This window comes from Arenibacter troitsensis, from assembly GCF_900177645.1.
In the GTDB taxonomy this organism is placed as follows: domain Bacteria; phylum Bacteroidota; class Bacteroidia; order Flavobacteriales; family Flavobacteriaceae; genus Arenibacter; species Arenibacter troitsensis.
Genome location: NZ_FXAO01000002.1, coordinates 288356 through 346026 on the forward strand (window position 1 = coordinate 288356; position 57671 = coordinate 346026).

Annotated in this window: 59 protein-coding genes (1 of these 59 cut by a window edge); 34 read left to right on the forward strand and 25 right to left on the reverse strand. The window is 38.8% G+C overall.

All coding sequences use genetic code 11. The features are described 5' to 3' along the window. From B9Y87_RS22350 to B9Y87_RS05900, 6 genes are all read left to right on the forward strand, one after another. Window positions 1–403: the end of a CDP-glycerol glycerophosphotransferase family protein gene (locus B9Y87_RS22350; protein WP_085497108.1), read on the forward strand. The gene continues 1421 nt to the left of window position 1, outside the view; 403 of the gene's 1824 nt are visible here — the last part of the coding sequence; its start codon lies off the left edge, out of view; the stop codon is at window positions 401–403. A gap of 6 nt (window positions 404–409) precedes the next feature. After that, window positions 410–979 carry an L-threonylcarbamoyladenylate synthase gene (locus tag B9Y87_RS05875; protein ID WP_085497109.1) on the forward strand — a complete coding sequence of 190 codons (570 nt, stop codon included), beginning with the start codon at window positions 410–412 and terminating at the stop codon, window positions 977–979. Between the two features lie 2 nt (window positions 980–981). Next, window positions 982–2406 (forward strand): CCA tRNA nucleotidyltransferase, encoded by a 1425-nt coding sequence (locus tag B9Y87_RS05880; protein ID WP_085497111.1) that lies wholly within the window; start codon window positions 982–984, stop codon window positions 2404–2406. 264 nt (window positions 2407–2670) lie between these two features. Further along, complete coding sequence (locus B9Y87_RS05890) at window positions 2671–3705, forward strand: COX15/CtaA family protein (RefSeq protein WP_085497115.1); 1035 nt, start codon at window positions 2671–2673, stop codon at window positions 3703–3705. A 26-nt stretch (window positions 3706–3731) separates the two neighbouring features. Then, window positions 3732–4229, forward strand: a complete 498-nt coding sequence (locus B9Y87_RS05895; protein WP_085497118.1) for an IS1096 element passenger TnpR family protein — start codon at window positions 3732–3734, stop codon at window positions 4227–4229. 125 nt (window positions 4230–4354) lie between these two features. Next, window positions 4355–5413 (forward strand): nucleoid-associated protein, encoded by a 1059-nt coding sequence (locus tag B9Y87_RS05900; protein ID WP_085497120.1) that lies wholly within the window; start codon window positions 4355–4357, stop codon window positions 5411–5413. A 139-nt stretch (window positions 5414–5552) separates the two neighbouring features. On the opposite strand, the gene B9Y87_RS05905 is transcribed toward B9Y87_RS05900, so the two are convergent. Beyond that, window positions 5553–6632 (reverse strand): hypothetical protein, encoded by a 1080-nt coding sequence (locus B9Y87_RS05905; protein ID WP_085497122.1) that lies wholly within the window; start codon window positions 6630–6632, stop codon window positions 5553–5555. A gap of 77 nt (window positions 6633–6709) precedes the next feature. On the opposite strand from B9Y87_RS05905, the gene B9Y87_RS05910 reads away from it, so the two are divergent. From B9Y87_RS05910 to uvrB, 3 genes are all read left to right on the forward strand, one after another. Beyond that, window positions 6710–7609 carry an ABC transporter ATP-binding protein gene (locus B9Y87_RS05910; protein WP_085497124.1) on the forward strand — a complete coding sequence of 300 codons (900 nt, stop codon included), beginning with the start codon at window positions 6710–6712 and terminating at the stop codon, window positions 7607–7609. Window positions 7610–7621: 12 nt separating this feature from the next. Continuing rightward, window positions 7622–8455: an ABC transporter permease gene (locus B9Y87_RS05915; protein WP_085497126.1), complete on the forward strand. Its 834-nt coding sequence runs from the start codon at window positions 7622–7624 to the stop codon at window positions 8453–8455. Between the two features lie 210 nt (window positions 8456–8665). Beyond that, window positions 8666–10654: an excinuclease ABC subunit UvrB gene (gene uvrB / locus B9Y87_RS05920; protein ID WP_085497129.1), complete on the forward strand. Its 1989-nt coding sequence runs from the start codon at window positions 8666–8668 to the stop codon at window positions 10652–10654. A gap of 139 nt (window positions 10655–10793) precedes the next feature. Here uvrB and B9Y87_RS05925 read toward each other — a convergent pair whose 3' ends face one another. Further along, window positions 10794–11219 carry an Hsp20/alpha crystallin family protein gene (locus tag B9Y87_RS05925; RefSeq protein WP_085497132.1) on the reverse strand — a complete coding sequence of 142 codons (426 nt, stop codon included), beginning with the start codon at window positions 11217–11219 and terminating at the stop codon, window positions 10794–10796. Between the two features lie 124 nt (window positions 11220–11343). Further along, window positions 11344–11745 carry a hypothetical protein gene (locus tag B9Y87_RS05930; RefSeq protein WP_085497134.1) on the reverse strand — a complete coding sequence of 134 codons (402 nt, stop codon included), beginning with the start codon at window positions 11743–11745 and terminating at the stop codon, window positions 11344–11346. A 124-nt stretch (window positions 11746–11869) separates the two neighbouring features. On the opposite strand from B9Y87_RS05930, the gene B9Y87_RS05935 reads away from it, so the two are divergent. Then, entirely contained in the window at window positions 11870–12238 is a 369-nt protein-coding gene (locus B9Y87_RS05935; protein ID WP_072861994.1) for a DUF1456 family protein, read from the forward strand. Window positions 12239–12415: 177 nt separating this feature from the next. On the opposite strand, the gene sucC is transcribed toward B9Y87_RS05935, so the two are convergent. After that, window positions 12416–13609, reverse strand: coding sequence for an ADP-forming succinate--CoA ligase subunit beta (gene sucC, locus B9Y87_RS05940; protein WP_085497136.1), 1194 nt, complete (start codon window positions 13607–13609; stop codon window positions 12416–12418). Window positions 13610–13852: 243 nt separating this feature from the next. Continuing rightward, window positions 13853–14491, reverse strand: a complete 639-nt coding sequence (locus B9Y87_RS05945; RefSeq protein ID WP_085497138.1) for an LON peptidase substrate-binding domain-containing protein — start codon at window positions 14489–14491, stop codon at window positions 13853–13855. A gap of 158 nt (window positions 14492–14649) precedes the next feature. On the opposite strand from B9Y87_RS05945, the gene lysA reads away from it, so the two are divergent. Beyond that, window positions 14650–15891 (forward strand): diaminopimelate decarboxylase, encoded by a 1242-nt coding sequence (gene lysA, locus B9Y87_RS05950; RefSeq protein ID WP_085497140.1) that lies wholly within the window; start codon window positions 14650–14652, stop codon window positions 15889–15891. A 60-nt stretch (window positions 15892–15951) separates the two neighbouring features. Next, window positions 15952–16485: a thioredoxin family protein gene (locus tag B9Y87_RS05955; RefSeq protein ID WP_245808659.1), complete on the forward strand. Its 534-nt coding sequence runs from the start codon at window positions 15952–15954 to the stop codon at window positions 16483–16485. 68 nt (window positions 16486–16553) lie between these two features. Here B9Y87_RS05955 and guaB read toward each other — a convergent pair whose 3' ends face one another. The 6 genes from guaB to B9Y87_RS05985 all read right to left on the reverse strand — a co-directional run bounded on the left by guaB (window position 16554) and on the right by B9Y87_RS05985 (window position 22070). Beyond that, window positions 16554–18026, reverse strand: a complete 1473-nt coding sequence (gene guaB, locus B9Y87_RS05960) for an IMP dehydrogenase (RefSeq protein WP_085497144.1) — start codon at window positions 18024–18026, stop codon at window positions 16554–16556. A 65-nt stretch (window positions 18027–18091) separates the two neighbouring features. Next, the gene (locus B9Y87_RS05965) at window positions 18092–18592 is read right to left on the reverse strand and encodes a hypothetical protein (RefSeq protein WP_085497145.1); all 501 of its coding nucleotides are present in this window, start codon (window positions 18590–18592) and stop codon (window positions 18092–18094) included. Then, a complete protein-coding gene (locus B9Y87_RS05970; protein ID WP_085497148.1) occupies window positions 18592–19128 on the reverse strand; it encodes an FMN-binding protein in 537 nt (178 codons plus the stop codon). The genes B9Y87_RS05965 and B9Y87_RS05970 overlap by 1 nt, the downstream gene beginning before the upstream one ends. Before the next feature lie 83 nt (window positions 19129–19211). After that, window positions 19212–20390: a hypothetical protein gene (locus B9Y87_RS05975; protein ID WP_085497150.1), complete on the reverse strand. Its 1179-nt coding sequence runs from the start codon at window positions 20388–20390 to the stop codon at window positions 19212–19214. A gap of 156 nt (window positions 20391–20546) precedes the next feature. After that, the gene (locus tag B9Y87_RS05980) at window positions 20547–21413 is read right to left on the reverse strand and encodes a hydroxymethylglutaryl-CoA lyase (RefSeq protein ID WP_085497152.1); all 867 of its coding nucleotides are present in this window, start codon (window positions 21411–21413) and stop codon (window positions 20547–20549) included. Window positions 21414–21443: 30 nt separating this feature from the next. Then, window positions 21444–22070: a LysE family translocator gene (locus tag B9Y87_RS05985; RefSeq protein ID WP_085497154.1), complete on the reverse strand. Its 627-nt coding sequence runs from the start codon at window positions 22068–22070 to the stop codon at window positions 21444–21446. A 256-nt stretch (window positions 22071–22326) separates the two neighbouring features. On the opposite strand from B9Y87_RS05985, the gene B9Y87_RS05990 reads away from it, so the two are divergent. Then, window positions 22327–22749, forward strand: a complete 423-nt coding sequence (locus tag B9Y87_RS05990; protein ID WP_176225599.1) for a Dabb family protein — start codon at window positions 22327–22329, stop codon at window positions 22747–22749. 264 nt (window positions 22750–23013) lie between these two features. On the opposite strand, the gene B9Y87_RS05995 is transcribed toward B9Y87_RS05990, so the two are convergent. Continuing rightward, window positions 23014–24057, reverse strand: coding sequence for a quinone-dependent dihydroorotate dehydrogenase (locus B9Y87_RS05995; RefSeq protein WP_085497155.1), 1044 nt, complete (start codon window positions 24055–24057; stop codon window positions 23014–23016). Window positions 24058–24138: 81 nt separating this feature from the next. After that, window positions 24139–24555: a hypothetical protein gene (locus B9Y87_RS06000; RefSeq protein WP_085497157.1), complete on the reverse strand. Its 417-nt coding sequence runs from the start codon at window positions 24553–24555 to the stop codon at window positions 24139–24141. A gap of 241 nt (window positions 24556–24796) precedes the next feature. Here B9Y87_RS06000 and pepT point away from each other — a divergent pair, with 241 nt between their 5' ends. Next, complete coding sequence (gene pepT / locus B9Y87_RS06005) at window positions 24797–26020, forward strand: peptidase T (RefSeq protein WP_085497158.1); 1224 nt, start codon at window positions 24797–24799, stop codon at window positions 26018–26020. A gap of 57 nt (window positions 26021–26077) precedes the next feature. Continuing rightward, window positions 26078–26674: a YdeI/OmpD-associated family protein gene (locus B9Y87_RS06010; protein ID WP_085497160.1), complete on the forward strand. Its 597-nt coding sequence runs from the start codon at window positions 26078–26080 to the stop codon at window positions 26672–26674. A gap of 60 nt (window positions 26675–26734) precedes the next feature. On the opposite strand, the gene B9Y87_RS06015 is transcribed toward B9Y87_RS06010, so the two are convergent. Beyond that, window positions 26735–28312 (reverse strand): FG-GAP repeat domain-containing protein, encoded by a 1578-nt coding sequence (locus tag B9Y87_RS06015; protein WP_085497162.1) that lies wholly within the window; start codon window positions 28310–28312, stop codon window positions 26735–26737. Between the two features lie 166 nt (window positions 28313–28478). Continuing rightward, window positions 28479–30296: an SLC13 family permease gene (locus B9Y87_RS06020; RefSeq protein ID WP_085497163.1), complete on the reverse strand. Its 1818-nt coding sequence runs from the start codon at window positions 30294–30296 to the stop codon at window positions 28479–28481. A gap of 793 nt (window positions 30297–31089) precedes the next feature. Here B9Y87_RS06020 and B9Y87_RS06025 point away from each other — a divergent pair. Further along, window positions 31090–33012 (forward strand): DUF294 nucleotidyltransferase-like domain-containing protein, encoded by a 1923-nt coding sequence (locus tag B9Y87_RS06025; RefSeq protein ID WP_085497165.1) that lies wholly within the window; start codon window positions 31090–31092, stop codon window positions 33010–33012. After that, the gene (locus tag B9Y87_RS06030) at window positions 33009–33674 is read left to right on the forward strand and encodes a 3'-5' exonuclease (RefSeq protein ID WP_085497166.1); all 666 of its coding nucleotides are present in this window, start codon (window positions 33009–33011) and stop codon (window positions 33672–33674) included. Before B9Y87_RS06025 ends, B9Y87_RS06030 begins: the two co-directional genes overlap by 4 nt. Here the strand turns inward: B9Y87_RS06030 and B9Y87_RS06035 are convergent, their stop codons facing one another. Then, window positions 33675–34631, reverse strand: a complete 957-nt coding sequence (locus tag B9Y87_RS06035; RefSeq protein ID WP_085497168.1) for a phosphoribosylaminoimidazolesuccinocarboxamide synthase — start codon at window positions 34629–34631, stop codon at window positions 33675–33677. It abuts the gene before it with no gap. A 10-nt stretch (window positions 34632–34641) separates the two neighbouring features. Next, the gene (locus B9Y87_RS06040) at window positions 34642–35595 is read right to left on the reverse strand and encodes a PhoH family protein (RefSeq protein WP_085497170.1); all 954 of its coding nucleotides are present in this window, start codon (window positions 35593–35595) and stop codon (window positions 34642–34644) included. A 130-nt stretch (window positions 35596–35725) separates the two neighbouring features. On the opposite strand from B9Y87_RS06040, the gene B9Y87_RS06045 reads away from it, so the two are divergent. The 5 genes from B9Y87_RS06045 to dnaN all read left to right on the forward strand — a co-directional run bounded on the left by B9Y87_RS06045 (window position 35726) and on the right by dnaN (window position 40532). Then, entirely contained in the window at window positions 35726–36556 is an 831-nt protein-coding gene (locus tag B9Y87_RS06045) for an SAM hydrolase/SAM-dependent halogenase family protein (protein ID WP_085497171.1), read from the forward strand. Window positions 36557–36569: 13 nt separating this feature from the next. Continuing rightward, window positions 36570–36866: a putative quinol monooxygenase gene (locus B9Y87_RS06050; protein ID WP_085497173.1), complete on the forward strand. Its 297-nt coding sequence runs from the start codon at window positions 36570–36572 to the stop codon at window positions 36864–36866. 5 nt (window positions 36867–36871) lie between these two features. Further along, window positions 36872–37603 (forward strand): gliding motility-associated ABC transporter permease subunit GldF, encoded by a 732-nt coding sequence (gldF, locus tag B9Y87_RS06055; RefSeq protein WP_085497175.1) that lies wholly within the window; start codon window positions 36872–36874, stop codon window positions 37601–37603. Then, window positions 37603–39267: a gliding motility-associated ABC transporter substrate-binding protein GldG gene (gldG, locus tag B9Y87_RS06060; protein ID WP_085497177.1), complete on the forward strand. Its 1665-nt coding sequence runs from the start codon at window positions 37603–37605 to the stop codon at window positions 39265–39267. The genes gldF and gldG overlap by 1 nt, the downstream gene beginning before the upstream one ends. 146 nt (window positions 39268–39413) lie before the next feature. Then, the gene (gene dnaN / locus B9Y87_RS06065) at window positions 39414–40532 is read left to right on the forward strand and encodes a DNA polymerase III subunit beta (RefSeq protein WP_031443398.1); all 1119 of its coding nucleotides are present in this window, start codon (window positions 39414–39416) and stop codon (window positions 40530–40532) included. Between the two features lie 112 nt (window positions 40533–40644). Here the strand turns inward: dnaN and B9Y87_RS06070 are convergent, their stop codons facing one another. Together B9Y87_RS06070 and B9Y87_RS06075 are read right to left on the reverse strand one after the other, a co-directional pair. Then, entirely contained in the window at window positions 40645–40983 is a 339-nt protein-coding gene (locus B9Y87_RS06070; RefSeq protein WP_085497178.1) for a DUF4870 domain-containing protein, read from the reverse strand. A gap of 162 nt (window positions 40984–41145) precedes the next feature. Further along, the gene (locus B9Y87_RS06075; protein ID WP_085497180.1) at window positions 41146–41598 is read right to left on the reverse strand and encodes a hypothetical protein; all 453 of its coding nucleotides are present in this window, start codon (window positions 41596–41598) and stop codon (window positions 41146–41148) included. Between the two features lie 315 nt (window positions 41599–41913). Between B9Y87_RS06075 and mnmE the strand changes: the two genes are divergently transcribed. The 3 genes from mnmE to B9Y87_RS06090 all read left to right on the forward strand — a co-directional run bounded on the left by mnmE (window position 41914) and on the right by B9Y87_RS06090 (window position 45738). Continuing rightward, complete coding sequence (gene mnmE, locus B9Y87_RS06080) at window positions 41914–43311, forward strand: tRNA uridine-5-carboxymethylaminomethyl(34) synthesis GTPase MnmE (protein WP_085497182.1); 1398 nt, start codon at window positions 41914–41916, stop codon at window positions 43309–43311. 170 nt (window positions 43312–43481) lie between these two features. Then, window positions 43482–44630, forward strand: coding sequence for a site-specific integrase (locus B9Y87_RS06085; RefSeq protein ID WP_085497184.1), 1149 nt, complete (start codon window positions 43482–43484; stop codon window positions 44628–44630). A 115-nt stretch (window positions 44631–44745) separates the two neighbouring features. After that, window positions 44746–45738, forward strand: coding sequence for a hypothetical protein (locus B9Y87_RS06090; RefSeq protein ID WP_139827172.1), 993 nt, complete (start codon window positions 44746–44748; stop codon window positions 45736–45738). A gap of 203 nt (window positions 45739–45941) precedes the next feature. Here the strand turns inward: B9Y87_RS06090 and B9Y87_RS06095 are convergent, their stop codons facing one another. After that, entirely contained in the window at window positions 45942–46139 is a 198-nt protein-coding gene (locus B9Y87_RS06095; RefSeq protein ID WP_085497188.1) for a hypothetical protein, read from the reverse strand. Between the two features lie 231 nt (window positions 46140–46370). Between B9Y87_RS06095 and B9Y87_RS06100 the strand changes: the two genes are divergently transcribed. From B9Y87_RS06100 to B9Y87_RS06130, 7 genes are all read left to right on the forward strand, one after another. Then, window positions 46371–47291 (forward strand): AlbA family DNA-binding domain-containing protein, encoded by a 921-nt coding sequence (locus B9Y87_RS06100; RefSeq protein ID WP_085497190.1) that lies wholly within the window; start codon window positions 46371–46373, stop codon window positions 47289–47291. Between the two features lie 700 nt (window positions 47292–47991). Then, a complete protein-coding gene (locus tag B9Y87_RS06105; protein WP_085497192.1) occupies window positions 47992–48276 on the forward strand; it encodes a helix-turn-helix transcriptional regulator in 285 nt (94 codons plus the stop codon). Next, window positions 48276–49469: a virulence-associated E family protein gene (locus B9Y87_RS06110; RefSeq protein ID WP_085497194.1), complete on the forward strand. Its 1194-nt coding sequence runs from the start codon at window positions 48276–48278 to the stop codon at window positions 49467–49469. Before B9Y87_RS06105 ends, B9Y87_RS06110 begins: the two co-directional genes overlap by 1 nt. Window positions 49470–49692: 223 nt before the next feature. Next, window positions 49693–50649 (forward strand): toprim domain-containing protein, encoded by a 957-nt coding sequence (locus B9Y87_RS06115; protein ID WP_085497559.1) that lies wholly within the window; start codon window positions 49693–49695, stop codon window positions 50647–50649. Next, the gene (mbpA, locus tag B9Y87_RS06120; RefSeq protein WP_085497196.1) at window positions 50646–50951 is read left to right on the forward strand and encodes a mobilization protein MbpA; all 306 of its coding nucleotides are present in this window, start codon (window positions 50646–50648) and stop codon (window positions 50949–50951) included. The genes B9Y87_RS06115 and mbpA overlap by 4 nt, the downstream gene beginning before the upstream one ends. Then, window positions 50948–51817, forward strand: coding sequence for a relaxase/mobilization nuclease domain-containing protein (locus tag B9Y87_RS06125; protein ID WP_085497198.1), 870 nt, complete (start codon window positions 50948–50950; stop codon window positions 51815–51817). Before mbpA ends, B9Y87_RS06125 begins: the two co-directional genes overlap by 4 nt. 11 nt (window positions 51818–51828) lie before the next feature. Continuing rightward, window positions 51829–52302: a DUF6730 family protein gene (locus tag B9Y87_RS06130; RefSeq protein WP_085497200.1), complete on the forward strand. Its 474-nt coding sequence runs from the start codon at window positions 51829–51831 to the stop codon at window positions 52300–52302. A gap of 119 nt (window positions 52303–52421) precedes the next feature. Here B9Y87_RS06130 and gapS4b read toward each other — a convergent pair whose 3' ends face one another. From gapS4b to B9Y87_RS06155, 5 genes are all read right to left on the reverse strand, one after another. After that, the gene (gapS4b, locus tag B9Y87_RS06135; protein ID WP_085497201.1) at window positions 52422–53558 is read right to left on the reverse strand and encodes a GapS4b family protein; all 1137 of its coding nucleotides are present in this window, start codon (window positions 53556–53558) and stop codon (window positions 52422–52424) included. Then, window positions 53558–54472 carry a GapS4a family protein gene (gapS4a, locus tag B9Y87_RS06140; protein WP_085497203.1) on the reverse strand — a complete coding sequence of 305 codons (915 nt, stop codon included), beginning with the start codon at window positions 54470–54472 and terminating at the stop codon, window positions 53558–53560. Before gapS4a ends, gapS4b begins: the two co-directional genes overlap by 1 nt. Before the next feature lie 103 nt (window positions 54473–54575). Next, window positions 54576–55553: a nucleotidyl transferase AbiEii/AbiGii toxin family protein gene (locus tag B9Y87_RS06145; protein ID WP_085497204.1), complete on the reverse strand. Its 978-nt coding sequence runs from the start codon at window positions 55551–55553 to the stop codon at window positions 54576–54578. After that, the gene (locus B9Y87_RS06150; protein WP_085497206.1) at window positions 55550–56281 is read right to left on the reverse strand and encodes a DUF6088 family protein; all 732 of its coding nucleotides are present in this window, start codon (window positions 56279–56281) and stop codon (window positions 55550–55552) included. The genes B9Y87_RS06145 and B9Y87_RS06150 overlap by 4 nt, the downstream gene beginning before the upstream one ends. A gap of 329 nt (window positions 56282–56610) precedes the next feature. Next, the gene (locus tag B9Y87_RS06155; protein ID WP_085497208.1) at window positions 56611–56793 is read right to left on the reverse strand and encodes a SymE family type I addiction module toxin; all 183 of its coding nucleotides are present in this window, start codon (window positions 56791–56793) and stop codon (window positions 56611–56613) included. Window positions 56794–56987: 194 nt separating this feature from the next. On the opposite strand from B9Y87_RS06155, the gene B9Y87_RS06160 reads away from it, so the two are divergent. Further along, complete coding sequence (locus B9Y87_RS06160) at window positions 56988–57206, forward strand: helix-turn-helix domain-containing protein (RefSeq protein WP_085497210.1); 219 nt, start codon at window positions 56988–56990, stop codon at window positions 57204–57206. 241 nt (window positions 57207–57447) lie between these two features. After that, entirely contained in the window at window positions 57448–57669 is a 222-nt protein-coding gene (locus B9Y87_RS06165; RefSeq protein WP_085497211.1) for a hypothetical protein, read from the forward strand. Window positions 57670–57671 lie beyond the last annotated feature (2 nt).

A 57671-nucleotide genomic window follows, 5' to 3' on the forward strand; every position in this document is an offset into this window, starting at 1 on the left:
TTTACGCTTTAGTGGTTGGCAAAGGGATAAAAATTATAGACTGTTCAAAAAAAGTAAGGTTCATTTTACTCAGGATAGGATAGTACACGAAACTTTGGTTGTGAACGGACAGTCTGAGGTACTTAAAAACAAACTCGTCCATTACTCCTACAAGGATTATGAAGACTACAAGGGCAAAATGATAAAGTATGGACAAATGAAGGCGGCAGAGGAACTTAAAAAGAATTATGACCCCAACTTTTACCACTTTGTATTCCGCCCATTTTACAAATTTTTCAATCATTATATACTAAGATTCGGAATACTCGATGGAAAAAAAGGGGTAATCATATGTTATCTTAACGCATTGGGAGTGTATTCCCGATACAAGGAACTAAAGAGATTAAGAAATTTAAGACACTAAAGTGCTATGAAAGATTTGCTTTCCGAGGTAAACAAATGCCATGATATACTCGCTAAAGGAGGCCTCATATTATACCCTACCGATACGGTTTGGGGAATTGGCTGTGATGCCACAAACGCAGTAGCGGTAGAAAAAATTTATAAACTTAAGCAACGATCCAATTCCAAGACTATGATCTGTTTGGTGGCCAATGATTTTATGCTGGAACAGCACGTTGAAAAAGTACCGGAACTGGCTTTTGACATTATAGATCTTGCCACCAAGCCCACCACCATTGTCTATGAATCCCCTAAAGGGGTGGCGGCAAATTTAATCGCCAATGACAATACTTTGGCCATTAGGGTAGCTAAAGATCAATTTTGCCAGTATCTAATTAAGAAATTTAAGAAACCTATCGTATCTACCTCTGCAAATATAGCTGGACAACCAACCCCCACCGGATTTAAAGAAATAGCTGAAGAGATTTTAAAAGGTGTGGACTATGTAGTAAATTTGGACCGCGATAAAATTAACAGTACCCCATCTTCCATTATTATGCTCGGTAATGATGGTACCGTAAAAGTGATCCGAGAATAAGAATGACGAATAGAAACCACGAAGAGGCCTTAAAAAACCCAATATTTTCTACCATTTCAGATGCCGCCCAGGAACTTTCATTAGATTCATATGTCATTGGAGGCTTTGTAAGGGATTATCTGTTGCAAAAGGGAACCCCAAAAGATATTGATATCGTCGCTATTGGTAGTGGAATAGAATTGGCCAAATTGGTTGCGAAGAAATTACCGGGGAGTTCGGAGGTAAGTATTTTTAAAAATTTTGGAACTGCAATGATCAAATTTCAGGATACTGAAATTGAATTTGTAGGGGCAAGAAAAGAAAGTTACCACCGGGACAGTAGAAAACCAGTGGTTGAAAACGGGAGTTTGGAAGATGATCAAAAAAGGCGCGATTTTACCATCAATGCTCTGGCCATTTCACTCAATGCCAAAGATTATGGGCAACTTTTAGATCCCTTTGACGGCATTGGGGATTTAAAAAGACAATTGATCAGAACTCCATTGGACCCTGATATTACTTATTCCGACGATCCTTTGCGCATGATGCGCGCCATAAGGTTTGCCACACAGTTAAACTTTATGATTCATCCTGAATCGTTACAGGCCATTGTAGACAACAAGGAAAGAATAAAAATTATTTCCAATGAACGCATCGTGGACGAATTGCATAAAATTTTGGCCAGTAACAAACCTTCCATTGGATTCTCCTTGCTGCACGAAACCGGTCTATTACCATTTATAATGCCGGAACTGGTGGCCTTGGAAGGCATTGAGGAAATAGAAGGGCAACGGCACAAGGACAATTTTTGGCACACCCTGGAAGTAGTGGATAATATTTCCGAAAATACGGATAATGTCTGGCTGCGCTGGGCTGCCCTTTTGCACGATATTGGCAAGGCACCAACCAAAAAATTCGATAAAAAAATTGGGTGGACCTTCCATGCACACGAATTTGTAGGATCCAAAATGGTCTACAAACTTTTTAAGCGTCTTAGGTTGCCCTTGAACGAAAAAATGAAATTTGTTCAGAAAATGGTGCTTATGAGTTCCAGGCCCATTGTCCTTTCGGAGGATTTCGTAACCGACTCTGCCGTACGAAGGCTCATTTTTGATGCCGGCGAGCATGTTGAAGATTTAATGACCCTATGTGAGGCCGATATAACCACCAAAAACCCTAAAAAACAAAAAAGGTATAGGAACAATTTTAAAATTGTCCGTCAAAAAATTGAAGAGGTCGAAGAAAGGGACCACATAAGAAATTTTCAACCCCCCATTAGTGGGGAAGAAATTATGGAAACCTTCAACCTAAAACCATCCAAGGAAATAGGCATGATCAAGGAAGCCATTAAAGAAGCTATTCTGGAAGGTGATATTCCCAACGAATACCATGCCGCCTATACCCTAATGTTAAAAAAAGGAAAGGAAATGGGGCTCAAATCGGAATAAACCTACTCGGCTTTTGAGTACTATAACAAGATTCCTATTCCACTATCTATACGGATATAAACGTCAGAACATGTCTTGGATTCCCCAACCAAGGGTCGGGATAATTGATCAGTGCCTTGGTAAAAAGAAGAGTTACATAGCGCAAGGCAATTTCAGGTGTCTTCAAAATTTGGGACAGGGATCTTACTAAATAATTACCCAGGGCCTTAGCGGTTTTTTTAAGAAAAGAGTGGTAATTTTGCAGGACTCTTTTCAAACATCCAAATGCAAAAAAAATTTACAAAAATCGCCAAGATCAGTCTAGTTTTGGTCTACTTGGTAATTGTGGCCGGTGCAGTGGTAAGAATGACAGGTAGTGGCATGGGATGCCCGGATTGGCCCAAGTGTTTCGGTTATTATATACCCCCTACGGATATTGCTGAATTGCAATGGCAGCCTGAAAGGGAATTCAAAAAAGGTCAGGTTATCATTATAGATGAAGCCTTGTGGGTAGCAAAAGAAAACTTTAGCTCCTCCTCAACCTATGACGCCAAGAATTGGGCTCCTTACACCAAACATGACTACGCTATTTTTAATCCTTTTCATACATGGACCGAGTTCATCAATAGGCTATTTGGCGCATTGGCCGGTCTGGGCACCCTAATAATGGCCATAGCCTCCTTTGGTTATTGGAAAAAACAAAAATCTATAACCTTACTTTCATGGGTCGTAGTCTTCGCTATGGGTTTCCAAGCATGGTTAGGCGCAACCGTTGTTTATTCTGTTTTGGCCCCGGCTAAAATAACTATCCATATGGTCATGGCCCTATTTATCGTAGCTCTTATCCTATACTTGATCGAAGCCACGAGCAATACGAGCAATTCTTTAAAACCCGACAAAATAACTAGAAACCTCATCATCTTTGTTCTTATTACCACATTGGTACAAGTGGTATTGGGCACCCAAGTAAGACAGTTTGTAGATGTACAAACCGACCTTTATGGTGAAGATGCCCCCAACCTATGGCTCATTAATGCAACCTTATCATTTTACATCCACCGTTCGTTTTCTATAATCGTGGTCCTTTTGAACTTGGCCCTTGCCATAAGAATCTATAATTTAAACCTTGGTTACTCTAAAATTAATTGGGTATTGGCCATATTACTTCTGGAGGTAATTTCCGGGATGGCCATGTACTATCTGGATTTTCCTTTTGCCTCCCAGCCATTACATCTTGTGTTTGCTTCGGTTTTATTTGGTTTTCAATTCTATTTGGTTTTGGAAGCTCTAAATGCTTTTAAAACCATGAAAACTTTGTAACTTTGCCACCACAAAAAAAGTACCCAATGATATATAAAATAAGGATAATTTTAGATGCAGAGGAAGATATTTTTAGGGATATAGAAATAGAGGACAGCAATTCCATGGAAGACCTTCACAACGCCATTACCCAAGCCTTTGGCTTTTTGGGAAATGAAATGGCCTCCTTTTACACCTGCGATGAGGAGTGGAGACAAGATGAGGAAATTGCCTTATTTGACATGAGTGAAAATGGCTCAGATGTACGTTTGATGAATGAGATTCAATTGCAGGATATACTTACAGAGCATTCTCCCAAGCTTATTTATGTATACGACTTTTTAAGTATGTGGACCTTCTTCGTTGAATTGGCGGACATCGTGGAAAAAGAAGATGCACAGACCTATCCCAATACGCTTTTCAGTTTTGGCGAAATACCGGACTCCCCACCTGAAAAAAAGTTTGAAGCGGATGAAAATGAATTCGATTTTGACAATACCCTTGACAATTACGAGGATTTGGATTTTGATGAAAACTGGAACTAATAATTCCAATTGCGGCAAATTAAATGTAGTATCACGTTAGTATTGGTCAAAGTCAGAAATTGATCAAATTAAAGCTTCAGCAGAACTTTAATCACAAAATAACCCTTAAACATTTTTCATTATCCATGATCAACTTATACCCTACCCAAATTGAAACTATTTCCATACATCGTGTGGGAAACAAAAATAAGAGTGAAGGTATCTTTCTATCGGAAGAACCGTTTTCACTTAATGATGAAACTACGGGACTTTTAAAGGAATATTTCTTTAAACCGTTTAGGGAAAAGGAGGAGAATTACTATTATTTTTCGCATGAATCCGATGTTGAATTTAACGAGGTGTACAAGATCGTTTCCGATATTTTTGATGACCCCGGTAGCCTTCACGCCAATTCAACAAAAATAGCGACCCATTTATTCGACCAGTCCAACCATCCACACATCAAAAGTGGAGAGGTGTACGTTGCCTATCTTACAGATCTAATGTTGGACAATGTAAAGGTGAATGCTGTGGGCATATTCAAAAGTGAGCTTAAACACGATTTCCTGCAATTTCAGGAAAAAGGAAATAGCTTGGATATTTTGGTGCAGCAGGGCATCAATATCAATAAATTGGACAAGGGCTGCCTTATTTTCAATAGCGATAAGGAAGAAGGCTACAAAGTTCTTTCAGTGGACAGCAATCGCTACGATACCAAATACTGGTTGGAAAATTTTCTAGGGGTAGAAGCCTTATCCGATGATAACTTTAAGACAAAAAACTATTTAAAATTCTGCCAGAACTTTGCCAAGGATGTGGTTTTGCCTGCGGAGGACAAACAACAAGAAGTGTTGTTTATGAACAGGGCCGTGAATCATTTTGCCAAGAACGACTCTTTTGAAGAGACAAATTTCTTGAACGAGGTTATGGAGAACCCAGAATTGATACCAGAATTTAAGCACTATAAAGTAGAAAAAGGGCCTAAGTACAGTATTGAGGATGTCTCCACTTTTGACATTGCCAACAAAGCGGTTTCCGACGCCAGAAAGAAAATTAAGAACGTCATTAACCTGGACACCAATATCCAGATAAAGCTTGATTTTATCAATCCGGAATCGGCCCAAAAATTTGTGGAAAAAGGATGGGACGAGGAGCGTCAAATGTACTACTACCTGGTCTACTTCAATAAGGAACAGAAAAGTTAGAAATATCCATACGCTAACTGGTCCATGTATTAAATGGATACCAAGAATTATGAATAATAAAGGCCGAAGTTATATGCTTCGGCCTTGTCTTTTTTAGTATTGTTGTTGGGATGATCCTAGAATACCGAAAATACCAACCTTATAAATTGATCTTGTTCTCAATAATCTGTTTCATACTAACATCCTCGTAATTTCTTTTCACAAAATCCAAAGCAAGGGCCAACACTTCCCCCATGGTCTTACACCTTCTAAAATTGATATCACCCGTAAGATCATAAATATGTTGTGATAGGGCCACTATATTGTCGTCATTGGATATATCGTCTGTCTTGACTATGGAAATGAGTCGCTTTATGCGGTTCCCCGAACTTAAAATTCTTTTGGCCACGATGGAGCGTTCCTCTATTTTGTATTGATCTACAGAATTGCGCTGTAACTTCTCCTTGACCAACATGACCATTTGATAATTTTCCTTAAAAAATTGGGGTCTGTAGACTTTTAATTTTCCCTCATAACACTGCTGGTCAAAATCTATGGCCCTAATTTTATATACCACGTGGTCAAAATCGTGGGTAGGTACAATAACGTAGTTATAAGATCTCATATCCCCCAAAAGGCGAATCATACAACGTTCATTAAACTTGACAAATTCTTTGGCCAACTGTGACTTTTCGGATTCGTTACATTTAGGTAAAAAATCCTTGATAAAAACGTCTCCCGGAATACCCGCAATATGTTCCTCTATCAAAGTATCCCCGTAAACCAGGAAGTTTAGGTTGTAGGGAGATAACATATGTTCCAGTTCCAATCCGTAGATCCTAGAGGCATCGGTCCTTTTTACATAGAAATATGTAAAATTGTCATTCAGGATATTCCTTACCTTTATCCTAAAAGGCTTGGAGTTACCAAAAGTACAATAGTCCACCGCATCTACATTTAAAAATGGAAATATACTGTCGCTACCATCGGAATGTAGAATGGAATATACCTTCTTTAGACTGATATCTATTTCGGTCCTATCGAATTCGCTGTAATACACACGTACCCAAAGAGTGTCCTCATCATTGGAATCATAGACCACAATAGACCCTGAAAAACGCAATAGATCCTCATAGAAAATAGGAATTTCAATTTTTCTGCTATAGTGCTCCAAATAGGCATCCAATTTTTTATTGACTGGAAATGCAGGCTTTTTCTTGGACATTAATCTTTCGGACATGGAAAAAACTTTAATTTGTAACAAAATAACGATTTCTTCGTCAAGTAAGTACAAACAATATAAAAAACTATCCCATTTTGGAAACAATATTGACCGTAAACCACCTTACCAAGAAATATGGCTATCTCACTGCGGTAAAGGACCTTTCGTTTAGTATTGAAAAAGGCAATGTTTACGGTATATTGGGACCCAATGGCAGCGGTAAATCCACCACTTTGGGAATTGTATTGAACGTAATCAATAGAACGGCCGGTGATTTTTCTTGGTTCGGGGGTTCCATTTCCACCCATGATGCCCTTAAAAAAGTTGGAGCTATCATTGAACGTCCCAATTTCTATCCCTATATGACAGCCATTCAAAATCTAAAATTGGTCTGTAAAATAAAGGAGGTCCCCCAAGACAAGATTGAAGAAAAATTGGAAATGGTCGGGCTACTGGAGCGTAAGAACAGTAAGTTCAGCACCTACTCCTTAGGTATGAAACAGCGATTGGCCATTGCCTCGGCACTGTTGAACGATCCGGAAATATTAATTTTGGACGAACCCACCAATGGCTTGGACCCACAGGGAATACACCAAATAAGGGAAATCATAAAAAAAATTGCCTCCGAGGGCACTACCATTCTTTTGGCCTCACATTTATTGGACGAGGTAGAAAAAGTCTGTAGCCATGTGATTATCCTAAGGAAAGGCGAAAAGCTCTATTCGGGCCCCGTTGGTGAAATGTTGACCACCTATGGTTTCTTTGAACTAAAAGCCATTGATGGGCCGGCCTTGGTTACCTACCTGGGTAACCACCCCAGTTTCGGCCCTATAAAACAGGAAAACGGTTTAATCACCGCTATTTTGAAGGAAGAAATGACGGCAAGCAGTCTAAACCAAGACTTATTTAATAATGGCATTGTGCTATCGCATTTGGTGAAACGCAAAGAGAGTCTTGAGGAACAATTCCTAAGTTTGACCAACCACAAAGACTAAACGCATAAAAATATGTTACGCTTATTACAGATAGAATTTATAAAACTTTGGAACAATAATGCGAGTAAGGTCCTTATCATTTCCTATTTCGTCCTTATTCTTTGTATGGCGCTGCTAGCCGCAATAAAATTTGACATTGGCCCCATTCAGTTCCATGTAGCCGAACAGGGAATTTTCAATTTTCCCTACATATGGCACTTGAATACCTGGATAGCAAGTGGCTTGAAGCTTTTTTTTGCTATAGTCATTGTGTCCATGATGGCGAACGAATACAGCAATAAGACACTAAAGCAAAATTTAATAGATGGGTTGAGCAAGAAGGAATTTATCGCCTCCAAATTTTTGACCGTTTTTGCATTTTCGGTCATTTCTACCCTTTTTGTTTTTGCGGTTTCATTGATCTTAGGGCTCTTTTATTCCGATTTTACGGAGGTGTCCATCATATTTTCGGATTTGGAATATTTATTGGCCTATTTTATTAAATTATTGGGCTTTTTCTCCTTCTGTCTTTTCCTCGGAATATTGGTAAAACGCTCTGCCTTTGCCTTAGGCTTTTTAATTATTTGGTTTGCCATTGAAAATTTGGGTATCCGTTTTTTGGTATGGTGGGTTGCCGGTAAGGAGGCTTCGGCCAGCGTTATGAAATTCCTTCCCTTAGAGTCTATGAGCAACCTTATCAAAGAGCCGGCCTCCAGATTCAAGGCAGTACAAAGTATGGTAGAACAAGTGGGGGAACAATTCAATAAGGACTATACCGTACATTTTTATGAAATTTTGATAGTGGGTTGTTGGACGGCAATTTTCATATATCTTTCCTACGCCCTGCTTAAAAAACGGGATTTATAAAGCCAATTTTTAAAGGCTTATATCCTTGGAACCTACAAAGTGCTCAATTCACCGTATAGTGCCAAAATGGTGATAAATAGTTACCGAAGCACCTCAGTATTGCCCGCTATTTGTTAATTTTAGGTCATAAAACAAATAAGTTTTTTTTTATCATAGGCCCTAAAGAAAAAGATCAAACGAAATTTATAGGAGTTCCTGAAAGCATTGCACATGAAATTTAAAGTTGTTTCCGAATTTAAGCCTACTGGTGATCAGCCCCAAGCTATTAAACAATTAAAAGAAGGTATTGAGGCCGATGAGCGCTATCAAACCCTTTTGGGGGTAACAGGATCCGGAAAAACCTTTACCATAGCGAATGTCATAGAGCAGGTTCAGCGACCAACTTTGGTATTAGCACACAATAAAACCCTTGCCGCACAATTATACTCGGAATTTAAGCAGTTTTTTCCTGAGAACGCGGTAGAATATTTCGTCTCTTACTATGACTACTATCAACCCGAGGCTTATATACCATCAAGTGGCACTTATATAGAAAAGGACCTTTCCATTAATGAGGATATAGAAAAACTACGATTGAGCGCCACCTCTTCCCTATTATCGGGTAGACGGGATATTTTGGTAGTGGCCTCGGTTTCCTGTTTATACGGTATAGGTAATCCAGTGGAATTTCAGAAAAATGTTATTGGAATAGAGAAAGACCAAGTTATTCCAAGGACCAAATTCCTTCATCAACTGGTTCAGAGTTTGTATTCGAGAACGACTGCCGATTTTAGAAATGGAAATTTTAGGGTAAAGGGCGATGTAGTGGACGTTTTTCCTAGTTATGCCGATCATGCCTTTAGAATTCACTTTTTTGGGGACGAAATTGAGGAAATAGAGGCCTTTGATCCCTACAAGAATAAAATATTGGAAAAGTACCAGCAGCTCAATATTTACCCTGCCAATATGTTCGTGACCTCCCCGGATGTGCTGCAGAATGCCATTCACCTTATTCAGGAGGATATGGTGCTGCAGGTGAATTATTTCAAGGAAATAGGGAAACACTTGGAAGCAAAACGCTTGGAAGAACGTACAAATTTTGATCTGGAGATGATACGGGAACTGGGATATTGCTCAGGAATTGAAAATTATTCCAGGTATTTGGATGGTAGGGAACCTGGAACGCGACCGTTCTGTTTATTGGACTACTTCCCTAAAGATTATTTGATGGTTGTTGATGAAAGCCACGTTACCATTCCTCAGGTGCACGCCATGTATGGCGGCGATAGGTCCAGAAAGGAAAATTTGGTGGAATACGGCTTTCGTTTGCCTGCGGCTATGGATAACAGACCGCTGAAATTTGAGGAATTTGAAGCACTTCAAAATCAAGTTATTTATGTAAGCGCCACTCCTGCAGACTACGAATTGGAATTAAGTCAAGGGGTTTATGTAGAGCAGGTGATCAGGCCAACGGGCCTCTTGGATCCTATAATTGAAGTCCGTCCCAGCCTGAACCAAATAGATGATCTCATCGAAGAAATCCAGCTAAGGGTGGAAAAGGATGAACGTACCCTGGTCACCACCTTAACCAAACGAATGGCGGAAGAATTAGCCAAATATTTGACTAGAATAAATGTTCGCTGCCGTTATATACACAGTGATGTGGATACTTTGGAAAGGGTCGAAATTATGCAGGACCTGCGCAAAGGTGTATTTGATGTACTCATAGGGGTGAATTTATTGCGGGAAGGACTGGATCTACCAGAAGTCTCCCTAGTGGCCATTTTGGATGCGGACAAGGAGGGCTTTCTTAGAAGTGCCAGGTCCCTTACCCAGACCGTAGGCCGTGCGGCCAGGAATTTAAATGGAAAAGCCATCATGTATGCGGACAAAATAACCAACAGTATGCAAAAAACAATAGATGAGACTAATTACAGGCGTGAAAAACAGAGCAGTTATAATCTTGAAAACAATATAACGCCCACTGCACTGAACAAAAGTTTGGACAGTGTACTGGCCAAAAATTCCGTTTCCACCTATCATTTTGAGAAAGAAGAAATGAAGGCTGCCGAGCCCGACCTATTGTATCTCACCAATGAACAAAGGGAAAAAATGATAAGGGAAAAAAGAAAGGCCATGGAAAAAGCGGCAAAGGATCTGGATTTTATGCAGGCCGCAAAGTTAAGGGACGAAATTAAATCGCTTCAGGAACAGGAATAAGATACCATCCCTGTACATTTAATTGAGGAAGGGTTTTTTATTGGGACAGAACCAAACAAAAAAGCGCTTCGATTCCCCGAAGCGCTTTAACAATCAACCAACCAATCTATAATGTATCCAACAGGATACACAACTTCTTTTAAGCTATTTCAATCAATCTTTTTGGCTTAGGCAATGCCTCTTCTTTTTTGGGAAGAACAAATTTCAATATTCCATCTTCGTAAGTAGCGTTGATTTTATCCAAGGAAATTGTTTCTGGCAAACTAAATACTCTTTTAAAGGAAGAAAAAGTAAATTCCCTTCTGGTATAACCATCCTCCTCCTTGTTCTCCTCATTCCTTACTTCGGAAGAAATTGTGAGGATGTCATTATCGATTTCTACATTGAAATCTTCTTTTTTCCTACCGGGTACTGCCAATTCCAATACATACTCAGTTTCCGTTTCCTTAACATTGGCGGCGGGTACACTTTGCTTGAAGTTATCTACGCCACCAAACCAATCTGGTTTTAAAAATTCATTCATTAATGATGGAAACATAACGTTATTTCTTTTTACTAGACTCATGACTTTTATATTTTAAGTTATACTTTAAATTCTCATGAGCTAAAAGGCAAATGTTATACCGAATGAATTTTAATGCCATTATGTCGTATTATTAAAAATAATACAAGTCATTATGTCACTTTATTTAATTATTATAAGCTTTGAATATATTGATGAGAACAGCAGGAGGAACCACCTTGTCAGGATAATTATGCATAACGGTAAGCACCTGCTCTATGGCGGCCTGGGGAAGTCCAAATCCAAGCCCTATATTATGCAACTGTTCAATTTCGACCAAGTGCTGTTCTTGGTCCACATTCATGAGAAGTACCAAACGATGAAACTGAAGTATACGCTCCGCCTCGGATTTAAGCAAGACCTTTTCCACTTTCTTATGAAAAAGCGAATCGAACGTTTCCTTATCGACCTCTAATTGTTTTGCCACACCCAGCAAAAAATCATACTCCGAATCTTTAATTTCCTTGTCTGCCTTTGCAAAAGAAATCATTTGGGAAAGAATGCCCAACTTCTCCAAATATGTACTCATAAATTACAGTTTAACACGAAGTTACGTTAAATAGCGCTGATTTCCCGACTTGGAATAAGGGAAAGTAATCACAAACTAGCTCCACATCCTATTTTTTGTAATATCTTGTAAAAAAATTTATTTTATGACCAATAATGATGTTCTTAAAAAATTAAGGGTAGCCTTAAAATTAAGGGATGATGAAATTGTAGAAATTTTAAAATTAGTCGATTTTAAAATTACCAAGAGTGAGTTGGGCGCTTTTTTTAGAAAGGAAGATCACCCCAACTATGTAGAATGTGGCGACCAAATTTTACGTAATTTTTTAAACGGTTTGGTAATACACTATCGCGGGACCAGGGAGAACCCAAAGGACCCAAAATTATCTTTGCCCAAACCAAAGAAGGAACCCATTTTTAAAGCACATCAAAAGCCGGGGTTCAAGGAGAAGCAAAAAAAGAAAATAGACCACGACATTAGTCCCGTAAAATACAAAAACAAAAAAAAGTCCTGATTCTTCAGGACTTTTTAAGTTAAATTCTGATTTTTCCCCGAATAGTCCTCAATTTCAACAATCCTTCTATAGGGAATATTTTTAAAATTTTGTTTTCAAGCTTTAACAGTCGTTCAAAAAAAGAAAAAGGCAGCACTGTAACAGCACTGCCTTTTCTATTTTTATATCCAATCGAAACTAAGCCAATACTTCCTTAACCTTATCTGCAGCCTCTTGAAACTGAACTGCGGAGTGTACGGCCAAACCTGAATTATCAATAATTTCTTTGGCCAATTCAGCATTGGTACCCTGCAATCTTACAATAATAGGCACTTTTATGGCATCGCCCATATTTTTATAGGCATCCACTACACCTTGCGCTACACGATCGCAACGAACAATACCACCAAAAATATTTATCAGGATACATTTAACGGCAGGATCCTTCAAAATAATCCTAAAGGCCTCTTCAACCCTTTTGGCATCAGCGGTTCCCCCTACATCCAAGAAGTTCGCTGGCTCACCACCGGCCATTTTAATAAGGTCCATAGTGGCCATTGCCAAACCTGCACCGTTTACCATACAACCAACATTTCCATCCAAATCAACATAGTTAAGGCCTACTGCCCTAGCTTCTACCTCAATTGGATTCTCCTCTAGCAAATCGCGCATTTCAGCATATTGCTTCCTTCTATATAGTGCATTATCATCAATGGAGACCTTGGCATCCACTGCCATAATCTTATCATCGGAGGTCTTTAGAACTGGGTTTATCTCAAACAAACTTGCATCGCTCTCCACATAGGCCTTATATAAACTGGTAACAAACTTTGTCATTTCCTTAAAAGCCGTTCCGGACAAGCCCAAATTAAAAGCTATTTTTCTAGCTTGAAAAGGTAATAGCCCAGTGGCAGGGTTTATTTCCTCGGTAAAAATAAGGTGAGGCGTTTTCTCTGCTACTTCCTCTATATCCATTCCACCTTCGGTAGAATACATGATCATATTTCTTCCAGCTGCCCTGTTCAATAAAACGGACATATAAAATTCGCTTGTTTCACTGTCCCCTGGATAATAAACATCCTCGGCAACCAAAACTTTATGTACTTTTTTTCCTTCCGCCGAAGTTTGGGGAGTAACCAAGTTCATACCAATGATAGATCCTGCAATTTCTTCTACCTCGCGCAAATTCTTCGCCAATTTAACTCCTCCTCCTTTTCCTCGTCCACCTGCGTGAACCTGGGCTTTAATTACATGCCAACCGGTCCCGGTTTCCTGAGTCAATTGTTTGGCAGCATCTACTGCTTCCTTGGCATTATAAGCCACTAAACCGCGTTGAATGCGTACTCCAAAGCTCGCTAAAATCTCTTTTCCTTGATATTCGTGAAGGTTCATAAATTGAAGGTTCTAATTGTTCAGTTGCAAAAATAGGAAACACATGGGATTTACCCTAATTAAATAAAACAGAAAAATTCTTAACGACATTGACAAAGAAAATTACACTGCAAAATGATAAAATTGACCATACCCTAAATCACAATACCACCTAAACTAAAACCATCTATAACAGACAGACTTACCGTGATATCCCTGCATAGAACTTTCTACTTTTAGGCAGTCCCACCTCCCACTTTCATGCTACATTTTAAAATCCTTAAAATCTATAGGGTCGAAATTTTTGAAATGTCCGTTCATCCCTATCATTTCCTTTGATTGGTTGACCTGTTTTAAAACTTCGATCGTATTTGCTAAATGGGCCTTTATAAACAAAAGGCGCTCACTTTCATAGTTCATTTTCAAGAGTTTGTATTCTTGCGCAAGGGAAAGACCTATTTTGTGTACCACTTGATATATATCAAAATTCTCTATCGTAAGACCCAAAATGGATACCTCCATTAATTCATAGAGTTCTATAATGAGGCCTAGGACTTTTTCTCTTAAGGAGGTAACGCTGTCATCATAATAGGGTAAAAATTCCACCATGCCCGCAGCATACAATTTGCCATCCATAACTTTATGGAAATTATTTATTCTGAAGGCACGCCGACCAACACAGACGATATCCATTTCCCCAGTTTCATAGGTTTTGGTTATTTCTTTTAATTCCAACTCCGTTCCATATGCCAATTCCCCATCAACATAGGCAGGGACACCAAAATTCATAGGCTTTTCCTTCACATCCTGTATCAATTGCCTGTAGCGTTCTTCAAAAATATGAAGAGCCACCGTCTCTCCAGGAAAAAAAACGGACGGTAAAGGAAACATTGGTAGCAACATAAGCTTTTTGTTTAAAATTACAGCGATATTAACCAAAATCAGACTTAGAAAACACAACAATTGTTATATTAATAACAATATGTTACATTTTTCAACCATTGCTATATATTTTTGCTCAAAAACAATAAGTCGTCTAAATTTGCACAAAATATTGAACAATGCGAAATACCGATTTATTAAAGATAGCAAAAACTTATGGTGACCCTGTCTATGTATACGATTCTGAAAAAATAATTTCCCAGTTTCATAGATTGACCAATGCATTCAAAGACGTAAAAAATTTACAATTAAATTACGCCACAAAGGCGCTTTCAAATATTGCCATTTTAAAATTGATGAACAGTCTGGGAAGCGGCCTGGACACGGTTTCCATACAAGAAGTTCAATTGGGACTCATGGCCGGTTTTGAGCCTAGCTCTATAATATTCACCCCGAATGGGGTATCCTTGGAGGAGATTGAAGAGGCTGCGAAATTGGGAGTGCGCATCAACATAGACAACCTATCCATTTTGGAGCAGTTTGGGAGCAAGCATCCGGATATTCCCGTTTGCATCAGAATAAATCCGCACGTAATGGCGGGAGGAAATTCTAAAATTTCGGTAGGCCATATTGACTCCAAATTTGGCATCAGCATACACCAAATACCTCATTTATTGCGTATCGTTAATCTTACGAACATGAAGGTAAATGGGATACACATGCATACTGGAAGTGACATTTTGGATATAGATGTCTTCCTTTACGCCTCCGAAATTCTTTTTGAAACGGCCAAGAATTTCCAAGATCTTGAGTTTATAGACTTTGGAAGTGGATTTAAAGTGCCCTATAAAGAAGGGGATATTGAAACCAATATTGAGGAATTGGGTAAAAAATTAGGAAAGCGTTTCAACTCTTTTTGCAAGGAATATGGAAGGGAATTGACATTGGCTTTTGAGCCAGGTAAATTTTTGGTCAGTGAGGCAGGATTCTTCTTGGCAAAAGTAAATGTGGTAAAACAAACCACTTCAACCGTTTTTGCCAGTGTAGACTCGGGATTCAACCATCTTATTCGCCCCATGTTCTATGGCGCCATCCACAGCATTGAGAATATCTCCAATCCTGAAGGACGTGAACGCTATTATTCCGTAGTAGGTTATATTTGTGAGACCGATACTTTTGCCAGCAATAAGCGAATTAGCGAGATTTCGGAAGGGGACATCCTGTGCTTTAAGAATGCAGGTGCCTATTGTTTCACAATGGCCAGCAATTACAACTCAAGATTTAGACCGCCTGAGGTTTTATGGCATGAAGGGAAAGCGATTCTGATCCGGGAAAGGGAAACTTTTGATGACTTAATCAGAAACCAGATTGATGTCCAGGACTTATTCACGACTGTTAAAGAAAAGGCAATAGCAAAATAAAATTGCTGAATTTTCGTTAGTTTTGATGTTGTTGTCGGACTAATCCCTTAAAATATGGTCGTGAAATTAGTTTCCAAATCATTTTTCAAAATAGCCGTTCTTTTTGGTCTGGCCATTTTACCCTTTGGTAGCTTGGCACAGGAAGTGAAATGGCTAAGTTGGGATGAAGCCGCCAAATTGGCCGAGACGGAGAAAAATCCGAAGAAAATTTTTATTGATGTCTATACAGATTGGTGTGGATGGTGTAAAAAAATGGATAAGGATACCTTTCAGAATGCAGAAGTGGCCGAATATATGTCCAAAAACTATTATATGGTAAAGTTGGATGGAGAAGGTAAGGAACCTATAGTTTTCAGAGGCAAGACCTTTAAATTTGTTCCTTCGGGCAGAAATGGATATCACGAATTTGCAGCAGCATTGATGCAGGGTAAAATGAGTTATCCCACAACCATTTTCTTGGATGAAAAGATGAATATGCTATCGCCCGTTCCTGGTTATCAGAAACCGGAACCTTTCCTAAAAATAGCCAAATATTTTGGTGAAGACATTCACAAGGAAAAAGACTGGAATACCTACGACAGCGAAAGCAAATAGAAAATTAGACATAATATAGTATAAAAAAAGCCGGTATAACCGGCTTTTTTTATTTGTCTAAGTCCAACTTACCTACTATAGTTGGGTGATTCCTTGGTAATGGTTACGTCATGTGGATGGCTTTCGTTAATTCCACTTGCCGTAATCTTAACAAATCTTCCAGTCTCCTTTAGCGTTTCTATATCCTTGGCCCCGCAATATCCCATCCCGGCACGCAGACCTCCAATAAACTGATGGATACTTTCATAAAGATCTCCCTTATAAGGTACGCGACCCACGATTCCTTCCGGCACCAATTTTTTGATATCATCTTCCACATCTTGGAAATACCTATCCTTACTACCTTGTTTCATGGCCTCGACAGAACCCATCCCTCTATAGGATTTAAATTTACGCCCTTCGTAGATAATCGTTTCTCCCGGTGACTCTTTTGTTCCTGCCAACAAAGAGCCCAACATTACGGTATCAGCTCCAGCGGCTATAGCCTTGGGAATATCTCCCGTATAACGGATTCCACCATCGGCGATTACTGGTACCCCACTGCCCTTTATGGCAGCAGCTACTTCCAATACCGCTGAAAATTGAGGAAAACCAACCCCTGCAACCACGCGGGTGGTACAGATTGAACCAGGTCCTATTCCCACTTTCACAGCATCCGCTCCCGCTGCTACCAAATACTTCGCAGCTTCTGCAGTAGCTATATTCCCTACAATCACTTCCAAATCCGGAAATCTCTTTTTAACTTCCTTCAAAACCGTAACCACACCTTTGGTATGTCCATGTGCAGTATCGATCACAACAGCATCTACCCCTGCATTGACCAAAGCTTCCGCCCTATCCACAGCGTCACCGGTAACCCCTAAAGCTGCGGCAACCCGCAATCTTCCGTACTGATCTTTATTAGCAATAGGCTTTTGGGTTAGTTTTGTAATATCCCTAAAGGTGATTAAACCAACCAGCTTGTAGTCCTTGTCGACAACTGGTAATTTTTCAATTTTATTCACTTGCAAAATATCCTCCGCTTGCTCTAAGGAAGTCCCTTCGCCAACAGTAACCAGATTTTTGGAAGTCATAACCTCAGAAATGGGACGATCATTATTTTTCTCAAAACGAAGATCCCTATTGGTCACAATTCCTATTAGCTTACCTTCAGCATCCACAATGGGTATTCCACCAATGCTAAATTCCTTCATATTGGCTTTTGCATCCCTTACCTTGGAATTTAAAGGCAGGGTAACAGGGTCTATGATCATACCACTTTCCGCCCGTTTTACCTTGCGGACCTTCAGCGCTTGCTGTTCTATGGTCATGTTCTTATGCAAAACACCTATTCCACCTTCCTGGGCAATGGCAATTGCCATACGGGACTCCGTAACGGTATCCATAGCCGCAGAAACAATGGGAACATTGATCGTAATGTTTCTAGTAAATTTTGTTTGAATATTAACTTCCCTAGGAAGTACTTCTGAAAAAGCTGGAACCAAGAGTACGTCATCGTACGTAAGACCTTCTCCAACAATTTTATTTAGGTGAGCTTGCATAGCAATTAAAGATTAATTGCGTGCAAATATACTACATTTAAAGGAACTGATGAACAGTTATTGTGTTAATTGACTGTTACCGTTTTCTTACACAATTGATAAACCACCAAGAGGGCAGCAATACTATAGGTCAAGGTCATTAAAATTCCGGAAAGGATAACCACATATTTCATCCATAGTAGCCCCGACCACATAAAATAAATACCCCCGAAAGTCAAAATCACGGATAAAAAAGGTTCAATAGTCAGGAACATTTTAAGCTTGTGAGGAAGTTTGGCAAGCCATACCAGACCGCCAAGTAGAAAAAAAATGAGCGACATGGAAAGTATATGGGTGTGTATTATGGTAAGCATCTCCCGTTCCCCTTTTTTAAACTTCATTACCTCGGCCTCTTCATCCTCTTCATTTCCCAAATAATTTTCCACAATTCCTTGGGGCGAGGAAGTGCTGGTTTCAGAAACAAACAAAAGACCTGTATAAAAGCCAATACTTAGAACAAGAACAAAAATGGCAACAAACCATTTTATTCCCTTGGGCAGCGTCAGTAATAGACCATCATACCCCATTAAAGCATCTTTTTTTCTTGAAGGATTCCAACCGATTGCAATAGGTTATCCATGGAGTTGGTCATGGAACGTACAGAAATTGTTGCCCCGGAAATACCGTCTATGTTGGTTTCATGGCTAACCCTATCTTTTCCTGATTTACCGTTAAACTGCTCCAGCCACCTCTTGCTTCCTATTTCCCCACCATATTCCTCCCGATATATCAACACCTTGGAGTGGATGATTTCCAAATTTGGGTTGAAGACCACCAAATAATCGAACTGGGCGGTTTTACTGGGAGCCTGATCAACAAAGGCATAACCCAACAGGGTCTTGTCCTGTTTTATCCGAAAGAAATTATCAGCAGTAATTTTGGTTGGAAGCAGATCGCTTACTGCTTTTGAAACAGTAATGGGCACTAAGGAATAATTAGTGGTATCAAATACCTTTTCTACTTCCTTATCCATTTTCTTTTGAACATTTTTCGGGATGCCAAACCCAAAAAATACCATAGAAAATATAATTAATATAACCGTTGTCCTCTTTCTCAAATTCATGCCCCAAATATACTAATTTAGAATCATTTTTAATAATAATTGAGATATTTAGGGCTATGAATTAGTAATTTCAATCTTCTGGATTAGAACCAAACGCCTATTCCAAAATTCAATACATTTGGTAGGTCACTATTGTCAACTGCGTTCGACTTAAATTGATAATCCCCTTTCAACACTACCCCAGGGGCCAAATGGTAGGTAAGTCCCGTTGTTACATCCGTTTTGTTGTATGCATCGTTCCGTACCAAGGATCCCGCTGTATCGGCGTGGGTATCATATTTTTCGTATCTGGCAAAGGCAAATAGTTTTTGCTCATTACCAGCGGGCAAAAGGTTATAGGCACCTTCCACATACCATCCTTGTAGGGCACTACCCAAATTACTACCGGTTAAAGCGTTGTAATCCTCGGTATTCGAAAGGGAGGCATAAATAAATTGCCCTCTTGCGGTAAAATTCCCATAAGCATATCTTGCATCCAAGCCAACCATTGAAATTCCAATGTTTGCTCCGGTAAGCTCCTCAACATCATCGGCCGCCTGTGTTTTACCGAAATATCCTGAAAGTCCCAAACGCAGGCCAGGTACTCCATAATAATCCAATTTGGCAGAAAGGGTTGGACTATCTATGGTAGATTTGATTCCTTTTTGTCTTCCGCCCCTCAATCCGCTGGAGCCTTGTAAAAATCCACTGATTCCACCTTCGCCATCGGCCTCGGTAGATTTAAATCCGTTGAATAAATACGCTTGATAGCCTAAGGAAAGGTCGTTTACCCTCCCGAAGACACCAACTCCAAGTTCCCTCCAAGTGGTAGGCACTATCACATTGTCCATGGCAGGACGCTCTGTTCCGTTAAAAGTTGTGGGTTCATGGTATTCGTTAACGATGCCCATGGGCACCAACATTAATCCACCTCTTAGATTTACGCTATTTCCAAGATTATAGTTAACAAAAGCCTGTTCAACATATACTTCCTCAACATGCTCAAATTCTATTTCCGTAACAAATTGAGCCCTTTCATTGAATCTATAACCTAAAAGCAGTACCAACCTTTGAACGTCTATCTCCCCATTGTCACCTTCTGGCTGATTGTAAAGCATTTCTCCATAGGCACCTACGGTAACCGCCGAGGCATAATTCCCGGATAGTATACGCTGGGCCGCATTCAATTGTTTTTGTGGATCCAAGGTAATGGAATCATTGGCAGTCTGAGCAAATACTCCAGTTGTTAGGAGTAATCCGAATAGTAACGAAATCCTTTTCATTATTTAATTGTTCTTATTTAGATTGGATAAATATAAATTTCGGGTGCAAATATAATGTCAAGAAGCAAACTGACAAATTAATTTAAACTAAATCTAAATAAACGTTAAAATTTAACAAACCGTGAACTACTCATGGAATCCTCCAGCCAAAGTTTTTTAGTGATATGACGAGAACAAATCCGAAGCCTTGTTGAAAGCCGCCTCAAAAGCCATCCAATTAACATTGGTTTCGGCCTTAACCGCAGTGAAGTAAGAAAGCATCTTCTCCGTGGGCATATTTCCAGTAAGCTCATCCTTGGCCATAGGACAGCCCCCAAAACCTTGTACCGCACCATCAAATCTTCGACAGCCGGCCTTGTAAGCGGCATCTACTTTTTCATGCCATTTGGACGGAGTGGTATGTAAATGTGCTCCAAATTCAATTTCTGGAAATTTTGGAATCAGGTTGGAAAATAAATAGTCGATTACCTCGGGTGTCGAAGAGCCCACTGTATCCGAAAGTGATACTATTTTTACCCCCATCCCGGCCAGTCTTGTTGTCCATTCACCCACTATGCCAACATTCCATGGATCGCCATATGGGTTCCCGAAGCCCATAGAAATATAGGTCACCACTTCCTTGCCAGAGTCATTGGCAATCCTCAAAATCTCTTCCAAGGTAGCTACGGATTCGGCAATGGTCTTATGGGTGTTCCGCATTTGAAAATTCTCCGATATGGAAAAAGGATATCCCAAATAATCAATGGAATTATGTTCGGCAGCATCTTGGGCTCCCCTTACATTGGCCACAATAGCCAATAACTTACTTGTAGTCTTGGACAGGTCCAATTGGGCAAGGACCTCAGCCGTATCTACCATTTGAGGTATGGCCCTAGGCGAAACAAAACTCCCAAAATCGATAGTATCGAAACCACAATTCAAAAGGGATTGAATGTACTTTACCTTTTTTTCTGTTGGAATAAAAGTTTTGATACCTTGCATGGCATCTCTTGGGCATTCTACTATTTTAACGGTATTGGACATTCCCCTGCTTAAGCTTTATCAAAATTAATATTATTTATCAGATAATAAGAGATAAACACCAATACCCACGAAAACAATGACCTGTAGCCAAGATAAAGTTTGCCCTATAGTCTTGTTTGCCCTAATATATTCCGAAATTGATCCTGCCATAAAGGCTATTGTACCAAATATCACAAAAGAAACCATGATAAAGATGAATGCCAAAACATAAATCTGCAGTACAATATTTAAAAAGTGACTAAATAGAAAACCGGGAAAAAAAGCAAGGAAAAACAAACCGACCTTAGGATTCAGTACATTCATTATAAAACCTTGTCTATATAGGGCGCTTAAAGATTTTTTCTTCCCATTTCTATCAGAAATATCGAGATCTTTAGGACTACGTATTACCTTTAATGCTAAATAAAACATATAACAGGCCCCAAATAGTTTAATGGAGAAATACAGATTGGGATTCTGTTTGATAATAGCAGAAAACCCAAAAGCCAGTAGCGCTGCATGTACCAAACAGCCGGTCATTAATCCCGCTACGGTTGCAATGCCATACTTCTTGCCATTGGTAATGCTTTGGATCAGCACAAAAATATTGTCCGGCCCAGGAGAAATGGCCAATGCAGCCGTGGCCAATACAAATGTCAATAAAATATCGTAATTCAAATCCCCGTAATTTGCTTAGTAAACAAAGGTCGGAAATTAGCGATTATTTGTCGCTTTTTCTATAAATAAAGATACTAAACCAAAGTGGAAGCCTTGCCCCTCTTTTAAACACCGATACCTTGGCTTGATGCGTAGGACCATCCTATTGCAATTGGTCTAAGGTTTCAATAGAGGTTTGACTAATAAAACCTTATAAATATCATACGAACAAACGAGCCTTAAGTATCTTTTTTATATCTTCCACAAAAATTTATATATGAAACCAGTTTTTTATACCGTGAGCCTATTGGCTGCCATACTATTGATGAGTTACAACATCCCCAACACTAATAATTTGAACAAGGATATAACAATGAAAAACTCCAAAAAACAGGACAGCGTATTACGCCATGTAGTACTTTTTAAGTTTAAAGCCAATACCTCCAAAGAGGATATTGCAAAAGTAGAGGCCGCTTTTAGTGCCTTACCTTCCAAAATACCACAGATAGTGGGTTATGAATGGGGAATTAACAACAGTCCTGAAGGATTGGACAAAGGATTTACGCATTGTTTTTTCCTTACCTTCCATAGTGAGGAGGATCGTGCCATATATCTTCCACATCCGGATCATAAGGCTTTTGGAGCGGTATTGACCCCGCATTTGGAAGATGTTACCGTAGTGGATTATTGGACTAAATAATAAAATCTGTTTTGGATAAGAATTATCGATCTTGTCCAAGAAAAAGCAGGCTTACCCAACTATGGGACAAGCCTGCTTTTTTTACTAAATAAAAGGTATTCAGCATCAGGGCAAGCCCCGAACCCAATAATGGGAATCGACCAAGAGTCGAAGTACTGAACCTCCTTCCCGCCGAAAAAGGCGGGATTAGTTCAACTTACAATTTTCAGCGCATCTTACTGACTTCTCAAAATTGAGTTTCACTAATCAAACTATTTATCCTTTTCAGTTGTTAGTTCTGCTAACAATGGCCTTGTTGATCTTCTTAATAAGTGCGGGGCCTTCATAGATAAACCCCGTATACAATTGGACCAAATCGGCACCGGCGTCCAGTTTTTCAAGTGCGTCTTCGGCAGAATGAATTCCACCGACCCCTATAATAGGAAACGCCTTATTGCTTTTTTGTGCCAAAAAACGGATTACTTCCGTACTCCTACTAGTAAGAGGTCTACCACTTAAACCACCCGTTTCCTCCTTTAACAAAATATCGGATTTTAAATTATCGCGGGCAATAGTGGTATTGGTGGCAATTACCCCATCTATGTTTGTATCCTTGACAATGCCTATAATATCCAGCAACTGGTCATCCGTTAAATCTGGGGCAATTTTCAAAAGAATGGGTTTTTCCCTTCTATTCTTTTCTTTTGCCAATTTGTTATTTTTCTTTTTCAATTCCTTCAGCAAGGCCGTTAGAGGTTGCCTGTCCTGAAGTTCCCTTAGACCGGGTGTATTAGGTGAGCTAACATTTACAACAAAATAATCCACATGGTCGAACAGGGCATCAAAACATATCAAATAATCCTTTGCTGCCAGTTCGTTGGGGGTCACCTTGTTCTTCCCTATATTACCCCCGATCAATACCCTATGCTTTTTCTTTAGATTTTCAACAGCATCGAATACCCCCTTATTATTGAAACCCATTCTGTTGACGATGGCTTGATCTTTCTTTAAGCGAAACAAGCGCTTTTTTGGATTTCCATCCTGAGGTTTGGGAGTCAAGGTTCCTATTTCAATAAATCCAAATCCAAAATCGGACAATTCGTTGTACAACTTTGCATCCTTGTCGAAACCTGCTGCCAATCCCACCGGATTTTTGAATTTTAAACCAAACAATTCACGTTCCAGACGTGGATCATTGACCGAATATATGGCCCTGAATAATCCAGCAAATCCTATACTGGAAAAAAAACGAATTGTTCTAAAAGTAAAATGGTGAACTTTTTCGGGATCAAATTGAAAAAGTATGGGTCGGATAAGCTGCTTGTACATTTAAATTATTTTCCGCAAAAATACAAACTACCGTTGCTAAACTATCCTAAGCACACGCTTTTTATTAACATTTGCCCCAACTTATTCCCCTACCACCACCAAAGGTTGCCGGGATACTTCCTGACAAAGTGTAACATACCTTTGGTACTGCTTTTCATTGAAAAGTGCCAAAAGTTTAAGGTCGTATTTTTTAAAAACCTGTTTCATTCTCTCCTCCAGAACCTTATACTTCGTTCCCAAGGTCGTTAAATCCTCAGGAGTACTTTGCGGGTGATTTTCAAATAGATTTTTCCGCTCTTCATCCAACAAGCGTGTTTCAATTTCCAATGCCGACTTAAACTCCTCCAAGTTAGCTATCTGCTCTTCTTTGAGCTGAAATATTTGTATTATGGTATCCGATTCCGTTGCACCAATACCCAAACTACATTCTTGTTGTGCCTGTACGGAAATCAAAAATCCGACAATAAGAATCAAGGTAAAAAAAACGTTTTTATTCATAGGTTTTTGAGCTGATTTAGAATACAAATATAAAGTAATAATGTAACCACTTGCTACTCTCCCATGCTTATATTTACAAGTACATATCTCCAATATACCATATAATTAACACTCAACCATAGGTTCATGAACCAGGGTAACTTACCTCTATAGATATGCCCGACCCTACGATAAATTACAGTTGACGCAACAGGCCCAATTAAAACAATATAAAATGTATTTTTGATTAAAATTTAGTTTTATGAAACACATTATAGACCGATTTATAAGTTATATAAGCATTGACACCCAAAGCGATCCTAATTCCAACACTACCCCTAGCACAGAAAAGCAATGGACACTTGCCCATAAATTAGTGGCAGAACTTAAGCAAATTGGAATGCAGGATGTGGTTATCGATGACAAGGCATACATTATGGCCACATTGCCCAGTAATTTGGAAAAGGAAGTGCCCACTATCGGATTTATTTCCCATTTTGATACTTCACCCGATTTCACGGCCACCGAGGTTAAGCCTCAAATCATCAAAAATTATAATGGCGGGGATATTGTCCTAAACAAAGGGGAAAATATTGTTCTGTCTCCCAGTTATTTCGAGGACCTATTGCAATACAAAGGTAATACACTTATTACTACAGATGGCACCACTTTGTTAGGTGCCGACGACAAGGCCGGAATAACAGAGATTATTACGGCCATGGAATATTTAATACAGCATCCGGAAATTAAACATGGCAAGATCAGGGTAGGTTTTACCCCAGATGAAGAAATTGGCCGTGGGGCACACCATTTTGATGTTGCCGCTTTTGGGGCCGATTGGGCATATACAATGGACGGTAGCCAAATTGGGGAACTGGAATATGAAAACTTTAATGCGGCAGGTGCCAAAATAACCATCAAAGGAAAAAGTGTACATCCTGGTTATGCCAAAGGTAAAATGGTAAATGCCATTTTGATCGCCAACGATTTTATTTCGCAATTGCCTGGACATGAAGTCCCACAAAAAACTACCGGACGGGAAGGTTTTTACCATATACACCATATTAAAGGAGAAATAGAACTGGCCGAAATTGAATTGATCATTCGGGATCACGACCAAAAAAAGTTTGAACAGCGCAAAGAACTTTTACATTATATCACGGAAAAATTGAATGCGGAATACGGGGATTTTGCAACCCTTGACATTAAAGATCAATATTTTAATATGCGGGAAAAAATTGAACCGGTAATGCATATAGTTGAAATTGCCAAAGAAGCCATGGAAAGCTTGGGCATTACCCCAATTATTAAACCTATACGGGGAGGTACAGACGGCTCTCAATTGAGTTATATGGGCTTGCCCTGTCCCAATATTTTTGCAGGCGGACATAATTTTCATGGAAAATATGAATATGTCCCTGTAGAAAGCATGCAGAAAGCCGTTAATGTTATCGTAAAAATTTGCGAACTTACAGCTGAAAGGTAGCATTAGTAAGTAGTTGCTTCAATAAGCACAAGAAGAAACATTTCATTTGGCATAAAAATGAATAACCAAGAAAAGATAGAGGCCTATTTCGCAAAAGAACAACCCTTTAAAGAAGGTATTGGACTTTTGAGGGAATTGGCCCGAAAAACTGAGCTTATTGAAACCTACAAATGGGGTATCCCCGTATACACTATAGACAATAAGAATGTTCTTGGAATATTGGCCTTCAAGCACCATTTCGGTATATGGTTCTGTAATGGCGTCTTTTTAAAAGACCCGAAAAAAGTACTCGAAAATGCTCAGGAGGGTAAAACAAAGGCCATGAGGCATTGGAAATTCAGTAATAAAGAGGACATTGATGAGGCTGTGGTTTTATCCTATTTTCATGAAGCTATTAGCAACCAAAAAAAGGGACTTACCCTAGCCCACGAAAAAAACAAGCCAATTTTAATGCCTCCCTTATTAAAAAAAACACTTGGCAATAATCAGGCGTTAAAAGTAAGTTATGAAAGCCTAAGCCCTTACAAACAAAGGGAATATTGTGCGTATATTTCTGAGGCCAAACAGGAAAAGACCAAACTGTCCCGACTGCAGAAATGTATTCCCCTATTGGAAAAAGGTATGGGGCTGCACGATCGATATAGGAAAGGGTAGTCAGTAGTCAAAAAAAATAAATGGAGTTGGATATTCCAATTCCGACCTGATATAATTGATTTATTTTGTGGTATTTTCCAGCACTATAATTGATGGTCCGTTGGACAGCCATTTTTGGCCCAGACCGGTCGTATCCCCTAATGGAAGAAAATACACAAAGGACCCGAGGGCCAAGTCAATATCGCCATCTGCATCCATATCCTCCGCATCCATTACGATCCATCTACCTTTGATCGACTCCGCAAAAAAGGAATCCTCAAATTTCAAATCACCCTTATTTTCCAGATATACAAAACTTTCCTCAGCAGAATTTATATAGTCAGGGAAAAATGAAATTGCCGCAATATCCAGATCTCCATCCAAATCATAATCTCTGGGCATAGCTTTATAAGCTCCGTTTAAATGGTAAAAATAGGATTGTTTAAAATTTAAATCCCCATCATTCAGAAATATATAAATGCCGTGATAGTCTTTTAATATGGGTGTTTTGTCTGCGTTATCCCCGCAGACATATAATATATCATCATAGCCATCATTATTGAAATCTACCAACTCCATATACTGGGAACCATTCAGGGGAAGAAAAGAAAGCAATCTTTTGGAGGAAAACGTACCATTGCCCTGGTTCTGATAGTACACAACCCCTTCATCCCCTTGGGCCATAAGCACAAAAATATCTTGAAGGCCATCCCCATTGGCATCCTTTATCACTGCAGTAATGGCACCAGATCTGTTGTCTAAAGTCTTCTTAGTGTATTTGTCTCCCCCCTCGTTTTTGTACCAAACCAATTTTCCGGTTTCATTACCATATTCACAGGCTACAACGTCCTCCAATCCATCCTTGTCCAAGTCCCCATAAGCCATATTTACCGGCCTTTGCAAATTGGCTATTACCTCCTTGGAGGTGTAATCACCTGTTGTTCCCTTAGAAAATATTTTTTGCAACGCCCCATCCGACACATCATTAGGAAAGATATTTTTTCCTGCCGTTGTCAAATAAATAGTATCATATTTTTCATAATAATGGACAGGCGCCATTTTTAGACCAAGAATAAAATCCTTTTCAAGATCTTTGGTCAGGAATGTTAGGCTATTTATATTTCGTTTACTATCCGCAAATAGCACACCCCTATTTTCTGGAAGTAATTTAACCATTGTGGTTAGGGCCGGAGTATGTGAAAAGCCGGACTCCCTATATTTAAAATGCTTTAGACCCATTTTAATTTTGTTGGCTCGTTTAGGAGGCAAAATGGTATCCGGTGCTCCATCAAGGTAGTAGTCCACTATTTTACTCCAATCTGCTCGGGCTATAAGGGGTCTTTCCGGAAAGATATTTGCCTTTTTAACCACTTCCCCGCTCCGGCCATTGTCAAATAGGCTATCTGGACGTACAATTCCTTTATAAATTCCCAATCGATGCCCCATGGCAGGAAGCACATCATGTTGCCAACTAGACTTCGGCAACATTTCCGGTTTAACAAAAAGATGACAACTGGAACAGTGAATTTCGGCCAAGCGATTTCCGGATAAATTGGTTGCCGTCGGTTCTTTATATTCCGAAATCGGCGATTCCTTTTTGTTTCCGGAACAGGAAAATAGCAATCCAATGAGGAGGGTCAGCGAAAAAAAATTCTTCATGCAATATTAGATAAATATAGGAATTCGATTAAAAATGTCCTCCTGATTACGACTTAATCTACGAAGATACTACCTAATATTCAAGTACGGTAATAATATAGTGTCTACCATGACTGCCAAAAGCGCAAACTTTGAGAGGGTAAAACCTACCCCACCATAATAACAGCTACGCCAGCCTTACTAAAAGAAAGGTTGCCAATATCCAAAGTATAAGACTTAAAATACCCCCAATGACAAAAAAATGTTTGAATTTATAGTTGCCTATGCCATAAATCAAGGTATTGGTCTGATAACCTACCGGGGTAAAAAAACTAAAATTTGCTGCAAACATTACAGCTAGTATAAATGGCTTATATTCCAAATTAAGTCCGCCTGCCAGCGCCATTGCAATTGGGGTCATAATAATGGCCGTAGCATTATTACTTACCACACCGCTCATAACCATGGTAACAAAGAAGAGACTTCCAATAATTATCGTTTTGGATTGGCCTACCAACAGTCCCAATAATTTTTCAGAAATCCACATATCCGCACCTGTATTGTGCATGGCTATACCCAAGGGAATCATTCCCGCCAACAAAAAGAAAATTTGCCAATTTACCTTTTTGTAAACACTGTCCAAATTAAGGTTATTGGTAAGCAATAATATAGAAACTCCGGCCAAGGCGCTTACCATTATGGACAGAACCCCTGTGGCCGCTAAGACGATCACTGAACCAAGAACCACCAACGATAAAATTCTACCGAATCGGGAATGGGTCTTGAGGGAATCAAACTCCTGTAAAAGCACTATGTTTTCAATGGCTTCCAAAGATTTAACATTTTCCCTGCTTACATCCACCAGTAGACGATCACCAGCCTTGAGCACCAATTTATCCGAACTGCTCCTCACCAATCGTTCCTTAACATTCGTCAAGGTCTTGCGCTTCTTTATGGCAACAGGTACAATATCTTGTTGCATATAACCTCTTAGATTCCCCAAGGTCTTGCCCAAGAGCGCAGCGCCGGGAAGCATTAACAGTTCAACAAACACCCGTTCCTCCAATTTGGGAACCATTTTTTCCCCAGTGGCCCCATGATCGACCGCCATCCAATTATTTTGCTCGTTAAGCCCCAAGTTTTGGGAATCACTTAGTTTTGAAAGGCTCAATATGTTGCACATTAAAAGTAATTCATCATTTTCCTTTAGGGTGACATATTTACCAGGTGAATTGTGAATTCGATTGTCCCTTAACAATTTCAGTATTGATATCTCCGGATTATTGTATAAAAATGTTTCCTCCAACCTTTTGTTTACCAATTGCGAGCCCGACTTTATACGGACACTGGTAATATAATCTGCAACACTATAATCGTTCTCCAGCTCCCTTTTTCCGCTCCATGGCAACCATCCAAGCATTAAGGTAAGGTAGACAACGGACACGGCCAGAAAAATTAATCCTATAGTAGTAAATTCGAAAAAACGCAGTGCCGGTGCCCCTAGGTTTTGTGACACTGAATTTACTATAAGGTTTGTGGAGGTCCCCATTAAGGTACAAGATCCTCCCAAAATACCTGCAAAAGAAATGGGCAACAATAATTTGGATTTGGAAATATTGAACCGATCGGAGAGCTGGTTTATAATTTTAATGAAAACAATAACGACGGCCGTAGTGCTAATAAAAGCTGAAATACTTGCGGTTACGATCATAAAAATGGGGGCTATTACAAATAATGGAAAGGCTTTAATTTTTCCCAAACCCGAGGTAAGCCAAGTAATAACACCATTTTCCTCCATGGCTATGGCCAGGATCATCAAGGCCAAAACCGCTATGGTGGCACTATTGGAAAACCCGCTTATGGCCTCTTCAGGTTTCACTAGCCCCAATAATGTTAATGAAACAATTATAAAAAAGGCTATCTTATCTACTGGAAAAACCTCCAGGGCAAACAAGATTATGGTAATAAACAAAACCAAGAACACCAATCCCATTTCGAACGTCATCGCATAACTATTAATTCATGACTCCCTAAAAACTAAAAACATCCTACAGAACTCTTTTGGCAATTGCCCTTAATCTTATTACAAATTACCTATATTATTCCATAACGCCTAGAACAGAGATCCCCAGCCACAGTAACATTGTAATACCCATTAGTGGATTAAGATTGATGGAATTTAAATTTCATCAGAGAACATCATAACCACTTTTTGACATTCCTCCATACATTTGACACAAGAATTTGCACAATCCTCACAATGTTTATGATCGTGCTGTGCACACTGCTCTGCGCACCATTGACATACTTTAGCGCAGATACTGCAATACTCTTTGGCATATTGACTGTCTGCCGTTAAAAACTGTAGTGCTGCCGAACAAGATTCAATACATAGGATACAACAAAGTGGACAGTCATTTTTACTTTCCCTACCGGACATTTGAATTAGACAATATTGACAATCTGCTATGCATTTACGACAGGCTTCAATACAATCCAAATAAGGTGATTCCATAGCATTACCAATTAGGTTTAACCCTAAAATTAATTCAACCCAATTTAGCCCAGTAGCTCAATGCATTAATATTTGAACGTTATTGGCATTACAGATTTGAGTTATAATAAAATAAATCGTATTATCCATTCTTATTTTAACGCGTATAAAAATTAACTTTAACCCATAATAATTGAAGACAATTATCAAAAGTAGTTATAGTGTTCTTATTGCCTTTTAGGAACTTTAAATAGGAAAAGAACCATCAATGTAAAAAAAGCCAAAAATCAACTTATAATATTCGATGAAAAATACCATTTCGCATAGAGTAGCCGATTTTTTGAAAAATTTTCCGCCCTTTAATGTCCTAGGTCCGACCGACCTTGAAACCCTTGCCGAAGAAATCACCATTGTCTACAAGGAAAAGGATAGTGTTATTTTTGCGGAAAACGATGAGCCCCATCCCTATTTCTATGTAGTGAACAAAGGAGCTGTTGCCCTTAAAAAAGGATCGGACAGGAGTAATTTGGACATGTGCGATGAGGGTGATATTTTTGGCCTTAGACCCTTAATGGCCCAGGAAAATTACAAAATGAGTGCAAAAGCACATGAGGAAAGCATTCTTTACGCCATCCCCATCAACATTTTTAAACCCTATGCCCAAAAAAATATTGCGGTTGGAAACTTCTTAATCGAAAGTTTCGCCTCCAATACCAGGAATCCATATTCAAAAAGTCATCGCGGTAAATTGTATGATGAAGTGTCCGATATGAATCCCGTGGCTCCGGATACCCACGTATTGGATTTGCAATCTGTAAAGTATTCCAAAAAATTGGTGACCTGCAGCGCTACCACTTCGGCCAAAACAATAGCCAAAAGAATGACCGAAAAAAAAGTTGGAGCCATGTTGGTGGTCAAGGATAAGATGCCCATCGGGATCATTACGGACAAAGATCTTCGGAACAATATTGTAACCGGAAAATATCCCATTACAACAAAGGCCCAAGAAATAATGGTTTCCCCTGTAATCACCTATAATAAACACCTCACCATAACCCAGGCGCAGATGGCTATGATGAAAAGCAACATAAGCCATTTATGTATTACCAAGGATGGTACGCCCAACTCCAAGGCTATCGGAATACTATCCAAACATGATGTTATGGTGGCGTTGGGAAATAACCCGGCAGTATTGATCAAGGCCATCAATAGGGCCAAGAAAATAAAATCGATTAAACAAATAAGAAAAAGTATTACGCATCTTCTACAGGACTATTTGGATCAAAATATCCCCATTAAATTGACTACAAAAATAATATCCGAACTTAACGATGCCTGCGTTAAACAAATTATTAAACTATCCTTGGAAGAAATGCCAACAATGCCTCCCGTAAAATTTGCGTGGCTGGCACTTGGTAGCCAAGGACGAAGTGAACAACTCCTTCAAACCGATCAGGACAACGCCATGGTCTTCGAGAATGTTCCAGAGGACAAACTAATTGAAACAACCGACTATTTTTTGAAATTATCCAAACTAATAAACAAAGGATTGTTTGATATTGGTTACGATTATTGCCCTGCAGAAATGATGGCTTCCAACCCCAATTGGTGCTTAAGCTTGGATGAATGGAAAAAAACCATTTCCCACTGGATCATAAACCCAGGGACCGATGAGGTTCTACTTTCCTCCATATTTTTTGATTACAATATTACCTATGGGGATGTAAATTTGGTAAACGAATTATCGGAACACATTTTCGAAACCACTAAAAAATATCCCATCTTCTATTTACACCTGGCTAGTGGGGCACTACAAAACCCTTCCCCAACCGGTTTTTTTAGGCAACTGCTGGTTGAGGAAGATGGAGAACATAAAGATTCCTTCGATCTAAAAAGACGGGCATTGATGCCCTTGACCGATGCGGCAAGAGTACTAATTCTATCACATTCGGTCAAATCCATCAACAGTACCGCTGAGCGATTTGAAAAATTGGCGGAGCTGGAACCCAATAACGAGGAAATCTTTATGGCCTGTTCCTATGCCACCAGGGCCCTTTTAAAGTTCAGGACCAAACATGGCCTGCTCCACAATGATTCCGGAAGGTATATTGCCATAGACAAATTGACCAAGGAAGAAAAAATAAAACTAAAAAGAACATTTAAGACCATAAAGGAAATACAGGAGTTGGTAAGTATTAGATTCAAAGTTTCAAACTTATTGCGATGATAGATTTATTTAGAAAAAAAGTAAACAATTATCCCGATTATTGGTTGGAATATGAGAATAGTTTCAAGAAAAAACCGATTGAGGACCTCAACTTGGCAAGATTCGTAGTTTTGGACACGGAAACCACAGGTTTCGATTATCTAAACGACAGGATACTTTGTATTGGCGCCCTAAGTTTGGTCGACAAAAACATTGCCCTGAACCAGAGCTTGGAACTTTTTTTAAAGCAGGAGCATTACAATGCGGAATCTGCAAAAATTCATGGCATCCTTAAAGACGGTGGGGCCTCCCGTATAAGCGAAAGTGCTGCCATGGAAGAGTTGTTAAGGTTCTTAAATAATTCCATAATCGTAGCACACCATGCTATTTTTGATATTACCATGATCAATAGGGCACTGGAAAGAAATGGCCTTCCAAGATTAAAAAACAAGGTCCTTGACACCTCAAATCTTTACAAAAAAACACTATTGAACTCCAATGTATTCAAAAAGAAAGAGCACTATTCCTTGGACGAACTAGCCGAAAAGTACGATATCTCCAAAAAGGATAGGCACACCGCATTAGGAGATGCCTACATTACTGCCATTGCGTTCCTAAAAATTAGGAGTCGGTTGAAGGGCAAGGGTCAGTTACGGGTAAAGGACCTGTTGAAAATGGGATAATTATTTTAAGGTTGACAGATACTCCAAAACATTTTTCTCAATTCTGGATTGTATATCCGTTATTTCTGCCTTTATAAACTTTTCTCCAGTAATATTTTCGTAAAGTTCAATATACCTTTCGGAGACGGTTTGTATATAGTCATCGGTCATTTCCGGTACAACCTGTCCTTTTAAGCCCTGAAAGTTATTGCTGATCAACCATTGGCGAACGAACTCCTTGGACAATTGCTTCTGGGCCTCTCCCCTGTTTTGTCGTTCCCCATAGCCTTCAGCATAAAAATAACGGGAAGAATCCGGCGTATGGATTTCATCGATAAGTACAATCTTTCCATCCTTGGTTTTCCCAAATTCGTATTTGGTATCCACAAGTATCAATCCCCTTTTAGCGGCGATTTCCGTACCTCTTTGGAAGAGTGCTTTGGTGTACTTTTCAAGAATTAGGTAATCTTCCTCGCTTACTATTCCCCTTTCCAAAATAGCTTCCCTTGAAATATCCTCATCATGGTCTCCCATCTCGGCCTTGGTGGCAGGAGTTATAATGGGAGAAGGAAACTTATCGTTTTCCGACAACCCGTGGGGCATTGGAACGCCACATAGTATTCTTTTCCCAAGCTTGTATTCCCTTGCGGCATGTCCGGATAAATAACCCCTTATCACCATTTCCACCTTAAATGGCTCGCAGGCAAAGCCTACGGCAACATTGGGATCTGGAGTGGCCATTAACCAATTGGGCACTATATCTTCGGTATCTGCCATCATCTTAGTTGCGATCTGGTTTAGTATTTGGCCTTTGTACGGGATTCCTTTTGGCATAACCACATCAAAAGCGGAAAGCCTATCCGTGGCCACCATTACCAAAATATTGTTTTCAAGATGATATACTTCCCTAACCTTTCCCTTGTAAAGGCTCTTTTGTCCTGGAAATTGAAAATTCGTATCAATTATCGTATTACCCATGCTGCAACTATCAATTATTATGCTCAATTCCTTTATAGGCCTCTATGACCTTTTTAACCAACTTATGCCTTATCACATCCTTATCGTCCAAATAAATAATCTCTATCCCCTCAATGTTCTGAAGCACCAACAAAGCTTCTTTTAGACCAGAAATCAAACGTCTTGGCAAATCAATTTGACCAGGATCCCCATTGATTAAAAATTTAGCATTCTTCCCCATCCTTGTCAAGAACATTTTCATTTGGGCATGGGTAGTGTTCTGGGCTTCGTCCAAAATTACAAAGGCATTGTCCAAAGTCCTTCCTCTCATAAAGGCCATTGGAGCTATCTGTATGGTTCCGTTCTCTATATAATGTGCCAATTTTTCCGGTGCAATCATATCCCGTAAGGCATCGTATAAGGGCTGCATATAGGGATCCAACTTTTCCTTAAGATCACCTGGCAAGAAACCTAAATTTTCACCTGCCTCCACGGCTGGTCTGGTCAATATAATTCGTTTAACCTGTTTTTCCTTCAGTGCTTTTACGGCCAAGGCCACACCCGTATATGTTTTTCCGGTACCCGCAGGCCCTACGGCAAATACCATATCATTGTTCCTAGCGGCATCGACAAGTCTTCGCTGATTTACCGTTTGCGCCTTAATAAGCCTACCACTTACACCATGCACCAAAACTTCACCACTGATCTCCGAAGACTCCAAAACTTCCTGTCCGTTACTGGCCAAGAGTCGCTCAATACTGTTTTCATCCAACTTATTGTACTTGGCATAATGGGCCGTAAGCAGGTCGAATTTTCTATCGAATTCGTCCAGTAAGTCTTCATCGCCATAAACTTTAATTTTGTTTCCCCGGGCAACAATCTTAAGCTTGGGAAAATGCTTTTTCAGTAAATCAATGTTTTCATTATTCTGTCCAAAAAATTCCCTTGGGCTAATGTCTGTAAGTTCTATAATAAGTTCGTTCAAAGAAGAGAGGTGTTATAAAGGATTAGATATGAAATATATATTTTGGTTCGCTGATTTTTTGTGTAATTTTGTTTAACAAACTTAAGTAAAAAAACAACTTACCAAACCAAAAACATATCAACAGTCCTGTATGGCTATAATTACATTAACTACTGATTTTGGACATAAAGACCATTTTGTAGGCGCCATAAAAGGGACAATTTACAAGGAATTATCAGATGCAAAGATTGTTGATATTTCTCATTCCATTGCGCCTTTCAATATTCAGGAATGCGCCTATATACTTAAAAATTCATATAAAAATTTTCCTGATGGCAGTATCCATATCGTTGGTGTGGATTCAGAATTGACACCAGAAAACCAACATATTGCCGTTTTGGTGGACAACCACTATTTTATCATGGCCAACAATGGGGTAATAGGACTTATAATTTCCGAGATAGTCCCCGAAAAAGTAGTTGAAATTCAATTACCCAATACCATTGATAGCCCGTTTCCGGAAATGGACGTTTTTGTTAAGGCAGCAAGCCATATTGCAAGAGGTGGAAAATTGGAAGTAATTGGCAGGCCCTTTAAAGACCTTAAGGACCTTAGGGAATTTAACCCAAGAATTTCCGATGATGGCAAGACTATATCCGGTAGTGTCATTTATATAGACAACTATGGTAATGTGGTAACCAATATTCAACATAATACATTTAAATCCATAGGCAAGGGCCGACCTTTTGAACTACATGCCCGTAATAAAAAAATAAAGGAAATCCATAAGAAATACAGCGACATCATAAATTACAACCTGGACAAAAGTCAACGTAAAGCCCCAGGGGAATTACTGGCACTATTCAACTCCTCGGGCTATGTAGAAATCGCCATTTATAAGAGCGACTTAAATACGGTGGGTGGTGCCTCTACCCTATTGGGCCTTGATTATAGGGATACTGTAATTATTAATTTTACTTAAACACAATGGACAAATGTTGGTAAGAATTGTAAAATTAACCTTCAAAAGGGAAAATATTGCTAGTTTTGAGGCCATCTTTGAAAACAATAAAAAGAAAATCCGACAGGCGGATGGCTGTACCTTTTTGGAACTATGGCAAAGCGAGGAAGAAAAGAATATATTTTTTACCTATAGCCATTGGAACAGCGCCACCGATCTGGAAAACTATAAAAATTCAGAATTTTTTAAAAACGTTTGGCAGAAGACCAAACAATTATTCGAGGACAAGCCGGAAGCTTGGAGCCTAATAAAGAAGGAAACAATTAACTAACATACATGATTGCCATATTTAAAAGAGAAATACAATCATTTTTTACCTCGCCCATAGGTTATCTGGTCATAGGATTATTTTTAGTACTCAACGGATTGTTTCTATGGGTATTTAAAGGCCCCTTTAATATTTTTGAATACGGCTTTGCCGATCTAGGCAATTTCTTTCTTATTGCACCTTGGGTTTTTCTTTTTCTGATACCCGCCATTACTATGAAAAGTTTCTCGGAAGAAAAAAAACTAGGGACTTTGGAGCTACTTTTTATCAAGCCCATCTCTTTATGGGAAACGGTTATTGGTAAATTTTCTGGCACCTTTTGCTTGGCCTTGATCGCCATATTGCCTACACTACTTTATGTGTATACTATTTCCCAATTGGGTGTCACCATAGGTAACCTGGATATGGGCATGGTACTGGGCTCTTATTTTGGGCTCTTATTCCTAATAGCAACTTATACGGCCATTGGACTATTTGCCTCTACCCTGTCCGAAAACCAAATAGTGGCCTTTATAATTGGGATGGTACTATGTTTTATGATGTTGTACGGTTTTGAAAGTCTGGCTACTATTCTACCTTCTGGAACAATGATGCTTTTTGTGGAACAAATTGGAATGAAGGCCCATTTTGAAAGTATAGCCAGAGGTGTCTTGGACACTAGGGATATTATATATTTCACAAGCCTTACCCTATTCTTTCTCTACCTGAGCATTAATCAACTAAAAAATCAAAATAGGTAATGAAGAAAAGTTTATTATCTATAATCAAGGCTATTGTTCTATTGCTGATTGTAAATATCCTGGCCAGTTTTTTCTATGCGAGAATAGATCTCACCGAAGACAGTAGATACACCCTCTCCACGGCTGCATTAAATTCTGTTGGAGAGTTTAACGCTCCGGTAATAGTAGATATTCTGCTCGATGGAAATCTTCCTCCCGAATTTATAAAATTGAAGGTGGAAACAAGGCAACTATTGGAAGAATTTGCCTCGGAAAACAAGAATATAAAGTTCAATTTTGTAAATCCGCTTGAAGGAGCCCCACAAATTGATGGCGTAATCACAGACCTACAGGCCTTGGGCCTAACGCCCACCAATGTTACCGTTGAACAGAATGGAAAAGTCTCCCAGGAGATAATTTTTCCCTGGGCCATGGTCAATTACAACAACAGCACCGTAAAGGTACCCCTTTTAAAGAATAAGCTTGGTGCTACCACCGAGGAGCGGGTAAACAATTCCGTTCAACATTTGGAATATGCCTTTGCCGATGCCTTTACAAAGTTGAACATCAAGGAAAAGAAGAAAATAGCCATTATTAAAGGTAATGGAGAGTTGGGTGATATTTATATGGCAGATTATCTGACCACCATAAAGGATTATTACAACATTGGCGCCATTACCTTGGACTCCGTATCAACCAATCCAGAAAAGGTCCTTGAACAACTAAAAGGCTTTGATCTTGCCCTCATTGCCAAACCTACAGAGGCCTTTACCGATGAAGAGAAATTTATTCTGGATCAATACATAAGCGGGGGAGGCAAATCCCTTTGGCTCATAGATCAGGTGGCAATGGAACTGGATAGCCTTTTCAACGAAGAAGGTACCGCCATGGCCCTACCACGTAATCTAAACCTAAACGATTTTTTCTTCAAATATGGAATTCGTTTAAATGCCGATCTTATCAACGACCTTTATTTCACCCAAATAGTTTTGGCAACAGGAGAAGGAAACAGTTCCCAATACAACCCTGTTCCCTGGTACTACAATCCAATGGTCTTTTCCAAAAACGACCATCCCATAAACAACAATTTGGAAGCAATCAGGTTCCAGTTCACAGGTAGTTTGGATACCCTGGCCAATGATTATAAAAAACACATCCTACTCAGTAGCTCGCCCTTATCCAAAACGGAAGGAGTTCCCAAGCCAATTCAGCTCGACATTATTAATACGCCACCGGATAAGGATTTATATAATGATGGAAATAAGATATTGGGGGTATTGGTAGAAGGTGCGTTCAAATCCACTTACGAGAACCGGGTAAAACCAATTAAGCTGAATACCATTGTAGATCAGGGTCCTGAAAACAAAATGATAGTCCTTACGGACGGTGATCTTATTAGAAACCAGATCCGAAATGGACGACCTTTGGAATTAGGTTATGATAAATGGACAAACAACTTCTTTGGCAACAAGGAATTTCTCATAAATTGCCTTAATTACCTGTTGGACGATACCGGACTTATAAACATTCGTAACAAGAAAGTAACTATTCCTTTTTTGGACGAAGAAAAAATTGTTAATCAAAAAACCAAATGGCAGTTGATTAATATTGGCCTACCCTTGTGTTTGACCTTTATTTTTGGTTTCCTAATACACACCATTCGCAAGAAAAAATATGGGATATAAGTGTTGATAAGTTTGTTTCCTTAAAAAGGACATTTAAAATATCTTTGTTTTGACCGTGATTCAAGGAATATTACGGATTCAAACAGAAATTCGAACACTGTTTTAGGTTGTACAATTATGTAGATTCCTTAAAAAAAAATAAACCAATGAAATTTATAGTATCTAGTACTTATTTACTAAAACAACTCCAAGTTTTAGGTGGGGTTATCAATAACAGCAACACCCTACCAATTCTAGACAATTTTCTCTTCGATTTAAATCAAAAAGAACTCACTGTTTCGGCTTCCGATTTGGAAACCACAATGAGCTCTGTACTGGAGGTAGATTCGGACAATGAGGGTACCATTGCGGTACCTGCAAAACTGTTGTTGGAAATCTTAAAAACCTTTCCAGAGCAGCCCTTAACCTTTGTTGTTGAAGATAATAATACCGTAGAAATCAGTTCTAACCATGGTAAATACGCCTTGGCCTACGCAGATGGAGCCGAATTTCCAAAATCGGTAGAACTATCCAATCCATCCTCAACCACGGTACTTGGAGATATTTTGGCAACCGCCATCAATAAAACTATTTTTGCTGCCGGAAATGATGATCTAAGACCTGTAATGAGCGGTGTGTTTTTTCAATTTTCCCCAGAAAGTTTAACCTTCGTAGCTACCGATGCCCATAAATTGGTAAAATACCAACGTACGGATGTCACTGCTTCCAAAGTGGCCGAATTTATAATGCCCAAAAAACCTCTTAATTTGTTAAAGGGAATCTTATCGGGAAGTGAAACGGAAGTACTCATTGAATACAATGAAAGCAATGCTAAATTCAGTTTTGAGAACACCATCCTGATCTGTAGATTGATCGATGGTAAATACCCAAATTACGAAGCGGTCATACCAAAGGAAAATCCGAACAAGCTATCCATAGCCCGAAACCAACTTTTAAGTTCTGTTAGAAGGGTTTCCATATTCTCCAATAAGACCACCCACCAAATACGATTAAAAATTGCAGGTGCGGAACTTAATATTTCTGCCGAGGATATTGATTACAGCAATAAGGCCGAAGAAAGATTGACCTGTTCCTATCAAGGTGACGATATGCAAATTGGGTTCAACTCTAGGTTTTTAGTTGAAATGTTGAACAACCTTACTTCGGATGACGTGCAATTGGAAATGAGCCTACCCAACAGGGCCGGTATCCTAACCCCAATTGACGGTTTGGACGAAGGAGAAAATGTGACTATGTTGGTAATGCCTGTAATGTTGAACAGCTAGAAACACCAATTCGACCCAAGGGTTGAATTCAAAATACACCCCACTCTTTCACTATAAAAAAAGCCGTATCTCGTTTGAAATACGGCTTTTTTGTACCAAACATGTATACTATTTACACAAACTTTATGCTCAGGGGATAATGAGGTTTTTCTCCGTTGGACACCTTAATGGCATTGATAATGGGAAATACAAAACAGAGCACAGCTATCGCAATAATCCCTAATATTCCAATTCCAAGAAGCAAGATCAAGGGGATGCATATTAGGATATATAGGAACATACTGATCTGGAAGTTAATAATCGATTTTCCGTTTTCATCCATATTCATTACGGTATCCTTTTGTGTTAGCCACAGTACCAAAGGAACTATAAATCCCCCGAACCCTGTAACTATATCCAATAATTGACTTAAATGGGTCAATACCAATAATTGTCTGTTTTCTGCTTTCATCGGTTGCTATTGTTAAGCTATGATAGGTTGAAAAAGTATTGATACTTCTCCTTAACTTCGTCCTATAAATTAGTTGTCATAATAATAGGACGAATAAACCCATCTTTTGTTACATTCATAGGTACAACTAATTTTCAAAACATTCTGAACCTTACGGACCTACTATTGTTTGTCCTGAAGTCTCATTAATTTCTCCCTATCCTTTTCAATACTTTTTTGAAGTTTATCCATTTTCTGGTTCAGTTTCTCAATCGCCAATGGTGATAATTTTCCCTTTTTCTCGTCCTTCATCATTTTCTCCTGAATTTTTGTAATCTTCTTTTCATCCTTGGCTATAGACCTTCTCTTGGAATCTATATCCGAAGAAAGTTTTTCACGCTTTTTCAATTCCTTTTCAGCCTTGTTCTGGGCTTTTTCGGCTTTTTGGGCTTCTCTTTCCGCCTTCTTTACTTTTTTCTGAATTTCCTTTGCCTCTTTAGCTTCCCGTAAAATTTTATCCTGCTCCATTTGTTCCGTATTTTCAACAGGAGTAACCGGAACGGAAGTTTCTTGTGCCAAGGTAATTTGGCAGAATAAGCCCAACGACAATAAAGTAATTATTCTAATCATTTTCATAAAGTTGTATTAAGTTGAATGTCCCGATACATTAAAATTTTAAAGACTTATCCTCTCTTTTATGCTGTATTGGACCACTATCAAAATTACGCAATATATCCGTCAATAATCATGAGCAATATCATAGTGCTAAACTTTACTGTATCCAAATTAGAAGTTTTAGCGTATTAATGAAAAATGGGTTACTACCATCCCACAAAGGATCCAAAGTTAACTTGCTTCATTTCAAATAATTATACAATTGTATTTGTCAATTGAATGGTGAAACCGTTTTGAAAATTTTATATCGTATTTTTACAGTCAATTATAATACTAATGATTACCAACGACAACATCATTGCCTTAGCTACGCCCTCAGGGGCCGGTGCCATAGCTGTAATTCGTATTTCTGGGAAAGATGCCATTGCCCTGGCCAATCCTTTCTTTACATCGATAAGAGGAAAGGATTTAAATAAACAGAAGAGCCATACCATTCATTTGGGACATATTACGGAGAACGATAAGGTGTTGGATGAAGTTTTGTTATCCATTTTTAAAGGCCCCCATTCCTATACTGGTGAAGACGTTGTTGAGATATCCTGTCACGGTTCGCCTTATATTCAACAACAAATAATTCAGTTGTTTTTACGTAATGGTTGCCGAATGGCAAATGCAGGCGAGTTTACATTGCGAGCCTTTCTAAATGGTAAAATGGACTTGAGTCAGGCCGAGGCCGTGGCCGATCTTATAGCCTCGGATAACGAGGCCAGCCACCAAATTGCGATACAACAAATGCGTGGCGGGTTCAGCAATGAGATCAAAAAATTGAGGGACCAATTATTAAACTTTGCCTCATTAATGGAATTGGAGCTCGACTTTGCAGAGGAGGATGTGGAATTTGCGGACCGTACACAGTTTAAAAAACTTTTGACCAAAATACAGCGTATTCTTAAACGCCTAATCGATTCCTTTGCTGTGGGCAATGTTATCAAGAATGGGATTCCCATCGCCATTGTTGGGGAACCCAATGTGGGTAAATCTACCCTGCTCAATGCCCTTTTGAATGAGGAACGGGCCATAGTAAGTGATATAGCGGGAACCACAAGAGATACGATAGAGGATGAGATGGTCATAGGTGGCATAGGATTTCGATTTATAGACACCGCCGGAATTAGGGACACCAAGGATGTAGTGGAAAATATTGGGATAAAAAAGACCTATGAAAAAATAGAACAGGCCCAGGTAGTAGTGCTATTGGTAGATGCTTGGCAAATGGCAACGCATGAAGATAAGTTAAAGACCAGCATAAAGGAACTGGAAAAAATAAGGACCAAATACCCACAAAAACCTTTGTTGGTAATTGCCAATAAGGTGGATAGGTTGGATAAGGAACAAATCAAAGATCTACAATCCCAAATTTCAGGACTGCACTTGCTGTCCGCCAAAACCGGACAAGGGGTGGAAACGCTGAAGTCGCGCTTATTGGATTTTGTCAATACGGGAGCCCTGCGTAACAGTGAAACCATTGTAACCAATACGAGGCATTACAGTTCCCTGTTAAAGGCTTTGGAGGAAATAGAAAAAGTACAATTTGGCATGGAGGAAGACACTCCCAGCGACCTTTTGGCCATAGATGTCCGCGAAGCACTCTATCATTTAGGGGAAATTACCGGACAAGTAACCAATGATGAGCTGTTAGGGAATATTTTTGCTAATTTTTGTATCGGCAAATAGATTCCAATTTCATTGGATATCATTTGTATGCAAATGACTATAAATCAAATACTTGTTGATAATTTTTAAGTTTTTGATTTCTCTTAATTGCCTATTTTTCGTACTTTTTTACACCTCATTTACACCTCAAAGTTGATTTTTTCATCCGAGGTGTAAAAAATGTATCTCGTATGAAAATTCATTTAAGAAAGAAAAAACTGAAAAGTGGAAGTACTAGCCTTTACATAGAATATTACAAAGGCCACAAATTAACTGCTGAAGGAAAAGTCAAACATATCAGGGATTTTGAATATTTGGAACTCTACTTGACCACCGATCCAAAGACAGCCGCTGAAAAAAAGAAAAACAGGGAAAACCTGGAACTTGCCGACCAGATCCTGGCAATAAGAAAAGCAGAAGTCTATCAAGGCACCTATAACATCCAGAATGGCCATAAAGAAAAAACGGGCCTTTTGGACTTTTATGAGCAACAAAAAGAGGAACGGTACCAGACCAAAGGCAATTATGACAACTGGGATGCCGCGCAGAAACACATTGAGGCCTACTGCCCCAAACACATCACCTTTAGCGATGTTGATGTGGATTTCATCAAAGGGTTTAAAAAATACCTGGATACGGTAGCCGTGACCAAAAGCGAAAAGAAGCTCTCCCAAAATACCAAGCACACTTATTTCAATAAATTCAAAGCCTGTCTAAATGCGGCCTTCGATGAAGGATACCTAAAGGAAAACCTCATTAAAAAGGTAAAAGGTTTTACTATGGGAGAATCCACTAGGGAATACCTCACTTCCGATGAGCTTCAAAAACTGTCACAGACCCCCTGCCCCAACGCAATTCTCAAACGAGCCTTTTTATTCTCGGCCCTGACCGGGATAAGATGGTCCGATGTCAATAAACTGAAATGGTCCGAAGTCCGTGATGAAGGCACGGATTCGCTGGGCGACCTTATTTTTAGGATCGTGTTTCAACAAAAGAAAACAGATGGAGTGGAATATCTGTATATTTCCCAACAGGCCAGGGAACTCCTTGGTGAACGAAAGGAACCAAAGGACCGGGTTTTTAAGGGACTCCGCTATAGTGCCCATATGAACATGCAATTGCTTAGGTGGTGTATGTTTGCCGGGATCAACAAACATATCACCTTCCATTCGGCCCGGCACACCAATGCCGTTTTACTTTTGGAAAACGGCGCGGATATCTATACCGTTTCCAAACGCCTTGGTCATCGCGAAATACGGACCACTGAAATCTACGCTAAGATCATCGATAAAAAGATGAAGGAGGCTGCTTATTTAATTCCTAAGTTGAACATTAATTAAATGTAAGGATGCTGATCCGCACATTGGAGGTATTGCTGAAATAAGTCTTATATTAGTTTTTCCAAAATAGATATATAATAACAAGTTACTATATTCGTATGTTATGCAAAATGCGATGAACTACGATACAGACATAAAATTAGCGAAAGAAAAGGATGCAATTGATAACGGAAAGATTTTTGATTTTCGAGATACGCCTTATGAACATTTATGTGATGATTTTTATAAATTTTGCCGACAACATTTAAACGAAAATTCAGAAAAATATAATATTGAACCATCCATTTTTATTTACACAGGATTTTTTGACTCTAATGCAATGGCTCAATATAAAAATGACGCCTTTTCAATCCACATCAATGTTGGCTTAATTAAAAAATGCCAAGAGAATTATCTACAGAATAAATCATTTGATGAGTATTTGGAAAAACAGTTTTCAAAGATAACTAAACATTTTGACAATCCAATAACTGGATTGGCATTTCAAATAGCAACTCAATTTACCTACTATCACGAATTTGCTCATTTAGTACAATTTGAAAAAAAGAGAGAAAACATTTCATTGCAAGAACGCTTTGTCATCACATCGACTTACGACAAAGTAAAGCAACATATGGAAACGAATGCTGATACTCTTGCATCAATTGCTATCGCAAGTCATATTCAGCAGTATATCAAAAAGAGTTTCGGAGATAATATTACGCAAGAAAATGTTGAATTTACAATAATTGTACTTTGTTCTTGTTTACTCAATCATATAGCAAATTTTTACAGCGACCTTCCAAAAATCTATTTTAAAGAACACAAACATCCACATCCATTTCTTCGCCTTTTTACAGTTAATTTAAATATTGTAAATTACTTAAATCAAAGTCAGTTTTTTAAAGAGAAAGGGATTGAGATAAAAATCAATCGTGTTTTTAAACAGATTTTAGATTTTTACCAAGAACTTGAAGAAAAGAAGATTTTTGATACTAAAATTGCCGAAACAATGGAAAATGCTTCTAAACAACAAGAAGCGATAGTTGAATATATGGGAGATTTAATCCAATACGATGTAAAGGATTACAATAACGCTGTTGACCAATGGAATAAGCACTTTGCATAACAATGGTAGCCGTTGCGCAAGCCCATAATGGGTCAAAAATTCAACCGATATAAGTCTCTTTTGGAGGCTTTTTCTTGATCAATATTGAAAGGAATATTTTTGATGCTTTTTGGATGTGCCCGGAAAGTTTTGAAGGGTAGTTTTAATCAATCCATCAAAAACAAGCCTTGCTGCTCCACTATTTACCCTTTTTCGGCTATAGTTCAGGTACTCCTAGGTAAAGGCATTTTCCCCGCCTGAATGGATACGGACAGGTTTCCCCCGATTCCTGCCGTATCTACATAAATGCACTTTTGGTATTCTTGGAGCGTTACAATGATGTGCTTGCTTACCCATGCATAAATGCCTCTTATATGGTTCCTGTCCGTCAGTACTGAGTTTTGTAGTCGGTATTTGATCATTATGCAATCGCAAATAAACTTCTGGTCTGGCTTTGCAACTAGCAACCTTGCAGCTTACTAATGGTTCAAGGCGTTACCCCTGCCCATAAGGGACTTGCACCCTCTAGATTAATTATCTACTTTGCAATAAATAAAAGATGCCCATGCTGGGAACACACAAAACCTATACGCTATGCCCTTCGGGACACTTCGCATAGCCAAAACGTTTTGTGTTAGTTAAACAAATAATTAATGAATTCACTCTTAGATAAAACCGATATAAGCGAAACTGATATCAAACAGCTAATCGAATTAAAAATTGAGGAATCAATTAATTTGGATTTTAAAAGACATCAATCTTTGTGTCTTACGGAAAAATCGAAAGCAGAAATTGCTAAAGATGTCTCTGCTTTTGCTAATTCCGCAGGAGGGTTCATAGTGTATGGTATTGCAGAAGAAAATCACGTCGCTAGCGGTTACTCGTTTATAGATGGAAATATTATCACAAAAGAATGGATTGAACAGGTTATTCAGTCTAGAATTCAGAGAAAGATTGAAGGACTTAGAATTTATCCAGTACGTATTAATCAAGAAATTGAAAAGACAGTTTATGTAGTCAGAATTCCTGAGAGCACTCTAGCACCTCATATGACCTCAAACAAAAAATTTTATAGGCGTTTTAATTTTGAATCAGTACAGATGGAGGAATACGAAATTCGTAATCTCTATAATAGGAAAGAAATGACTTCGCTTGAAATTAACAACATTACGACTTCAACTGACACATATATTGAAAATCGTGATGGTTCAGAAGAAATCATATTTTACAGATTAGGTTTTCAAATAGAAAATATAGGTAAATCCGTAGAAAAATATTGCAAACTATTCATTGATATTAGTTTTCGAGATTACGTATTTAAATGGTACGATAAGCATGGTTCGCAGCCTAATCATAGTCTTTTAAATAATAATCTGGCTAATATTTCCTTTTCTAATCCTTCCCCTATTTTTCCTGGTGAAATTATGACTATGGCTGATTTTGAATTCGGTTTACCATTGAGCAAACTTGATTCAATAATTGAGCTTGAATATTTAAAATTAAAACTTATATATAGTAACGGACTTGATGAAATGGAAGTTAAACTAAAAACTATAATAAAAACCAACACATAATAACTAAGTATTCGGACTGCCGATAGGCTAAGGCTGAATATATTGTTGACGGATCCGGTCTCCTTCTTTGGGAAAAGCTTGTTTTTTAGCGTTTTTTAGGGAGTCGTATTTCGGCAGAATTGCCGTGTTTTTATGTTAGTTTTAGAGGTCCAACATGTTTTTAGGGGCTTCAATCTAACTTATTCATCAGTTTGGCGGACTGGTTGGTAATTTTCGGGTTGAATATTTACCTTAAGGCACATAGCGTTCCCCCTTGCGTTTTGCAGGCTTCCCTAAAACTCAGATAGTTTAATATTCATGAAATTTCAAATGCCTAAAAGCACATCTCAAATAACGGGGATACAATAATGCACATGTCACTCCTAGAAATAACCAAATCTGCCGTTTTCACAGCACCAAATTTCCAGTTTCCTGATTTTCAATTGTTAATAACTCCATTTTTTCTCTAAAAATGGAAAATTGACCAATATGACATTCGGTATCATTTGATGTTTTATGATATCAAATAAAATTAGATAAAATTACCCATACTATCATTTGGTACCAAATAATATATAGTGCTATAAACCAAATAGTTGTGAATAACTAATTGGGTTTTTCATCGCTTTCAACCCACCTATTTTCTACTTTTATTTTAACAAACCCATAGAAGATAAACAAAAGCGCTTTTGTTCATTTATTAATCCTAAAAGAGAAACAAATGGACACTATTTTAATATTTGAACGACTTGATCGTTTGGAAAGGCTCTTAACGGCCAATAAGGAGGTACTCACCTTCGAGGAAACTTGTGACTATACGGGGATTTCAAGAAGTTATCTCTACAAACTTACCTCTGCAGGTAATATTCCGCACTCCAAGCCCAACGGAAAACTGATCTTCTTTGAAAAGAAGAAACTTAACAATTGGTTGCTAAAAAATAGCCGAAAATCCCATGATGAAATTGCCGGTGCGGCATTGAAGTTCACCCTCAAAAATAGAAGGTGATGGGTTCCGAAAATCGAAGCGATCCGCTTTACCATGTACATGACCCAAAGAAAAAGACGGTATATGATTACACCATGGAATATTTGGAGGCGAAGTACCACATTACGTACAACGAGATATCGCACGACTTCCAGATAAGCTTCAAAGGCTCCCAGGAATGGCAATACCTGAACCTGAACTCGCTGATCATCGAACTGGCCAAGGCGGGCATCGATATTCCCAACGGGAAACTGGAAACCCTGCTGCGTTCGGAATGGATCCCTAAATGCAATCCCATCAGGGAATATTTCGAGGCCCTTCCCAAATGGGACGGCGAGGACCATATTTTGAGGCTGGCCTCCCATGTGCCGACCTATGAAACGGAAGCGTTCAACTACCATTTTAAGAAATGGCTGGTACGTACCATCAAATGTGCCCTGGAAACAAACTATTTCAACAAGCAGGCCTTTGTGCTGTCCCATCAGGGACAGAATTCGGGCAAATCCACCTGGTGCCGCTTTCTATGTCCGCCGGACCTGGCGGAATATATGGCCGAGGACATCAGTAACGACAAGGATGCACGGATACAGCTGTGCCGGAACTTTCTCTACAATCTGGACGAACTGGCCGTGCTGTCAAAAAAAGATGTCAATGCCCTGAAATCCTTTTTCTCCAAGACCTTTATCAACGAGCGTTTGCCCTATGACCGGAAGAATACCATCCTTCCAAGGATATGCTCTTTTGTGGGAAGCACCAACATGTCCTCTTTTTTGAACGATGAGACGGGATCCGTCCGTTGGCTCTGCTTTGAACTCAAGGGAAAAATAGATTTCAGGTATTCGAAGCAGGTCGATATCCACAGGGTCTGGTCACAGGCCTACCACCTGGCCTATTGCGACCCTACGTTCGAACCCGAGCTATCCATCACCGATATTCAGGAGAACGAGGAACGGAACAAGAAATATACCAAGTTAACCACGGAGGAGGAGCTGGTGTCCAAATATTTTGAAAAATCCAACGATATAAAGGATTTCGTGACCGCCTCGGACGTGTTGGTGAAGCTAAGGCACCTCAATCTGAGACTGAACCAGATCAACTTGGGGCGGGCTCTGTCCGGGTTCAACTTCCAAAGGGTAAAACATCCCAAGCGGCAGGTCTATGGGTATCTGGCAAAACCTGTATTTACCGATAGTCCTTTGGAGATGGAAGTTTAGAAAAAGTGCAAATGCACCTACCTAGTTACCTAATGGACCATGACCTCCCCAACAGCGGGAGCTACCTTAAGGTAGGATACATTAACCATTGGTTACCTAGATATTACCTAACCTACCAAAACGGGTAAGATGGGTAACTTTAAAATTGAAGCCACCTAAGCCCTTAACCCCTATGGACAGGGACTTAGGTAGGAAGGTAAGCGAAAACCCAACAAAAAAGCCGATGAAGAAAAAAAGAACCATTAGACTATCGTGTGAAAGAGCCCGAGCCTTTCCCATCGAAAAAGCGCTGGCAAAACTCGGGCACTTTCCGACCAGATCAACGGAGAAAGAAGCTTGGTTCCTGAGCCCGTTCCGCTCAGAAACACAAGCCTCTTTCAAGGTATCCAAGAAACTGAATAGATGGTACGACCATGGAGCCGGGAAAGGGGGCAATGTAATCGACCTGATATGCCTATTGAACAATGGAACTGTCAAAGAAGCATTGGAACTGATAGAACAGGACCAAATCTCTTTTTCTTTTCAACAGCAACCGATTATTAAAGAGGAACAGGATAACACAATAAGGGTCACCAAGGTCATGGAGCTGACCCATTTTGCCCTGAAGGACTATCTGAAGTCAAGGAATATTTCAATACCAACTGCCCGTAAACTCATCAAAGAAGTCCATTACCGGTTCAAGGGCAAAGCGTATTTCGCTTTGGGCTTGAAGAACGGTTCGGGAGGCTGGGAACTACGGAACAAATATGTGAAGAATTCCAGTTCGCCCAAGGATGTGGCCCATATCAATAATGGCCGGACCAGACTTATCATCACCGAAGGCATGTTCGACCTGTTATCGATTATGGAAACCAATGAAAAATTAGGACTTGAATACGATTTTTTGGTACTGAACTCAACCGCTTTTGTTCAGAAGGCAATAGAAATAATGAAGGGTTATAGTTGTATTGATCTCTATCTGGACAATGATGCTACCGGTAAAAAAGCTGCCAAAAACTTTATGGACCATGCCAATAACAGTGTGGACAGATCACCATTATATGCCGATTTTAAGGATATGAACGAATGGCTCATGTCGGGCGCAAAGGAGGCAAACGGTCAGGGAATTCAAGATGTGTTTTTGTTGCCACAAAAACAATCTTGCTTTGCTCCCGACGGTCGCAAAGAAAACAAAAAATGAAAAGGACCTATATCAGATTCCGGTGTTCCATCTACGAGAAGAAACTGCTCAAAAAAAGGGCACAGCGGGCGGGAATTTCCCTTTCAGAATATTGCCGCAGCTCGGCCTTTGGGAATACCGTTATCGAAAGGCTTACTCCGGAACAATTGGAATGTTGCAGGACCTTGGTAAAATACAAGAACAACTTTACGAGCATTGGTAATATGTTCAGGAAACGGAACCCGAAACTGGCCCATGAGGTCGAGAAATTGGCAGAGGAAATACGATTGCACCTTTATAATTTTAAAAAAATAAAGAAATGATAGGCAAGGGAAAATCCATAGCACATACGGGAGCCTCCATAGAATATGGATGGAACCAGGAAAAAGGGGCAGACGTGGTCTTCAGTCAACATGTGGCCGGGAACGACGCCAAACAGATCACGGAAGAGTTCAAAATGGTGCAGGAACAGAATGTACGTTGCCAAAAGAACACCCTGAGCTTTGTACTGAGTCCGACCAGGGAAGACGGAAAGAACCTTACTGCCGAAAAACTAAAAGAAATGACCCAACGGTTTGTTGCGGAAATGCAATTAAAGGAACGCCAGGCCATCGCTTTTGTGCATAGGGACAAGGCACATACCCATATCCATCTATATGTGAACCGCATCGGTTTTGATGGGAAGGCCTACAATGACAGTTTTATTGGCAAGCGGAGCCAACTGGCAGCGGAGAACGTTGCCAAGGAAATGGGCCTGACCACAGTGAAGGAAGTGCAACTGGAAAAGGAACTGGATTCCATAAAGGTCCGTCTTGAAATCAAGAACGTTCACCAAAGGGTCATGGAGAACGATAGGCCAAAAACATTGGATAATTATATCAAGGCAATGAAAGAAAGGAATATAGAGGTCATCCCAAGTATCAACAAGGCAAACAGATTACAGGGCTTCCGGTTCCAATATAAAGGTCAAAATTTTAAGGCAAGCGAGGTGCACCGTTCCATGTCCGGAGGGAAGATCATCGGACAGCTCTCGCAGAATAGAAATGTTGATAAACAAATAGCAACAGGCAAATCCGTTCAAGTATTGGGAAAGACCTTGGAAATGAGTACCAATCTAGCTGCCAGTATTGCTAAGAACATAATCAAGAAAACGATCAAAAAAGCCATCGACACGGGAATCGGGTATTAAAACAAAAAACTATGGGATACAAGAAACTGGACGAAGTAATGGAACTGCTCAATGACGAACTGGACGGTTTCAATAAAGCCCTGGAAAAGCTGGAGAAACTTACCGAGAATGTGGACAACATCAAAATATCCCCGGATACTTCCAAAATCGAGCACATGCTTAAAGAACACCTAAACTCCGAAAGGACCAAAAGTGAAAGGATCCAGAGGTCCCTTCAAAATTTAGGACAGCAGATTTCTAAGGCGAGAATGGTCCCTAAAGTACAATTGTGGCTGCAATATGGTATTTGGGCCATTTTCCTTGTCATCATTGGCTATCTGGCCTTTCAGGTCGCTCGGATAGATCGGATACGGGAAAGGTCATATTCAGCGGGCCGGCAAGAGGTCATTTCAGACCTAAAAGGGTATTTTGATCATTATCCCGAGCATTACCAGACTTACAAGAATTGGGCAAAGGAAAAGGACAGTCTTCCAAATCATAAGTAGTTTGCGCCCTATCCGGTTTTTGCTTCACGTTTATCAACCCGAACACTACAAAAACCGGACAGGATCCGGGCGCAGGTAAGTTATGGTAAGATTTGGGTGCACCGCAAACGAAACTTAGATTAAACCGACTTACTCAGGTAAGATAAATAGCGCTCATAAATCTCGCTTTTCTCTTTTTCTAAAAAATCGAATAGCTTTTCCTTCATACGGTTCTTTTCTGCATATGGTACGTCGCTCTGTGCAGTGTAAGTCCCAATATTTATCTCAAATTCTGCCTTATTACCACGGGTTTCAAAATAGGGAAATCCAAAATTTACGCTAACAACTCCCTCAATTAGCCCGTATTTATATGTGAATTTCACTTCCATTCCCCAACACTTAATATACTCATGATAACTATTCTGTTCAAAAAAGAAGTCAGACTGTATTTTTTTTCCTTTGAATATCAAAGCATCTTTGTTTGACATCCAGGTAATATCATTGGGTAAATCCATGTCCTCATCGGCTTTAAATTGAACATCAACAATATCCTGAAAAGTAAAAACCGAACTTGTCATATTATTTGAAAGCCTCAAGAAGAAAGTAATTCTGGATTTATTATCGAAATCTCCAAATAAAATCTTTTGAAGTTCTTCCTTTTCCTTAATTACTTTAATTTCTTTTAGATGACTGACCAGAACCTTCTCTAATTCCTTGACAACTTCTTGGGTTTCTTTTGAAGTTGTTTGCGCAGTAATTTTTAAATTATTTCCTTTCTCCTTTTCAATAATCAATTGACCAGTGAATTTATTAGTAGCCTCAAACCAACTTTTGTTTAAATCTCGCCTCTCAATCTCAAATTGTAGAACCATTTTAGTATCACCTTTATCTACAGGCGAAAACGGAAGAATTTTTTGAACTTTAAAGTTAGCGTTAGACTGATTAATTTTTTCCTTTACTGTGGACAACTTCTTATGATCCGGCACTATGGCTATTAATGGCTTATCTGTATCTAACTTTATATCACTAGATGAACGTTTCGGATTGTCTTCTTTAGTATTAAAGCAATCTTTTAAGGTTTCAAATTCAAGAGGACTGATTATAGTATTACTCAAAAATGGTACATAGGATTCTTTTGAATCCTTTCCAAAAAATACTCCTCGATTTTTTAATAGAACCTTTAAATCCGCTTTTGAAATTAAGTTTTGATTTACAAATCCTTTGAGAAATTCACCGTGCGGTAATATCTTATCTATATGTTCATATTGTTCCCTCATTATTTGAGATTAAATACATTAATATTTTTAGTGATATATTTTTTTGACTCGAAGGTCTGAAGTGCATTATTTACAGCATTTCTATCTCGTAATTCGTTGAAATCCGGAAAACCAATAAAGACCTTCTGAGCCCAACCGCCTGATATTTCAATTGCCAGACCTACTAGACGTTTAAAATCACTTACTGTAAAGTTGTCCCTATTACAAATATAAAGATGAGATAAGTCATTACTGACTAAGACTTTAAAAAGTAATATTCTGGAAGTCAAATACTCTACAGGTAATATTTTTCCAGATATTCTTCTGGTTGTTGGATTAAGATTATTACCAGTAGATGGATAATAAAAATCAATATTCTCGGAAAGTGTTATGAATTTTATCTCTTTTAAACACCTACCAATAAAAGCATAAGAATCATTTGTAACGACAACGATTTGTTCAAAAATATAATCGTCGTGAAATCTAGATTTTGCAAGTTCGTCCAATAATTTTGAGTCGTTTTCTATTGGTGTATTATTCAACCAGAATAGTATACCTATAGTGTTAACACTGGAATATTGGTCGAATTCATTTAGGCGTTCAATTCGTTCACTAGATTTTATATAGCACTCTAGACCATAAGCCAAATCAGAAAAGTGTTTTTTAAATTTAGTTCTAGGATTGTCTGGATAGGGTTTATCACTATACTTTACTGATATAAATGTCTCTACCAGTTCACCTTCAACAAGTGGGGACTTGTAGATGAAGCCCAAGTCTTTTCCATGAGTTCCTTTTGTTTCACTACGGCCATGTTCTTTTGGCAAGTAACAATCAAAAGTTATGCCTGTTTCAGGAGGTTGCCAACCAATAGTTTCTAGAAACTCCATGACTATTTTCTCACCATATTCTCCTATTTTTTTTGAAAGTTCGCCCATTTGTATTGTTCAATTTCGGTCTGGTTATTAAGTTTCTAAAAATAGATTATTTTTCTGAGTGAAGGAAAAATCTAACAAACTTCTGAGAACACTCATCATTAATTTAAAGAGCAACGTTCCATGAAATCAAAGACAATCGCTCAGTTACTTTCAAAATTGTGGTAAAAACTTCCTCTTCATTTGGCAACTCCCCATAGACCAAAAACTTAAATTGATTCTGATACGTGTCTTTCAGTTGGTTCCAAGTTTCTTTAGGGCTTTTGAAAATCAAAGCTTCTTTAGGATGATGTTTCAACCAGTCATTATTGTTCTTAAAACTTTTTACATCGTCATGAGCTACTTTTAGTAGCATCGTATCAAAAGCTTCTGAAGTAAAAAACTTTTGAAGCGTTTCATCTTTCAATAGCTGGTGAATATCATATACATGCCTGATTTTAGCATTTAGATCCACAATTGGTTTTTCGGTATGTGAGAACCGAACCAAACTCATTATCTTTTCACACAGGGTTCTTTCAACATCCAGAATAAATGCTTCAAAAGGCAATAGGTCATATTCTTCCGCCAATGTCGTTTGGTTGGTGGCATTCATCATATCATAGATATAGGTGTTAAGTGCCTTCCTAGCGTATGGCTCAAAATAGCCAAGCCATGTTGCTTCTATAATAATCACATCTCTTACTTGTCCATAATTTCCTTTGAAAATTTTGGGGTAGTTATAGGCAATCTTCCGAATCATTCCCATTTTGTTAGTAATCCCTTCCATTTCTACTTCTACAAATGGCACTTTTATTTCATTGGTTATTTTTTTGAGCTTAGCCTTTAATTGGTTACCTGTCTCTTCTTCTCTTCGTATTACGACTAAATCAATATCCTCGGAAAAACGTTCGATGAATTTATCACACTTTGACAAAGCCGTGCCGCCCTTAAATATAACTTCATTTTTAATGGCACTATCAAAGATCTGTTTTAGGGCATAACATACCCAGTAGTCCTTTTCGATATAGATATTTAAAATACCCATCCGTTCTGCGGTTACTTGAACCGCTTGTCTGAAAAGTTGTTCGTTCTCGTGCAGCTTCATTTTATATTCCAGTATATGGCATTTGACAATACCTTTTCAGAAATGCCAAGGTTATATTCCGTTATGGGATTTAAAGTATCTTGAAGGTCTCTGATTTCCGTTTCAGCTTTACAATTGATTTCCCTTAGCAATGCACCCAATAAAGCTCTTGTAGCGGGAGAATATTTGAACGCCAATTTTATGAGTTTTCTGTGTTCGCTAGATTTCAATTTGCGCAATAATGCCATCAAACGGATACAACTTTTAGCAATGGTGGTATCTGGTATTTTCTTTATATAACGTATTGCGTCCAACAATCTTAATAAAGGTATATTTTCTTTGTTGATTGTATTCTTTTGTTTGATGAATGAGATTTTAAAGCGCCCCCTTTTAAAGGGTGGCCTTATTTCCCGTTTGCCAATCTGGATTATGCTACTTACTTGTGTGGTAAGTCCTAAGGCATTATAAGCGCTATACCCCGTAATATATCCGACTATTTTGTCATCTTCTTCCAATAAATCCTTCACAATTTGATGCTGGTCCGGCAGCAAAGTACCGAATACGGTTTCTTGTGGTTTGAAATATTTACCTTTGGATAGCTTATTTATCTTACCCGAAACGGCCATTCTATTCAGGTGTTTAATGATGGCTTCCCTTCGGGTCACCTCGTTCATAAAATCCATATAGGTGAATACATATCCTTTAGGCAATTTATTGATCTTATCATCAATGTAATCAGAGGTCTTCATTCAAATATATTTGTATAAATATAATTAAAATGTCCAGTTTATTTATTAAAAAACTGGACATTTTTTATAAGTTATGATAACTTTAATTTGATTGTTTTCATAGTTGCAGTACCTTGCGGAAGTTTTAACTTCCGCAAGGTACTGCAACTATATGATTGTCTTAAACTCTACTCAAAGTCTTAGCATTTAATGTAATAGATTTTTAATTATTTTCGCTATCTCTTCCTATGAAAAATTCGATTATCAATTCCCTAGTATCTTTATTTGATACTATATTTGGTAAAGTGATTTTCTAATATCCATAGAAATTTTTTCAGGACTAGGCGTAGCTATTTTTCGTCGGTAAGAGTTATGGTCAGCTTATTCCTTTGCTCCTTAATTTCAATTTCCTTTCCAATTTCAAAACCAAGTTCTTGCAGCCATTTCCCCTCAAGCCGAATTTCCGGAACAACAATACTATCCCAAGCCCGGGTCCTGAATTTTTGATAGATCTTTAATTTTTTGGTTTTCATTCTCCGTACGGGTTAAGAGGGTTATTTTTTCTTCCCTATATGTCCTGAAATTTAAATTTTCCGAGTTTAGGAACATATTATCTGAAAATAAGAATAAATATATGTGTTATAAGATAAAATCACAAACAAAAGTTTAGAAAATCGGAAAATTTTAACCTAAGGGCTAACTTTATGTACTTAAAATGGGATAATATATGACGGAATTAGGACTCTACTTTGCTAAAAAATCTATAAACAGATCGGATGTATCCCGTAAAACTGGAATTAGCAAAACCCGGCTAAGCGAACTTGCCAATAATGCGAACACACAATTAAGAGTCAATGAGATGTATTTGATTGCCCTTGCCATTGATGAAAATCCGTGTGAACTTTTAACTGAAGTTTGTAAGGGGCTTAAGTTGCCGAGGGAGTGAGATTTTCGTAAAAGAATAATAGTGCTTTTAATTATTTTGCTGAAAAATTAGAAAAGTAGGTGCGCGTCAAGTTTATCATCAAATGATTTGACATCATATTAGGTTAAATAAAATTCAGATTCTTACATTTATTATATCTAGGATGAGGTCGGGTTACTTAAAAAATTATGCCAGGACTTCTTGAAAATTTAAAGAGAAGATAAACTCTTAATTAGTAATACCTGAAATTTAAATAAATGATATGGAAAGATTTATAGCAAGTTTTACCGCAGAATATCCCGGTATAGATGCAGTTCAGTATTCGTGCTTTTCGTGGCAGCAGAACGGTGATACTCCTGACACTTCAACTACCAGAGGTCATATAGCACATAATTCTTCTTATGATTTTTTTAAAATGTTTAATAACGAAATTGACCCCGATAAAATTATTGTTATCATAAAGAAAATTGAGAAGCTTAAATAATG

Bases quoted from the DNA above. Each gene is read 5' to 3' on its own strand.
- B9Y87_RS05975 (WP_085497150.1), bottom strand. From the start codon at position 20,390: ATGAAAAGGATTTCGTTACTATTCGGATTACTCCTAACAACTGGAGTA.
- B9Y87_RS05990 (WP_176225599.1), top strand. From the start codon at position 22,327: ATGAAACCAGTTTTTTATACCGTGAGCCTATTGGCTGCCATACTATTG.
- gapS4b (WP_085497201.1), bottom strand. From the start codon at position 53,558: ATGAGGGAACAATATGAACATATAGATAAGATATTACCGCACGGTGAA.
- B9Y87_RS06010 (WP_085497160.1), top strand. From the start codon at position 26,078: ATGAATAACCAAGAAAAGATAGAGGCCTATTTCGCAAAAGAACAACCC.
- B9Y87_RS05895 (WP_085497118.1), top strand. From the start codon at position 3,732: ATGATATATAAAATAAGGATAATTTTAGATGCAGAGGAAGATATTTTT.
- B9Y87_RS06130 (WP_085497200.1), top strand. From the start codon at position 51,829: ATGGGATACAAGAAACTGGACGAAGTAATGGAACTGCTCAATGACGAA.
- B9Y87_RS05900 (WP_085497120.1), top strand. From the start codon at position 4,355: ATGATCAACTTATACCCTACCCAAATTGAAACTATTTCCATACATCGT.
- B9Y87_RS05890 (WP_085497115.1), top strand. From the start codon at position 2,671: ATGCAAAAAAAATTTACAAAAATCGCCAAGATCAGTCTAGTTTTGGTC.
- mnmE (WP_085497182.1), top strand. From the start codon at position 41,914: ATGATTACCAACGACAACATCATTGCCTTAGCTACGCCCTCAGGGGCC.
- B9Y87_RS06155 (WP_085497208.1), bottom strand. From the start codon at position 56,793: ATGAAAACCAAAAAATTAAAGATCTATCAAAAATTCAGGACCCGGGCT.
- B9Y87_RS06165 (WP_085497211.1), top strand. From the start codon at position 57,448: ATGGAAAGATTTATAGCAAGTTTTACCGCAGAATATCCCGGTATAGAT.
- B9Y87_RS06095 (WP_085497188.1), bottom strand. From the start codon at position 46,139: ATGATCAAATACCGACTACAAAACTCAGTACTGACGGACAGGAACCAT.
- B9Y87_RS06015 (WP_085497162.1), bottom strand. From the start codon at position 28,312: ATGAAGAATTTTTTTTCGCTGACCCTCCTCATTGGATTGCTATTTTCC.
- B9Y87_RS05875 (WP_085497109.1), top strand. From the start codon at position 410: ATGAAAGATTTGCTTTCCGAGGTAAACAAATGCCATGATATACTCGCT.
- guaB (WP_085497144.1), bottom strand. From the start codon at position 18,026: ATGCAAGCTCACCTAAATAAAATTGTTGGAGAAGGTCTTACGTACGAT.
- B9Y87_RS05880 (WP_085497111.1), top strand. From the start codon at position 982: ATGACGAATAGAAACCACGAAGAGGCCTTAAAAAACCCAATATTTTCT.
- B9Y87_RS05925 (WP_085497132.1), bottom strand. From the start codon at position 11,219: ATGAGTCTAGTAAAAAGAAATAACGTTATGTTTCCATCATTAATGAAT.
- B9Y87_RS06115 (WP_085497559.1), top strand. From the start codon at position 49,693: ATGAAGAAAAAAAGAACCATTAGACTATCGTGTGAAAGAGCCCGAGCC.
- B9Y87_RS06105 (WP_085497192.1), top strand. From the start codon at position 47,992: ATGGACACTATTTTAATATTTGAACGACTTGATCGTTTGGAAAGGCTC.
- B9Y87_RS05965 (WP_085497145.1), bottom strand. From the start codon at position 18,592: ATGGGGTATGATGGTCTATTACTGACGCTGCCCAAGGGAATAAAATGG.
- B9Y87_RS06070 (WP_085497178.1), bottom strand. From the start codon at position 40,983: ATGAAAGCAGAAAACAGACAATTATTGGTATTGACCCATTTAAGTCAA.
- B9Y87_RS06160 (WP_085497210.1), top strand. From the start codon at position 56,988: ATGACGGAATTAGGACTCTACTTTGCTAAAAAATCTATAAACAGATCG.
- B9Y87_RS05995 (WP_085497155.1), bottom strand. From the start codon at position 24,057: ATGTACAAGCAGCTTATCCGACCCATACTTTTTCAATTTGATCCCGAA.
- B9Y87_RS06020 (WP_085497163.1), bottom strand. From the start codon at position 30,296: ATGACGTTCGAAATGGGATTGGTGTTCTTGGTTTTGTTTATTACCATA.
- gldG (WP_085497177.1), top strand. From the start codon at position 37,603: ATGAAGAAAAGTTTATTATCTATAATCAAGGCTATTGTTCTATTGCTG.
- B9Y87_RS06075 (WP_085497180.1), bottom strand. From the start codon at position 41,598: ATGAAAATGATTAGAATAATTACTTTATTGTCGTTGGGCTTATTCTGC.
- gapS4a (WP_085497203.1), bottom strand. From the start codon at position 54,472: ATGGGCGAACTTTCAAAAAAAATAGGAGAATATGGTGAGAAAATAGTC.
- gldF (WP_085497175.1), top strand. From the start codon at position 36,872: ATGATTGCCATATTTAAAAGAGAAATACAATCATTTTTTACCTCGCCC.
- B9Y87_RS05905 (WP_085497122.1), bottom strand. From the start codon at position 6,632: ATGTCCGAAAGATTAATGTCCAAGAAAAAGCCTGCATTTCCAGTCAAT.
- B9Y87_RS06030 (WP_085497166.1), top strand. From the start codon at position 33,009: ATGATAGATTTATTTAGAAAAAAAGTAAACAATTATCCCGATTATTGG.
- B9Y87_RS05915 (WP_085497126.1), top strand. From the start codon at position 7,622: ATGTTACGCTTATTACAGATAGAATTTATAAAACTTTGGAACAATAAT.
- sucC (WP_085497136.1), bottom strand. From the start codon at position 13,609: ATGAACCTTCACGAATATCAAGGAAAAGAGATTTTAGCGAGCTTTGGA.
- B9Y87_RS06100 (WP_085497190.1), top strand. From the start codon at position 46,371: ATGAATTCACTCTTAGATAAAACCGATATAAGCGAAACTGATATCAAA.
- B9Y87_RS06025 (WP_085497165.1), top strand. From the start codon at position 31,090: ATGAAAAATACCATTTCGCATAGAGTAGCCGATTTTTTGAAAAATTTT.
- lysA (WP_085497140.1), top strand. From the start codon at position 14,650: ATGCGAAATACCGATTTATTAAAGATAGCAAAAACTTATGGTGACCCT.
- B9Y87_RS06110 (WP_085497194.1), top strand. From the start codon at position 48,276: ATGGGTTCCGAAAATCGAAGCGATCCGCTTTACCATGTACATGACCCA.
- B9Y87_RS06090 (WP_139827172.1), top strand. From the start codon at position 44,746: ATGAACTACGATACAGACATAAAATTAGCGAAAGAAAAGGATGCAATT.
- B9Y87_RS06035 (WP_085497168.1), bottom strand. From the start codon at position 34,631: ATGGGTAATACGATAATTGATACGAATTTTCAATTTCCAGGACAAAAG.
- B9Y87_RS06050 (WP_085497173.1), top strand. From the start codon at position 36,570: ATGTTGGTAAGAATTGTAAAATTAACCTTCAAAAGGGAAAATATTGCT.
- B9Y87_RS06045 (WP_085497171.1), top strand. From the start codon at position 35,726: ATGGCTATAATTACATTAACTACTGATTTTGGACATAAAGACCATTTT.
- mbpA (WP_085497196.1), top strand. From the start codon at position 50,646: ATGAAAAGGACCTATATCAGATTCCGGTGTTCCATCTACGAGAAGAAA.
- B9Y87_RS06150 (WP_085497206.1), bottom strand. From the start codon at position 56,281: ATGAAGACCTCTGATTACATTGATGATAAGATCAATAAATTGCCTAAA.
- B9Y87_RS05935 (WP_072861994.1), top strand. From the start codon at position 11,870: ATGACCAATAATGATGTTCTTAAAAAATTAAGGGTAGCCTTAAAATTA.
- B9Y87_RS05930 (WP_085497134.1), bottom strand. From the start codon at position 11,745: ATGAGTACATATTTGGAGAAGTTGGGCATTCTTTCCCAAATGATTTCT.
- uvrB (WP_085497129.1), top strand. From the start codon at position 8,666: ATGAAATTTAAAGTTGTTTCCGAATTTAAGCCTACTGGTGATCAGCCC.
- dnaN (WP_031443398.1), top strand. From the start codon at position 39,414: ATGAAATTTATAGTATCTAGTACTTATTTACTAAAACAACTCCAAGTT.
- B9Y87_RS05945 (WP_085497138.1), bottom strand. From the start codon at position 14,491: ATGTTGCTACCAATGTTTCCTTTACCGTCCGTTTTTTTTCCTGGAGAG.
- B9Y87_RS06000 (WP_085497157.1), bottom strand. From the start codon at position 24,555: ATGAATAAAAACGTTTTTTTTACCTTGATTCTTATTGTCGGATTTTTG.
- pepT (WP_085497158.1), top strand. From the start codon at position 24,797: ATGAAACACATTATAGACCGATTTATAAGTTATATAAGCATTGACACC.
- B9Y87_RS05970 (WP_085497148.1), bottom strand. From the start codon at position 19,128: ATGAATTTGAGAAAGAGGACAACGGTTATATTAATTATATTTTCTATG.
- B9Y87_RS06145 (WP_085497204.1), bottom strand. From the start codon at position 55,553: ATGAAGCTGCACGAGAACGAACAACTTTTCAGACAAGCGGTTCAAGTA.
- B9Y87_RS05980 (WP_085497152.1), bottom strand. From the start codon at position 21,413: ATGTCCAATACCGTTAAAATAGTAGAATGCCCAAGAGATGCCATGCAA.
- B9Y87_RS06125 (WP_085497198.1), top strand. From the start codon at position 50,948: ATGATAGGCAAGGGAAAATCCATAGCACATACGGGAGCCTCCATAGAA.
- B9Y87_RS06085 (WP_085497184.1), top strand. From the start codon at position 43,482: ATGAAAATTCATTTAAGAAAGAAAAAACTGAAAAGTGGAAGTACTAGC.